At 48.0% G+C, this 57,671-nt stretch carries 48 protein-coding genes (2 of these 48 cut by a window edge); 18 read left to right on the top strand and 30 right to left on the bottom strand.

Annotation, left to right across the window (positions count from 1 at the left end; genetic code table 11):
* Window positions 1-318: the 5' portion of a SusC/RagA family TonB-linked outer membrane protein gene (locus BUB18_RS16200; protein ID WP_073083077.1), read on the bottom strand. 3,117 nt of this gene lie to the left of the window's left edge; the window shows 318 of its 3,435 coding nt (coding positions 1-318); its start codon is at window positions 316-318; the stop codon falls past the left edge of the window.
* A gap of 159 nt (window positions 319-477) precedes the next feature.
* Window positions 478-1,542 (bottom strand): FecR family protein, encoded by a 1,065-nt coding sequence (locus tag BUB18_RS16195; RefSeq protein WP_073083074.1) that lies wholly within the window; start codon window positions 1,540-1,542, stop codon window positions 478-480.
* A gap of 194 nt (window positions 1,543-1,736) precedes the next feature.
* Here BUB18_RS16195 and BUB18_RS16190 point away from each other — a divergent pair, with 194 nt between their 5' ends.
* Window positions 1,737-2,273 carry an RNA polymerase sigma factor gene (locus BUB18_RS16190; RefSeq protein ID WP_178372148.1) on the top strand — a complete coding sequence of 179 codons (537 nt, stop codon included), beginning with the start codon at window positions 1,737-1,739 and terminating at the stop codon, window positions 2,271-2,273.
* 58 nt (window positions 2,274-2,331) lie between these two features.
* On the opposite strand, the gene BUB18_RS16185 is transcribed toward BUB18_RS16190, so the two are convergent.
* The 4 genes from BUB18_RS16185 to BUB18_RS16170 all read right to left on the bottom strand — a co-directional run bounded on the left by BUB18_RS16185 (window position 2,332) and on the right by BUB18_RS16170 (window position 11,320).
* A complete protein-coding gene (locus BUB18_RS16185; protein ID WP_073083070.1) occupies window positions 2,332-3,909 on the bottom strand; it encodes a RagB/SusD family nutrient uptake outer membrane protein in 1,578 nt (525 codons plus the stop codon).
* 30 nt (window positions 3,910-3,939) lie between these two features.
* Entirely contained in the window at window positions 3,940-7,095 is a 3,156-nt protein-coding gene (locus BUB18_RS16180) for a SusC/RagA family TonB-linked outer membrane protein (RefSeq protein WP_073083067.1), read from the bottom strand.
* A gap of 710 nt (window positions 7,096-7,805) precedes the next feature.
* Window positions 7,806-9,098 (bottom strand): MutS-related protein, encoded by a 1,293-nt coding sequence (locus BUB18_RS16175; RefSeq protein ID WP_073083065.1) that lies wholly within the window; start codon window positions 9,096-9,098, stop codon window positions 7,806-7,808.
* Between the two features lie 95 nt (window positions 9,099-9,193).
* Entirely contained in the window at window positions 9,194-11,320 is a 2,127-nt protein-coding gene (locus BUB18_RS16170) for an alpha-ketoacid dehydrogenase subunit alpha/beta (RefSeq protein WP_245805686.1), read from the bottom strand.
* 79 nt (window positions 11,321-11,399) lie between these two features.
* On the opposite strand from BUB18_RS16170, the gene BUB18_RS16165 reads away from it, so the two are divergent.
* Window positions 11,400-11,834 (top strand): MarR family winged helix-turn-helix transcriptional regulator, encoded by a 435-nt coding sequence (locus tag BUB18_RS16165; protein WP_073083062.1) that lies wholly within the window; start codon window positions 11,400-11,402, stop codon window positions 11,832-11,834.
* Between the two features lie 136 nt (window positions 11,835-11,970).
* On the opposite strand, the gene BUB18_RS16160 is transcribed toward BUB18_RS16165, so the two are convergent.
* From BUB18_RS16160 to BUB18_RS16145, 4 genes are all read right to left on the bottom strand, one after another.
* Window positions 11,971-12,582: a fumarylacetoacetate hydrolase family protein gene (locus BUB18_RS16160; protein ID WP_073083061.1), complete on the bottom strand. Its 612-nt coding sequence runs from the start codon at window positions 12,580-12,582 to the stop codon at window positions 11,971-11,973.
* Window positions 12,583-12,636: 54 nt separating this feature from the next.
* Complete coding sequence (gene pth / locus BUB18_RS16155) at window positions 12,637-13,218, bottom strand: aminoacyl-tRNA hydrolase (protein WP_083550117.1); 582 nt, start codon at window positions 13,216-13,218, stop codon at window positions 12,637-12,639.
* A 75-nt stretch (window positions 13,219-13,293) separates the two neighbouring features.
* Window positions 13,294-13,884 carry a 50S ribosomal protein L25 gene (locus BUB18_RS16150; RefSeq protein ID WP_073083056.1) on the bottom strand — a complete coding sequence of 197 codons (591 nt, stop codon included), beginning with the start codon at window positions 13,882-13,884 and terminating at the stop codon, window positions 13,294-13,296.
* A gap of 42 nt (window positions 13,885-13,926) precedes the next feature.
* The gene (locus BUB18_RS16145) at window positions 13,927-14,886 is read right to left on the bottom strand and encodes a ribose-phosphate pyrophosphokinase (RefSeq protein ID WP_073083054.1); all 960 of its coding nucleotides are present in this window, start codon (window positions 14,884-14,886) and stop codon (window positions 13,927-13,929) included.
* A 192-nt stretch (window positions 14,887-15,078) separates the two neighbouring features.
* Between BUB18_RS16145 and radC the strand changes: the two genes are divergently transcribed.
* Both radC and BUB18_RS16135 read left to right on the top strand, forming a co-directional pair.
* A complete protein-coding gene (gene radC / locus BUB18_RS16140; RefSeq protein ID WP_073083052.1) occupies window positions 15,079-15,786 on the top strand; it encodes a RadC family protein in 708 nt (235 codons plus the stop codon).
* Between the two features lie 48 nt (window positions 15,787-15,834).
* Window positions 15,835-16,821, top strand: a complete 987-nt coding sequence (locus BUB18_RS16135) for a Gfo/Idh/MocA family protein (protein WP_073083049.1) — start codon at window positions 15,835-15,837, stop codon at window positions 16,819-16,821.
* Window positions 16,822-16,913: 92 nt separating this feature from the next.
* Here BUB18_RS16135 and BUB18_RS16130 read toward each other — a convergent pair whose 3' ends face one another.
* The 9 genes from BUB18_RS16130 to BUB18_RS16090 form a co-directional block, all read right to left on the bottom strand.
* On the bottom strand, window positions 16,914-17,591 hold the full coding sequence (locus BUB18_RS16130; protein ID WP_073083046.1) for a 2-C-methyl-D-erythritol 4-phosphate cytidylyltransferase: 678 nt from the start codon (window positions 17,589-17,591) through the stop codon (window positions 16,914-16,916).
* 94 nt (window positions 17,592-17,685) lie between these two features.
* On the bottom strand, window positions 17,686-18,735 hold the full coding sequence (gene queA / locus BUB18_RS16125; protein WP_073083044.1) for a tRNA preQ1(34) S-adenosylmethionine ribosyltransferase-isomerase QueA: 1,050 nt from the start codon (window positions 18,733-18,735) through the stop codon (window positions 17,686-17,688).
* Between the two features lie 99 nt (window positions 18,736-18,834).
* Window positions 18,835-20,553, bottom strand: a complete 1,719-nt coding sequence (locus BUB18_RS16120) for an ABC transporter ATP-binding protein (RefSeq protein ID WP_073083042.1) — start codon at window positions 20,551-20,553, stop codon at window positions 18,835-18,837.
* A 21-nt stretch (window positions 20,554-20,574) separates the two neighbouring features.
* A complete protein-coding gene (locus BUB18_RS16115; RefSeq protein ID WP_073083039.1) occupies window positions 20,575-21,345 on the bottom strand; it encodes an AMP nucleosidase in 771 nt (256 codons plus the stop codon).
* 224 nt (window positions 21,346-21,569) lie between these two features.
* Entirely contained in the window at window positions 21,570-22,013 is a 444-nt protein-coding gene (locus BUB18_RS16110; protein WP_083550221.1) for a type I restriction enzyme HsdR N-terminal domain-containing protein, read from the bottom strand.
* A gap of 171 nt (window positions 22,014-22,184) precedes the next feature.
* Window positions 22,185-23,603 (bottom strand): Glu/Leu/Phe/Val family dehydrogenase, encoded by a 1,419-nt coding sequence (locus tag BUB18_RS16105; RefSeq protein WP_073083037.1) that lies wholly within the window; start codon window positions 23,601-23,603, stop codon window positions 22,185-22,187.
* Window positions 23,604-23,635: 32 nt separating this feature from the next.
* A complete protein-coding gene (locus BUB18_RS16100) occupies window positions 23,636-23,875 on the bottom strand; it encodes a CcmD family protein (RefSeq protein WP_073083035.1) in 240 nt (79 codons plus the stop codon).
* A complete protein-coding gene (ccsA, locus tag BUB18_RS16095) occupies window positions 23,872-24,534 on the bottom strand; it encodes a cytochrome c biogenesis protein CcsA (protein WP_073083033.1) in 663 nt (220 codons plus the stop codon). The genes BUB18_RS16100 and ccsA overlap by 4 nt, the downstream gene beginning before the upstream one ends.
* A gap of 145 nt (window positions 24,535-24,679) precedes the next feature.
* Window positions 24,680-25,348, bottom strand: coding sequence for a heme exporter protein CcmB (locus tag BUB18_RS16090; RefSeq protein WP_073083031.1), 669 nt, complete (start codon window positions 25,346-25,348; stop codon window positions 24,680-24,682).
* A 90-nt stretch (window positions 25,349-25,438) separates the two neighbouring features.
* On the opposite strand from BUB18_RS16090, the gene accC reads away from it, so the two are divergent.
* Window positions 25,439-26,929 carry an acetyl-CoA carboxylase biotin carboxylase subunit gene (gene accC, locus BUB18_RS16085; RefSeq protein ID WP_073083029.1) on the top strand — a complete coding sequence of 497 codons (1,491 nt, stop codon included), beginning with the start codon at window positions 25,439-25,441 and terminating at the stop codon, window positions 26,927-26,929.
* A gap of 75 nt (window positions 26,930-27,004) precedes the next feature.
* Window positions 27,005-27,487, top strand: coding sequence for a GtrA family protein (locus tag BUB18_RS16080; protein WP_073083027.1), 483 nt, complete (start codon window positions 27,005-27,007; stop codon window positions 27,485-27,487).
* Window positions 27,488-27,610: 123 nt separating this feature from the next.
* On the opposite strand, the gene BUB18_RS16075 is transcribed toward BUB18_RS16080, so the two are convergent.
* Window positions 27,611-28,180, bottom strand: coding sequence for a thymidine kinase (locus tag BUB18_RS16075; protein WP_073083024.1), 570 nt, complete (start codon window positions 28,178-28,180; stop codon window positions 27,611-27,613).
* Window positions 28,181-28,267: 87 nt separating this feature from the next.
* Here BUB18_RS16075 and BUB18_RS16070 point away from each other — a divergent pair, with 87 nt between their 5' ends.
* Window positions 28,268-29,266, top strand: coding sequence for a hypothetical protein (locus BUB18_RS16070; protein ID WP_073083022.1), 999 nt, complete (start codon window positions 28,268-28,270; stop codon window positions 29,264-29,266).
* On the opposite strand, the gene BUB18_RS16065 is transcribed toward BUB18_RS16070, so the two are convergent.
* On the bottom strand, window positions 29,236-30,495 hold the full coding sequence (locus BUB18_RS16065) for a 3-deoxy-D-manno-octulosonic acid transferase (RefSeq protein WP_245805685.1): 1,260 nt from the start codon (window positions 30,493-30,495) through the stop codon (window positions 29,236-29,238). The two genes, BUB18_RS16070 and BUB18_RS16065, sit on opposite strands and share 31 nt — an antisense overlap.
* Before the next feature lie 113 nt (window positions 30,496-30,608).
* Here BUB18_RS16065 and BUB18_RS16060 point away from each other — a divergent pair, with 113 nt between their 5' ends.
* From BUB18_RS16060 to rfbD, 6 genes are read left to right on the top strand one after another with little or no spacing between them, the layout of a single operon-like run.
* Window positions 30,609-31,748: a DegT/DnrJ/EryC1/StrS family aminotransferase gene (locus BUB18_RS16060; RefSeq protein WP_073083019.1), complete on the top strand. Its 1,140-nt coding sequence runs from the start codon at window positions 30,609-30,611 to the stop codon at window positions 31,746-31,748.
* A complete protein-coding gene (locus tag BUB18_RS16055; protein WP_073083017.1) occupies window positions 31,745-33,058 on the top strand; it encodes a UDP-glucose dehydrogenase family protein in 1,314 nt (437 codons plus the stop codon). Before BUB18_RS16060 ends, BUB18_RS16055 begins: the two co-directional genes overlap by 4 nt.
* A 12-nt stretch (window positions 33,059-33,070) precedes the next feature.
* Window positions 33,071-34,015 carry a UDP-glucuronic acid decarboxylase family protein gene (locus BUB18_RS16050; RefSeq protein ID WP_073083014.1) on the top strand — a complete coding sequence of 315 codons (945 nt, stop codon included), beginning with the start codon at window positions 33,071-33,073 and terminating at the stop codon, window positions 34,013-34,015.
* 19 nt (window positions 34,016-34,034) lie between these two features.
* Window positions 34,035-35,090 (top strand): dTDP-glucose 4,6-dehydratase, encoded by a 1,056-nt coding sequence (rfbB, locus tag BUB18_RS16045; protein ID WP_073083013.1) that lies wholly within the window; start codon window positions 34,035-34,037, stop codon window positions 35,088-35,090.
* Window positions 35,091-35,093: 3 nt separating this feature from the next.
* Window positions 35,094-35,654, top strand: coding sequence for a dTDP-4-dehydrorhamnose 3,5-epimerase (gene rfbC / locus BUB18_RS16040; protein WP_073083010.1), 561 nt, complete (start codon window positions 35,094-35,096; stop codon window positions 35,652-35,654).
* 8 nt (window positions 35,655-35,662) lie between these two features.
* Window positions 35,663-36,529, top strand: coding sequence for a dTDP-4-dehydrorhamnose reductase (gene rfbD, locus BUB18_RS16035; protein WP_073083007.1), 867 nt, complete (start codon window positions 35,663-35,665; stop codon window positions 36,527-36,529).
* A gap of 204 nt (window positions 36,530-36,733) precedes the next feature.
* Here the strand turns inward: rfbD and BUB18_RS16030 are convergent, their stop codons facing one another.
* Entirely contained in the window at window positions 36,734-37,813 is a 1,080-nt protein-coding gene (locus BUB18_RS16030) for a hypothetical protein (protein WP_073083005.1), read from the bottom strand.
* 261 nt (window positions 37,814-38,074) lie between these two features.
* On the opposite strand from BUB18_RS16030, the gene tyrS reads away from it, so the two are divergent.
* Window positions 38,075-39,358, top strand: coding sequence for a tyrosine--tRNA ligase (tyrS, locus tag BUB18_RS16025; RefSeq protein WP_073083002.1), 1,284 nt, complete (start codon window positions 38,075-38,077; stop codon window positions 39,356-39,358).
* An 86-nt stretch (window positions 39,359-39,444) separates the two neighbouring features.
* Here the strand turns inward: tyrS and BUB18_RS16020 are convergent, their stop codons facing one another.
* Entirely contained in the window at window positions 39,445-40,722 is a 1,278-nt protein-coding gene (locus tag BUB18_RS16020) for an amidohydrolase family protein (RefSeq protein WP_073082999.1), read from the bottom strand.
* A 24-nt stretch (window positions 40,723-40,746) separates the two neighbouring features.
* Entirely contained in the window at window positions 40,747-43,794 is a 3,048-nt protein-coding gene (locus BUB18_RS16015; protein ID WP_083550114.1) for an amidohydrolase family protein, read from the bottom strand.
* 197 nt (window positions 43,795-43,991) lie between these two features.
* Here BUB18_RS16015 and BUB18_RS16010 point away from each other — a divergent pair, with 197 nt between their 5' ends.
* The 3 genes from BUB18_RS16010 to uxuA all read left to right on the top strand — a co-directional run bounded on the left by BUB18_RS16010 (window position 43,992) and on the right by uxuA (window position 47,230).
* The gene (locus tag BUB18_RS16010; RefSeq protein ID WP_073082997.1) at window positions 43,992-44,417 is read left to right on the top strand and encodes a hypothetical protein; all 426 of its coding nucleotides are present in this window, start codon (window positions 43,992-43,994) and stop codon (window positions 44,415-44,417) included.
* A 72-nt stretch (window positions 44,418-44,489) separates the two neighbouring features.
* On the top strand, window positions 44,490-45,809 hold the full coding sequence (locus tag BUB18_RS16005; RefSeq protein WP_073082994.1) for a glycerate kinase type-2 family protein: 1,320 nt from the start codon (window positions 44,490-44,492) through the stop codon (window positions 45,807-45,809).
* 245 nt (window positions 45,810-46,054) lie between these two features.
* Window positions 46,055-47,230, top strand: coding sequence for a mannonate dehydratase (uxuA, locus tag BUB18_RS16000; RefSeq protein ID WP_073083822.1), 1,176 nt, complete (start codon window positions 46,055-46,057; stop codon window positions 47,228-47,230).
* A 248-nt stretch (window positions 47,231-47,478) separates the two neighbouring features.
* Here uxuA and BUB18_RS15995 read toward each other — a convergent pair whose 3' ends face one another.
* Entirely contained in the window at window positions 47,479-49,524 is a 2,046-nt protein-coding gene (locus tag BUB18_RS15995) for a glycoside hydrolase family 2 protein (protein ID WP_073082991.1), read from the bottom strand.
* Window positions 49,525-49,562: 38 nt separating this feature from the next.
* Window positions 49,563-50,486, bottom strand: coding sequence for a FecR family protein (locus tag BUB18_RS15990; protein WP_073082989.1), 924 nt, complete (start codon window positions 50,484-50,486; stop codon window positions 49,563-49,565).
* Window positions 50,487-50,681: 195 nt separating this feature from the next.
* On the opposite strand from BUB18_RS15990, the gene BUB18_RS15985 reads away from it, so the two are divergent.
* Entirely contained in the window at window positions 50,682-51,983 is a 1,302-nt protein-coding gene (locus BUB18_RS15985) for a tetratricopeptide repeat protein (protein WP_073082986.1), read from the top strand.
* Here the strand turns inward: BUB18_RS15985 and BUB18_RS15980 are convergent.
* From BUB18_RS15980 to BUB18_RS15965, 4 genes are all read right to left on the bottom strand, one after another.
* Window positions 51,980-52,213: a hypothetical protein gene (locus tag BUB18_RS15980; RefSeq protein WP_073082984.1), complete on the bottom strand. Its 234-nt coding sequence runs from the start codon at window positions 52,211-52,213 to the stop codon at window positions 51,980-51,982. The genes BUB18_RS15985 and BUB18_RS15980 overlap by 4 nt on opposite strands.
* Window positions 52,214-52,362: 149 nt before the next feature.
* On the bottom strand, window positions 52,363-53,529 hold the full coding sequence (locus BUB18_RS15975) for an alginate lyase family protein (protein ID WP_073082981.1): 1,167 nt from the start codon (window positions 53,527-53,529) through the stop codon (window positions 52,363-52,365).
* A gap of 33 nt (window positions 53,530-53,562) precedes the next feature.
* Complete coding sequence (locus tag BUB18_RS15970; protein ID WP_073082979.1) at window positions 53,563-55,437, bottom strand: alpha-L-fucosidase; 1,875 nt, start codon at window positions 55,435-55,437, stop codon at window positions 53,563-53,565.
* 12 nt (window positions 55,438-55,449) lie between these two features.
* Window positions 55,450-57,671 carry the 3' portion of a glycoside hydrolase family 95 protein gene (locus BUB18_RS15965; protein ID WP_073082977.1) on the bottom strand. It continues 316 nt past the right edge of the window, so the window shows 2,222 of its 2,538 coding nt (coding positions 317-2,538); the start codon falls outside the window, past its right edge — the gene reads right to left on this strand; the stop codon is at window positions 55,450-55,452.

The raw sequence follows: 57,671 nt of genomic DNA, 5'->3' as shown, positions 1-57,671 counted from the left end.
GTTGAGGTTGGTGCCACTGAATGCTTTGTCCAGGATGGCGGTAACTGCCGCATTTTCCATCCGCAGGCTTACCCGCACATCAGGGAGTGCACCGGTTTTATACAGAAAGGTATAATCGCTTTTCTTACCTATGAGGCTGAGTAATTTACTGATGTGTACATTGTTGAAATCCACACTTATTTTCTCCTGGGAGAAACCGTGGGCGCTCAACTGTAAAAAACCGGCGCATAGCAATACGGAAGTCAATTTCATACGCATAATGAGTTTCCTCATACTCCCATCGGGAATATGCGAAGGCCACCAATAGTTTTTTTTCATAATTTTGTTTCATTAGGTTAAATAATAGGCCATTACCGGATCTCGCTGATCGGTTTGCTTGTTTAGCCTTTGTTAAGGGGAATGTTGCCGCATTTCCCTTTTTTCATGTCTGGAAATATGATGATTGTGTACTATTCCATAGATGATGGATTTATGTGGTTACCGGATGATAACTGTTTTTTTGTCTTTATCAATCTCGTAAGTAAAGCCTAGTGTAACCTGCAGGGCGCTCAGCACTTCTTCCAGCTGCTGCTTTTTAAACACACCTGTAAATAATTCCTGTTTGTATTTTTCGTTTTTGAAGATGATATGGACGTTATACCAGCGTTCGAGGTCGTGCGATAATTCACCCAGGGTGATGCTGTCGAATTCGAAGCGGTCGCTCATCCAGGCCGTTGGTGTAGCCTCTTCTGTCAATATTGTGTTGGTGTTGCGTACAGGCGCCACGGAATAGTTGGCGAGGGCTGCCTGGTTCATCCCTTTATGTGTTTCCGGCGCCGGCACTTTACTGATAACGAGTCGCTGGGCGGGCAGCAATATAATCTCCTCTTCACTGGTAGTTTTAAAGGAGACCGCTACTTTTCCGCTGATCAGGGTGGTTGCTATCTGTTTATCCTCCGGATATGCTTTCACGTTAAAGGAGGTACCTAATACTTTGATGTTTACTTTTCCTGAGTGAACGATGAAAGGGTGTGCAGGATCGTGGCGGATATCGAAGTAGGCTTCGCCGGTGAGTGTTACCTCTCTGTTACCTTTCAGGAATTTATCCGCATCGTATTGCAGCTGGCTGCAGGCGTTGAGTGCAACGGTGCTGCCATCGGGCAATACCATGGTTGATTTGGAGCCGTTGCGGGTCACCACCTGGTTGGCGAAGGTGGCGGGGCCTGACTTAGGCCAGTAGAAGAAGGTGCCTATCAGCAGTCCCGCGCTGGCTGCGATGGCGGCAAATACTTTCCAGGTGAGGCGCTGGCGTTTTACCGGGTCCGGCTCCTGCTGAAGCCAGCCGGCAAGTTGTTCCAGTCCTTTGGTTTTCAGTGCTGCGGCTTCTTCATCTGTGAAGTTGTTGGTTTCGTGCACGTCGCGGATATCCACTACAATATTGAAGGCATATTGTAATTCCGGGTTTTCCAGCAGCAGTTGCTCCAGTTCTTCCAGTTCGTCAGCAGAGGCCTCCCCTGCTGCTTTTCTGGCCATTAGTGCATAAATACGGCTTTGTTCACTCATTAATTCTGCTGATCGTTATACAGGTAGGTCGGCATAACCTGGAAAAACCCCCAAAGGGTGCAGAAATTTTTTTTACGTGTATGCAGCCGGAATATTTTGTTAACTTTAGCTTAATCTGCGTTATATAAATTGCAACCAATATCTAGCAGTCAACAGGGATGGAACAGTGTAACATTAATCAGCTTTTTACTGATATGACGGCGAACAATGATGAGGAGGCTTTCAAGCTTTTCTATAATCAGTGTTTTGTGCGCCTGTTACGCTATGCGTATTCCCTCACGCGATCAAGAGAAGTTGCGGAGGAAATTGCCAACGACGTTTTTATGCATTGCTGGCAAAAAAGGGGGTCTTTGGGAGATATTAAAAACCCGGAGGTATACCTGTTCGTAGTGGCACGCAACAAATCGGTCGATTACAAGCGAAAACAAGCCCAATTTAAGGCCGTTGACCTCAACCCTGAGGATCACATCCAAATTACGTTCGACAGCAATCCTGAGGAGCTAATGATCACTTCTGAGATGGTCCGGAAAATGGAGTCGACCATTCAGCAACTCCCGCCCAAGTGCAAAGCTATTTACCTGATGATCAAACAGCATGGGCTGAAGTACAAGGAAGTGGCGCAAATCCTGAATGTTTCTGTAAAAACGGTGGAAAACCAGCTGTCTATTGCCATCAAACGCCTCACTGCAGCGGTGAAGTTTACCCTGGAAAAGGAAGACCTGTACAAATAAAAAAGCAGTGCTTCCCGCGCTATGCCACGAGAAGACACTGCCTTAAACCAGTAACCTGCTAGTTACCGTAACCTTCGTTCTGTGGTTTCAGATTCAGATTGTTCTTCATTTCAGAGGTAGGCAGCGGAAAAAGCAGATGCTTCTTCTGCAGCGCCTGACCTGAATTCTTGTTCACGTGACCTTCGAACTCATCGAAACCGTTATTATCTTCATTGTACACTTTTTTCAGTCGTACCATATCAAACCAGATGATACCCTCGTAAGCGAATTCGTGCCAGCGCTCGCGCCATACTGCCTGTTCGAATGCTGCGGAGCTCAGGCCCGACAATGCATCCAAACCAGCCCTTGCGCGGATGGCATTCAGTGCCGTATAGGCATCGGCGTTAGGGGCTCCATCTGCCTTGTTTTGTGCTTCGGCGTAAATCAGCAGGGTTTCCGCATAACGAATCTGTGGCAGGTTCAGGTTACTGATACCGGTACCGGCTACGCCTTTGGTACCGTGGCAAACCACATCGAAATGCTTGAAGATGTATGGGGCTCCTAACGGGAAGTCAGCCCCGCTACCATCTACATAATAGGTGGTAAAGAAGAACTGCTGCTCATCCGTGCGTTTATCCTTAGGCTCAAATTTCTTGTATGAGTCGTAGAATGAGCGGGTAGGCATAGAGCTTCCCACCCCACTTCCATCGGCAGAAATATTCTTTGACAGGGAGTTGTTGGGCAGCATGATGGATTGCAGCGGATTTTCTTCCACCCCGCTCAGGTACTGCACTTCAAACAGGTGCTCCAGCTTGTTGTTGGAAGCTACGGCATGCAGCAGGCCATAGGAAGGGAACAGACCTATTTGCGCAGTATGCGCGTTGGCGTAGTCGATTACTTCCTTGGCTTTATCCGCGGCGAGTTTGTAATGCGTAGCGCCTTTGCCCAGCGGGTTCCCCGCCATTGTCAGGTATACTTTTGCCAGCTGGGTTTTAATGGCTGCGGTACTTACGCGACCGGTAGGGTCCACCCATGGCAGGCCTGCTGCTTCAGCCGTTTGCAGGTCTTTCACGATCTGGTTATATACATCCTCTGCCTTGGTACGGGCAGGAGCAAAATCAGGTGAGCTGGCCGTTTGTGAGTTCAGTACCAATGGCACATCGCCCCAGAGCCTTACTGCATAAAAGTAAGCCCATGCACGGAGGAAACTGGCTTCTCCCATTACCCGCTTACGCTGTGCCTCATCCATCGGATTAATTTTAGGCACATTGTCGAGGGTGAGGTTACACTGGGCAATAACGCGGTATAAACCTCTCCACCACTGTTGTACATGCAGGTTTTCACCATTGTACACGAGGCCCAGGAGGTTATTGAGGTCAGAGTTTTGGGCGGTTCCGGTAATAGCGGTACCGGTAACCGCATCCAGCATCTGGAAGTTATTGGAGAAGATGCCTGCACCTTCCGCGATGATGCGTGTACGTGCGTAGGCTGCAAACACGGCAGCATCCGCATGTTCAGGCAGGGTGAAGTAGCTGTCAGGCGACAGGTTAGACGGATCCTGCTCCTCCAGGAACTTTTTACATCCAGTACCAGTACCCAGCATGAGTGCACCTGTAAGCACCAGGAGCAAGGATTTGTTCAATATCTTACGTTTCATAATCTTATTCATTTTAATAACAGAACTGGTTTAGAATGCCACATTTACCCCTACGGTGAAAGTGGTGGGTTTCGGATAGTCGAAGAAGGTTTGCCCCTGTGCGAACACGTCGCCATAGGTGGTTACTTCCGGATCATTGCCGCTAAACTTGGTTTTGAGGAAGAAGTTCTGTACGGAACCATATACACGCAGGCGTTGCAGGTGCAGGTGCTGCACGGTTTTACCAGGGAAGGAATAACCCAGCAGGAGGTTTTTACCACGAAGGAAAGAACCATCTTCCACCCAGCGTGTATCCACGTTCGTTACATATCCCGCAGAAGGGTTACGTGGTGCGGCGATCATGGTATTCTGATGCTCGGGTGTCCAGTAGTCCAGTACAGATTTGAAACTGTTGGCAAGGCCGGTACGGTCTTCACCGGAGTGGTGGGTCATGTTCAGCACATCGTTACCAAACATAAACTGCAGTTCGATGGCCAGTTCCCAGTTTTTATACTTGAAGTTGTTGTTCCAGGCACCCCATCCATCCGGGTTACCGTTACCGATGATCATACGGTCGGCATCGTTGATGGCATGGTCGCCGTTTACATCCAGGTATTTGATATCGCCTGGCAGGATAGGCTTACCACCGCGGTAATCTTTGAACTTAGCGGCTTCGGCTGCTTCGGCCTGGCTCCAGGTACCGAGTCGCACCAGTCCCCAGAAGGAACCAACGGGCTCGCCTACACGAATAATATTTGTTTGGTTGGTGAAGTTAGGTCCACCCACACCAAAGATATCTGCCGGCGTTGCCAGTGACAGTACTTCGTTTTTATTAAAGGAGATGTTAAAGGCACTATTCCACGTGAATTGCTCATTATCTACGATAGTTGCGTTGATCCCTACTTCCACCCCTCTGTTGGACATGGTACCGATGTTCTTTTTGATGGTGGTGTAACCGCTGGTGGTAGGCACCGGCGCATCCAGTAACATGTCAGTGGTTTTGCGGTAGTAGTAATCCAGTTCCAGGTTCAACCTGTTTTTGAGGAAGCCTACTTCCACGCCGGCATCGTACTGGCCTGTTCTTTCCCAGTGGAGGTCACTGTTGGAGAGGCGGTTGGTACCCACGCCCTGTACTTTGGCACCGTTGATTACGGCAGCATAGGTGCTGCTGGCAGCCAGCGATGCGAGAGAAGTGTAAGGTGCAATTTCAGAGTTACCTGTTAAACCGTAGCTGGTGCGCAGTTTCAGGTTAGAGATGACGCGGCTGTTTTTCAGGAACGGCTCTTCAGATGCTCTCCATGCCAAAGCAGCGGAAGGGAACATGGCGAATTTTTTGTTTTCACCGAATTTGGAGGAACCGTCTGCACGACCGGTGAAGGTTACCATGTATTTATCTCTGAAGGTATAGTTTAACCTGGCGAAGTAGGAGTTGAAGCTGAATCTATTCCGGCTGGAACCTACGCCACTGGCCGGGATATTGGAACCGGAACCGAGGCTGTTGTTCTCGAAATAATCAGTGGAAAAGTTCTCCGCCCTGGCGTTGAAGCCGAAAAAGTTGCTTTGCTGCCATGACAAACCCACCATGCCGGTGAAGCTGTGTTTATCGTTGAAGCGTTTGGAGTAGGTCATATAGTTTTCGAATGACCAGTATGTTTCACGATCGTTGGCGCTGATGGCAATCCCTTTCTGGCTGGCGGAGATGTCGATCAGGGAGCGGCCATTCCATTCATTGCGGCCGCGGGTAACTACGTTGGTACCCACAACGCTGCGGAAGGTCAGGTTTTTAGCGAGTTGCAGCTCTGCATAAACGTTACCCAGCAGGTTTTGTGTATTGAGGATATATTTTCTGTCGTTGAGGATTTGTACAGGGTTGGAACCACCTTCTGCACCCGGATAAACTTTATTGTTGGCCCAGGTACCATCTGCGAATTTAACCGGCAGGAATGGCAGGGCTTCCGTGATCATACGAACAGAGTTCAAACCGCCGGTACCGATGTCGACCAGATTTTCTTCCTGGTTGTTATAGGACAGGGAACCACCCACGCGCAGCCACTCTTTCACCTTACTATCGATGGTGAAACGTGCAGAGTAGCGTTTGAGGTAGGAATTTTTCAGCAGTCCTTCATCATCGAGGTAACCGAGGAAGAGGCCGTATTGTGAATCTTCGTTACCGCCTGTGAAGCCTACCTGGTGATTTTGGGAAAGTTTGTGTTGCAGTGATTCTTCGAACCAGTCGGTATCATATAGCGGGTTACCGTTTTTATCGAAGAGGCGTGGATCTGTTCTTTTGAGTGCCGGATTTTTGGCTACGTAGTCACCTTTCGCCCATCCTTCCGGGTCGTAGATTTCAGCGTTTTTCCATGCCAGGTCTTCCACAGCCATATACTCTTTAGCGTTCAGCATTTCTACGCGGTTGGGGCCGGGAACATTTTTGCCGAGGTAGCCATCGTAGGTAACGCGGCCGCCGGTGGCGGTACCTTTTTTAGTGGTAACGAGGATAACGCCGTTGGCACCACGGGCACCGTATATGGCGGTTGCGGAAGCATCTTTGAGTACTTCCACTGATTCAATATCGCTTGGGTTAATAAAGTCAATGGCGTTACTGTTTTGGGTTTGAGTACCTACTGGCAGTGCCACACCATCTACTACATAGAGTGGGTTGTTGGATGAGTTGATGGAGCTGAAACCGCGGATACGGACTTTTGTTTGTCCACCCGGGCGACCGGAGTTGGTATTCACCTGTACCCCTGGTACGCGGCCGCTGAGCGCCTGGTTCAGGGATGGGGCGGGTCTTTCCTGGAGTTGTGCGGCGCGTACGGAGGCCACAGAACCCGTGAGATCGGAGCGTTTGGTGGTACCATACCCGATAACGATAACGTCCTGTAAGGATTTGGTATCGGTGGTAAGCGCCATGTTAAGCGTGGTGGCGTTGCCTACGGCTTTTTCCTGGCTGGTATAGCCGATGAAAGTAAAGAGCAGGGTGGCGCCTGCGGGTGCCTGCAGCGTATAGGAGCCGTCTGCGCCTGTTTGGGTGCCGGTGCTGGTTCCTTTTATCTGCACGGTTACGCCGGGCAGTGGGGAGTTATCCCTACCGTCGAACACGCGCCCGGTGATTTTTTTTGTTTGTGAAAATGCCATCAGACCGGTGAGCAGGAACAGCATGCTGAACAGGGCCGACCGCATAAGGCATGTCAAATTCTTCTTCATACATTTTGGATTTTTAGGTTTTGGTTAGCACTGTGTGCTAAATCGATTTTGCAAACAGCACCCAGTCATCCCGGCATAGCGGTAATGAAAAATGGACAATAGGAAGCTGTTATGTACCAGATGTGGTACATGGGAAGAGGGCTAGTAAATATTTTCGTATAGCCGTCAGCGTTGCATTACAGAAATGTTTTTAAGTTTTACATGCGATGTCGATTAAAAAATGGAATTGAATCACTATTGCAGAAAGCCCTGAGTGCCATACGTGGAAAAATACGCTCAGCATCTGCAATATTATTGGCACTAACTTTTACAAGCAATTCTACAGGGTCTGGAAACGTAGCATAGTTATAGTGCAGCTGCAACTACACTATAAAATCGATTTAGCACAGAAGGCAAGGCCAGAACAACTGTGAATTTTTTGTTACATACTTATCAGCTTTGTTTTATTTCTACTTCTCAGTTTGGTTTTACAGCATTTTCGTGGAAATCATTTTCGCAATAGCGTTTCAACACTGGTTCTTCGTTCCTTTATGCAGTAGGTAAATTAATTTTTCATTCCGATGATGGTCATTAAGCAATACAGAACCGGGTCCTCACACTGGCAGTTTCTCTTGATAAAAATAGTTATATTTCCCAATAACTAAAACGTTTTTGCAACTTTTTTTTCCAATGATATAATATTCACATTTTACCTGTTTAAACCTGTATTATTAAGTTAGGCTTTTCCACTGGCCCAGCATCGCAGGCAACCCTTCCTGCTCAAAAATTATGCGTCCTATTTTGAGTCGCCCCCACCCTTCCTGCAACTGGTAAGCAAAGCGTGGCAGGCCTTCCTCCAGCATACATGCCATGTGCATGGCCTTCCAGCCGGGCCCCGGTGTCAGCAAACCTTCCAGGGCATGCAGGTGGGTAGATATAATAAAAAATCCTTTGGGAGATGTTACCAGCCCTTCGATCGTTTGAAGGGAAATGTCGGTGGCATCATCGGCATTGGTGCCACGAAATAATTCATCGAAAATGGCAAAGCAGTTATCTCCCCCGCCTGCCGCATGCAGTGTTTGCTTCAGCTGTTGTACTTCCATCATAAAATGACTGTAACCACTTTGCAAATCATCGCGCAGGTTAATAGCCGCGCTGATCCCATTATAAAATGGAATCCGGCAAACACTGGCTGGCACCGGCATTCCGGCGTGTGCCAGGTACACACAACAGCCCATTGCTTTCAGCAAGGTTGATTTGCCCGACATGTTTGCACCGGTGAGCAACAGCACGCTTGCATCTGTACAAATACTATTGCGCACCGGCTGTTTTATCAGCAGGTGATAAAAATCTTTCAATTCAAAACCTCCGGATGTAAACTCCGCAAACACCATGTTCATGCGTACCGCAGCATTGGCCAGCGACAGCCATGCTTCCCAGTAATTAAATGTTTGCCAGAAAATATGCCACTCCCCTGCTGTTATTTCATGAAGGAACAATTGTATCAACCGCCGTATCTCCTTTGCAGTAAACGTTCCGCTACGCGCAGCCACAGCCCGTGCCGGCAACTGCATCTTCCTGAATATTTCCTGTATAATAATTAACCGCCTGCGAAATTCATCCGGAAAATGTGCAGGATTTATAAAGGAGAAGTAACGGTCCGCCGTATCCATGAACCCGATTAACTGACGCAGGCCCCCCTGCAACATATACTGATCATTACGCAAGGTTTTGTAATGGAATATGCGGGTTACCACATCGCCTGCTGCCGGCAGTTCTATTTGCCCCAGCCGATGCAGGAAAGCCTGTACCTCTCCGTAATCCACCGGGGAATAATCCAGCTGCGTACGGTGGTAACCGTGATGAATCAAGGTTTTCATCACTGCCTGTTTTTTATAAATGAGCTCCGGATTGCCGGGCAGCTCCAGCAGCAGTGAGGTAAGTACTTCACGGGCATCGGGGTTACGGGTGGTATCATACACGGGAATAAGCGCACGGATGTTCAGGTCATGGATATCGGGCATACAGGCATGTTTTGGCGGGATCATGGCAGGAACTATGCCGGAAATAAAAAAGCAGCACACGGGTGCTGCTCTGTTGATTGTTTTGGTAGTATGGATTAATAGTGCAGTAACTCTTTCATGGCTGCAGTTACCTTATCCGGATTTGGCAGCATGGCTGCTTCCAGGTCGGTATTCAGCGGAACGGCAGGCAGGTCGAGCGCACCGAGCGTAAACACCGGTGCATCCAGATCCCGGAAGCAGGTGCGTTGTATGCGACCGGCGAGTGCCTGTGTAAAGGAATTATTCAATTGTTCCTCTGTTAACAGCAGGCATTTACCATGCTTTTTCACAGTGGCAAAAATCAATTCCTCATCCAGCGGGAACAAGGTACGAAGGTCGATGATCTCCACATTTCCCGGGAATTGTTTCGCGGCTGCCTTAGCCCAGTATACCCCCATTCCGTAGGTGATCACGCACAGGGAATTTCCATTTGCCACATCTTTAGGATGCGCCTGCAGCACCACATTGCCTTTTCCCAGCGGAAGCACATAATCCGCTGCAGGTTCAATTGTCATTGCATCCTGGGTACCTGGCACCTTACTCCAGTATAATCCTTTGTGTTCCAGCATTACTACCGGGTTAGGATCAAGGAATGCGGCCTTCATCAGCCCTTTCATATCTGCCGCGTTAGAGGGGTATACCACCTTGATGCCTTTAATGGTAAGCAGGGTAGACTCCACGCTGCCGCTATGATAAGGGCCGCCACCTCCGTAAGCACCTATTGGCACGCGTACCAGGGTTTGGACAGGGTATTTTCCATTGGACAGATAGCATGATTTTGATATTTCGGTCACCAGCTGGTTGAAGCCGGGATAGATATAGTCCGCAAACTGTACTTCCACAATAGGCTTCACACCTGTTGCAGATAAACCTGCTGTGGAACCGATGATATACGCTTCCTGGATGGCCGTATTATAAACACGGTGATCTCCGAATTTATCCCCCAGGGTAGCCGCTTCGCGGAATACGCCGCCGAGCCGGCGGCCCACATCCTGGCCAAACAGGATGGCTTCCGGGTAAGTTTGCATGATTTCTTCCACGGCATGCAGGGCAGCATCCACCATTACCACTTTAGCGCCGTTAGCAGGCGTACGTTCGCCTTTTTCGGCAGTTACCGGTGTGGGGGCAAAAACGTGATCATGGATGGTAGCCGGGTCAGGATTAGCGGCATTTACGGCTTTATCGAAGCAGGTTTGAATGTAAGCGGTGGCATCTGTTTCAATTTCCAGCAATACGGTTTCAGCCACTCCTTTTTTGAGCAACAGCTGACGCAGTTTTGGAATGGGATCGCTTTTAGCGTGTTTTTCGAGGTCTTCGGCGCCGCGGTACCATTCCTTCCGTACGCCGGAGGTATGGTGGCCCAGGAGTGGCACGGTGGCTTGTACCAGGATAGGACGGCGTTCGTGCCGTACGTAGCTGATAGCGGCAGCCATACCTGACCAGGAGGCTTCAAAATCGCTGCCATCAATACGCATACGTTCCAGTCCTTTAAACCCGGCAGCGTATTCGTAGGCGTCCATGGCGCGGGCTTCTGCGGCGGTTACCGAGATTCCCCATTCATTATCCTGTACCAGGTAGATGATCGGGAGTTGCTTCAGTACGGCAAACTGCAGGGCTTCGCTTACTTCCCCTTCGGTTACGCTACCGTCGCCGAGGGAGCAAAGTACCACGGGCATTTCTCCATCAGGGCCGGCCTGGAGCAGGTTTAACTGCATCTGGGCCAGGTATTGTACGCCCTGTGCCATACCAGTGGCGGGAATAACCTGCATACCGGTAGCACTGCTCTGATGGGGTATTTTTGGCCTGTCGGCCCGGTTGCTGTTTGGATGTGCGTAGTACGAACGTCCGGCAGAGAACGGGTCTTCTGCTTTGGCGAGGAGTTGGAGCATCAATTCATACGGAGAGAACCCCATGGCGAGCAGCATGCTGTCGTCCCGGTAGTATGGACTTACAAAATCCCATGGGTGTAGCTGTAATCCGGTAGCGATCTGAATGGCTTCGTGCCCTCTGGAGGTGGAGTGTACGTACTTGCAAATAGGGCGGTTGGCTTCATATACAGCCGCCATGGCGGCGGCTTCACACATCAGCCGGTAGGCCTGGAGCAGGTCCTGGTTACCGTCTGGTTTCTTAATCCCTTCAGCCGGTGCTTTTAAAGTTGAAACGCTTGTACTATCTTTAAACACGTAAGACTGTTTTGGTGATGAAATCCGGAAAAGCAAAATAGTTGCTATAACAACTGTTGCTAATGCAAATTAAAGAAATATGACTGATACTTTCGTCAGTAATCCATCTTTTTTTAAGTTGGATGCTACGCTTAAGAAACTGCGCAATTATTGGCAGAAAGAGTTTGATGCCAAGCAGAAAGACATCACAGTGGATCAATGGTTACTGATAGAAAATCTGTACAAGCATAAGAAGACCACCCACAATGAGCTGGCGCGGAATACGTCGAAAGACATTACCACGATCAGCCGTATTATTGAGTTACTGGTAAAGAAGGGGCTGGTAAAGCGGGAGGCCGACAGCCTGGACCGCCGCAAGGTGTATTTACAGCTCACGCCGGAGGGTGTGGATAAATACAAGGATGTGAAGCCGATGGTGCATGAGATGCGTAAAGTGGGATGGAAAACGTTGTCGGAGAAGGATTATAATGAGCTGACGCGTATATTGGATACTATTTATGCGAATGTGCCATAAAGTTTTTGAAAGGATATTTGGGGAAGGGGCCATTAGGGCCGGCCTTCCTTAAACAGCAAAGGGACCTTCGGTCCCTTTGCTGTTTAAGGATTAAGCTCGCCGCTGGCGGGCATAATCCGGAGTATTAAATGTATAATTATTTCACAGAAAACTCCAGGAGGCTGTCGTTTTCGATAAATGCTTCGAAAGAGTCGCCGATTTCGGTAGGGCCTACACCTGCCGGGGTACCGGTGAAGATGAGGTCGCCGATATTGAGCGTAAAATACTTGGAGATATAGGCAACGAGGAAATCAAAGTTAAATAACAGGTCTTTCGTATTTCCCTGCTGTGCCAGTGTTTTATTTTTATACAGGCAGAAGTTAATGTCTTTCTTGTCCATTTCCGGCGTAATGGGCAAAAACTTCCCTACGATCGCGGAGTTATCAAAAGCCTTGGCGATTTCCCATGGCAGGCCTTTGGCTTTCTGGCGATCCTGGATATCTCTGGCGGTAAAGTCGATCCCTACAGATATCTGGTCGTAATACTTATCTGCAAACTTTTCCTGGACATGCTTACCGTTCTTGCTCACGCGGAGTACCAGTTCGCATTCATAATGCAGGTTGCTGGTAAATTCCGGGTAATAGAATGGATGGTTATTCTGTAGCAAGGCATTTTTCGGTTTCATGAAGAGTACCGGTTCAGCAGGCACTTCATTCTTCAATTCTTTGGCATGGTCGGCATAGTTTCTACCTACGCAAATAATTTTCATAATGCGCTTGTTTTTAAAGGTTAAATAAAGCAGATAGCTGCCATATTTACAAATTTACTTTACGGAAGGGTAAGTTAAGTTATTAAAGGCATTCATCGTACGTGCAAGACCGGTAGTGGCAAAACTCAGGATAATTTCCACTGATTTATCGATTTTTTCCTGTACGATGGCTGTTTCGTCGTGTTTCCATTTGCCCAGTACAAACTCTACCTGACGGCCTTTGGGGTAGTTATTCCCGATGCCGAAGCGAAGTCGCGGGTATTGAGAGGTAGCCAGGGAGTCCTGGATGCTTTTAAGGCCGTTATGACCGGCATCGCTTCCGCCGGGGCGCAGGCGCATCACGTCGAGGGGCAGGGCCAGTTCATCGACGATTACCAGGAGGTTTTCGATACTGATTTTTTCTTTATCCATCCAGTATTTGATGGCTTTACCGCTCAGGTTCATGTAGGTGGTGGGCTTGATCACGATAAAGGTCTTGCCTTTCCATTTGATTTCGGCTACATCTGCCAGGCGGTCGTTGTGAAAGCTACCGTTATGTTGCGCAACGAATGCATCTGCCACATCGAATCCGATGTTGTGGCGGGTATGCTGGTATTCGGCGCCTATATTTCCTAATCCTGCTATTAAATATTTCATGGTGTAATCAACAGGTATAAAATTAAATAGCCCACGCCAAAGCGTGGGCTATTTTTGAAAAATATTTTAAAAAGATTATTTCTTTTTAGCGTCTTTTTCAGCAGTTGCTTCTTCCTGACGCAGCTGACGGGTCATTACCACAGAAGCGATAGGAATACGTGGAGAGTTAGTGATGGTGATACCTTCCACTTTAACGTCTTCCACACGGATGTTGCCATTCAGCTCCAGGTTATCGATGCTTACTTCGATGTTTTCTACCAGGTGCTTAGGCAGTGCGATTACTTTCAGTGCTTTCAGTTTGGTAACCAGTTTACCACCGGCTTTAACACCAACGGACTGACCAACCAGTTTGATAGGCAGGGTAACTGCAACTGGTTTGTCTTCTACCAGTTCCATGAAGTCGATGTGAGACAGTTCGTCTGTCACTACATCAAACTGCAGGTCTTTCATTACTGCGCGGTAAGTTTTAGCTCCCAGTTTAATTTCTGCTACCTGAAAAGCGGAAGTGTAAACCAGGTTTTTGAAAGATTTTGCAGGCGCTGAAAAACTAACAACTTCTGCACCCCCGTAAATAACGCAAGGCACTTTTTCCTCAGAACGGAGTTGGCGGGTGGCTTTTTTACCAAATTCGCTCCTGAGTTCTCCTTCGATGGTTATTGTGTTCATTGTTTAAACAATTTATATAAAGAATAAATAAATACTTAGTTATCAATCGCCTCTGCGCTGACTGTGAATGAACAGGCTGGTGATGGATTTATTCTCGTGCATATTGCGGATGGCAACGGCGAAGAGTTCTGCAACGGTGATTACTTTGATCTTCGGAGAATGTTGTTTCAGCGGGATGGTATCGCAAACCACGATTTCTTCCAGCACTGAATTTTCGATGTTTTCGTACGCTTTACCGCTGAATACAGGGTGGGTACAAAATGCACGTACACTTCTGGCGCCTTTCTCCTTGAGGAGGTTAGCAGCTTTAGAGAGGGTACCTGCGGTATCGCAAATATCATCAATGAGCACTATATCTCTGTCTTTCACATCCCCGATTACCACCATGGAAGCGATTTCATTCGCTCTTTTACGATGCTTGTCGCAGATCACCATTTCGGCATTGAAGTAGGAGGCTACCTCACGTACACGGTTGGTACTACCCACGTCCGGGGACGCAAAGGTAAGGTTTTCCAGCTTTAATTGCTCAATATAAGGGATAAAAATCGCCGAGCTGTCCAGGTGATCCACCGGGATGTCGAAGAACCCTTGTATCTGAGGAGCATGTAAATCCATGGTAATCACCCTGTTAGCACCCGCTGCCACGAGCAGATTAGCTACCAGTTTAGAGCCGATAGCCACGCGGGGCTTGTCTTTTCTGTCCTGGCGGGCATACCCGAAATAAGGTATCACCGCGGTGATATACCCTGCAGAGGCGCGCTTGGCTGCGTCAATCATCAACAGCAGTTCCATCAGATTGTCAGACGGGGCACTGGTTCCCTGTACCAGGAAAACATAGTCACCACGAATACTTTCCAGGAATACCGGCTGAATTTCGCCGTCGCTGAATTTCTGAATTTTAACTTTACCAAGGCCGTTAAGTCCATTGCCATAACGTCTGGCAATTTTCTCAGCCAATTCTGGATTACTGTTGCCTGTGAAGATTTTTACTGAAGGTTGCATACTTGTGGAAAAGAGGTTGCAAAACTATGATTTTTTAGGGGTATGCAGCGTTTTTTTTCCGGACAAGTTTACATATACTAAATTAATAACTTTTAAATAAATGAAAATCAAACAATATAGGGATATAAGAAATGTATGAGGGCGCTTGGGAAACCAGAGGGAAAGAAGTAAATTTGGATAAAGGATGCTATTATGTTTGTGAATGTTAACCCCGGCAGTCATGTGGCCATCAAAGATTGGCCAGATGCCGACAAGCCCCGCGAAAAACTGATTGACAAAGGCGTTAATGCCCTCAGCGATGCTGAATTGCTAGCGATACTCCTACAAACAGGATATCGCCAGAAATCCGCCGTAGATCTGGCCCGTGAAATTCTCCGGCTGGCCAAAGATAACCTCTCGGAATTAGGCCGCCTCAATGTCAGGGATCTCCGTAAACTCAGAGGAATGGGTACTGCCAAAGCAGTAACGGTAGTTGCCGCCCTGGAATTATCCCGGCGCCGGCAGTCCACCTCCATCCATAAAAAGAACGTGATCCACACCAGCTCGGATGCAGCACTGTTCTTTAAACCACTGCTAGCCGATCAATACCACGAAACCTTTTATGTCATGTTTCTCAACCATGCCCAAAAAGTACTGCTCACCCGCTGTATCAGCAGCGGAGGGATGTCCAGCACCGTGGTAGATCCCAAACTCATCTTCCGGGAAGCCCTGGAAGTGCATGCCACTAAAATCATCCTCTGTCACAACCATCCCTCTGGCAGCCTGCGGCCCAGTGAGTCGGACATAAACGTGACCAAAAAAATCCGGGATGCAGGCAAACTATTCGATATCGAAGTGCTGGATCACATCATCGTGGCCGAAACCGGCTATTTGAGCCTGGTGGAAGAAGGGGTGCTATAAAATGCGCTAAAGTATTTACTTTCGCATTTATTATTTATTCTGATCCATATGCTCAAAATAGGAATCTTCGGGGTAGGACATCTAGGGAAAATTCACCTTTCTCAGTTAGTAACCATGAAAGACGTAGAAGTGGTAGGCTTCTTCGATCCAAGCGACGCTAATGCCAAAAGCATAGCTGATCTCTACAACATTCCCCGTTACAACTCAGCCGAAGATCTTATCCTGGCTGTTGACGCGATCGATATCGTGGCCCCTACCACCCTTCATTTTAATCTTTGTGAACTGGCTATCCGCAATGGTAAACACATCTTTGTGGAAAAACCAATGACTAACACCATCGAGGAAGCCAAAACACTGGTTAAACTCGTGGAAGAAGCCAATATCAAATTCCAGGTAGGCCACGTAGAACGCTTCAACCCCGCCTTCATCGCATTGAAAGGCTACCAGCTCAACCCCATGTTTATTGAGGTACACCGCCTGGCAGAATTTAATCCACGCGGAACAGATGTAAGCGTTATCCTCGATCTCATGATCCATGATATCGATATCATCCTGAGCATCGTTAAATCGACCATCAGCCGCATATCCGCCAGCGGAGTTGCCGTCATGAGCGACACCCCGGATATTGCCAACGTACGCATCGAATTCCATAATGGTTGCGTTGCCAACCTGACCTCCAGCCGCATCTCCCTGAAGAAAATGCGCAAAATGCGCTTCTTCCAGAAAGATGCCTATATCGGAATCGACTTCCTCGATAAAAAATCAGAAATCATCAAACTGAAAACACCTGAAGATGAAGGCCTCTTCACGCTGGATATCGAAACCAACAGCGGTAAAAAAACCATCGCCATCGATAACCCGGAAGTGAAACAAACCAACGCCATCCGCATGGAACTCGAAATGTTCCGCGATGCCATCCTCCACAATACACCGGTAGCTGTTACCGCTGTAGACGGACTGCAGGCTGTTGATGTGGCACACCAGATTCTCCATAAAATCAATAAAACACTGGCAGAGAGCCAGACCGCGAGATAATTTATTTTTTTTGTTTTTCATCCCTGCCTTCGGCAGGGATGAAAAACAAAAACGAAAGGCACCTCAGGCGCCTTTCGTTTTTGGAAAAAAGTTTATCGTTCATTGAGCAGGGCAGCTGCTATCACCAAATCCAGCGGCTTCGTAATCTTAATATTCGCCTCCTCACCAGGTACCAAATGTACCCGATGCCCCAGCCGCTCCGCCACCGTGGCCTCGTCCGTAAACAGGGGGTCGTAGGGCAATTCAAAAGCAGGCAGCAGCACCTCTGATAAAAATGTTTGCGGCGTTTGAATGATCTTGTACTTTTCCCTGTCCACCGCGCGATTTACATCTCCCTCTACCACCCTTATACTATCTTTCATGTCAATCACAGGAATAGCCCCGCCATACTGCAAAGCAGCCTCATAACAGCTACGGATCAACGCCGTGGAAATCAGCGGCCGTACGCCATCATGCACAAACACCACCGCATCCGAACCAGCCTGTTGCAAGCCGTTTTTCACAGAATGAAAGCGGGTGTCCCCACCTTTTACCAGGGTAATATCCGGCCGTTGCGCAAAGTAAGACAGCACCTTTTCGGCCGATTCAAAATGCGCTTCCGGTAATACCAGTACAATTCGCATATCGGGATAGGCACCGGCAAACGCCGCGATGGTATGATACAATACCGGCTTGCCATTCAGGTCGAGGAACTGCTTGGGAACCGCGCTCTGCATACGTGAACCGGAACCTCCGGCCACTATTATGGCTACTTTGTTTCGCTCTTTCATGTATTAGCTGATAGTATGTGTGCAAGATATAAACAAAAAAAGTTCCCACCGGCAGCTTGCTGGTGGGAACTTTTAGTACATAAGATGCTTATCATTAGAGGATCAGCATGGCATCGCCATAGCTGAAGAAACGATATTTCTCTTTGATAGCCTGCTGGTAAGCTTCCATCACCAGGTCGTAACCGGCAAATGCGCAGGTCATGATCAGCAGACTTGTTTTTGGCAGGTGGAAGTTAGTCACCAAAGCATTCGGAATAGCGAAATCGTAAGGAGGGTGAATGAAGGTGTTAGTCCAGCCTTCAGCCGCCTTCAGGTGATTTTGCGCTGTTACGGAAGATTCAACCGCACGTACAGAAGTAGTACCAATCGCACAGATCTTACGGTTTTCCTCTTTTGCCTTGTTTACAATTTTCACTGCATGCTCATCGATATGGAAATACTCAGCATCCATTTTGTGTTTGCTCAGATCTTCCACCTCGATAGGACGGAAAGTACCCAGACCAGTATGGAGGGTAACTTCAGCGAATTTAACGCCCTTGATTTCCAGACGTTTGATCAGTTCACGGCTGAAGTGCAGGCCTGCAGTTGGCGCAGCCACCGCACCTTCATACTTCGCATAAACAGTCTGGTAACGCTCCTTATCCTCTTCTTCCGGTTTACGCTTGATGTATTTAGGCAGCGGCGTTTCACCCAGGGTGTCCAGCACTGCTTTAAACTCCTCATCGTTACCTTCAAACAGGAAACGGATAGTACGACCTCTGGAGGTAGTATTATCGATTACTTCAGCTACCAATGACTCATCGTCGCCGAAATACAGCTTGTTACCAACACGGATCTTACGTGCAGGGTCAACAATAACATCCCACAGGCGATTTTGCTTGTTCAGCTCACGCAGCAGGAATACTTCAATTTTAGCGCCTGTCTTCTCTTTGCGACCATACAGCCTTGCAGGGAATACTTTCGTATTGTTCACAACCATTACATCCTTGTCGTTGAAATAACCCAGGATGTCTTTGAATACTTTGTGCTCAATTTTTCCAGTAGCGCGGTGCACCACCATTAAACGAGATTCGTCTCTGGTTTTGGAAGGATGCTGTGCAATGAGATTTAAAGGAAGGTCGAATTTGAACTGTGATAGTTTCATATTACGGTATGAATAAATTTTTTAAGTGCGCAAAAGTACCAATTTTTATCCACATCGTCAAAAATTGGCTATAATCATTATAAATCAAGCTATTTTATATTAAATTCCTTTGGGTATAGCTGCAATCAGTTGTTGGGTATAAGCCTCCCGGGGGTATTGATATACCTGGTCCGCCTCGCCACTTTCCACAATCTTCCCTTTTTGCATTACCAGCATCTGATCGCTGATAAACCGGACTACCGACAGGTCATGGGAGATGAAGATGCAGCTGAATCCGAATTCTTCCCGTAAACTGATCAGCAGATTCAGCACCTGCGCCTGGATGCTTACATCCAAAGCCGCCACTGACTCATCACAGATGATAAAGGATGGATTTACTGCCAATGCTCTCGCTATCACAATACGCTGACGCTGACCGCCTGAAAACTCATGGGGATAACGATTAACGTGCTCCGGCAACATATTCACCTTTCCCAGCAGTTCCAGTACTTTCTCCTGCCGGCCTGCCGCATTGCCATACAGGCCATGCACTTCCATGGGCTCCAGGATTGCTTTGCCGATAGTCATGCGGGGATTGAGCGATGAATAAGGGTCCTGGAAGATCAGCTGCATTTCTTTACGCATGGCGCGCATGCCTTGTGCTGATAAACTTCTCAAATCCTGTCCTTTATAAACAATAGTTCCGCTGGTTGGTTCTGTCAATCTTAATAAACTGCGGCCGAGCGTGGTTTTTCCACAGCCCGACTCCCCTACCAGCCCTAGTGTGGCGCCGGTTTTCATTTCAAAGCTCACATCGTCCACTGCTTTGCGCCATTCCAGCACTTTCCCTGTCAGAGAACGCTTTACCGGAAACCAGGTACTAAGGTTTTGTACCTGCAGGATGGGTTCCCTTGCTGCCAGCGTGTTACGACGGGCAGTTATCATCTCCCCACTCATTTGCAGGGAATTCACGAAAGATTTCACCGAGGCTGTTTGCTCCATAAAATCGCGGATTACGGGGAGTCGCACCAAACGCTTATCCAACGGTGGCCTGCAGGCCAGCAGTCCTTTCGTATAGGCGTGCACGGGGTGTGTAAACACTTGTGCTACCGGCCCTTCCTCTACAATATTGCCTTTATACATTACCATCACCCTGGAAGCAATTTCAGCGACCACGCCGAGGTCGTGCGTAATAAACAGCACACTCATTTCCATCTGCTGCTGTAATTCCTTCAGCAGTTGGAGAATAGCTTTCTGAACGGTAACATCCAGTGCGGTAGTGGGCTCGTCGGCAATGAGAAGTTTAGGTTCGCAGGAGATGGCCATGGCAATCATCACCCGTTGTTTCTGCCCGCCGGAAAGTTCATGTGGATAACGATCCATCATGCCTTCGGGATCTGGCAGTTTTACCTTTGTGAACAGTGCGATGGCGCGGGTTTTCGCTTCCATCTGGGGAATTTGCTTATGCAGGCGGATGGCTTCTGTTACCTGTGCACCGCAGGTAAGCAGGGGATTGAGGGAGGTCATGGGCTCCTGGAAGATCATGGCAATTTCATTGCCACGATAGCGGCGCATGGTGTCAGGAGAGAGCCGCAGGAGATCAACGGGATCTTCGCCTTCATAATATAACAGCTCGCCGTTATCGATCCTGCCTGGCTCCTGCACCAACTGCATGAGGGAAAGTGCGGTTACGGATTTGCCGGAACCGGATTCACCAACAACACCAATCAATTCACCTTTTCCGATGGTGAAGCTGATGTTATTGACAGCGGTAACGCTGTTGTTGCCTGAGCGAAAACTCACCTTCAGGTCTTTAATGGCAGCCCGCGGATATTGCATAGCGGGAAGATACAACAAATCTTAGAAGCGCAGATGCTTCACGGTCTGGTGGCTGTCGATCAGTTTCTGAAGCGATTCAATACCTACTTTCAGGTGGCGGTCAACGAACTTGCTGGTTACCTTTTTGTCGCTTTCTTCTGTTTTCACACCTTCCGGTACCATTGGCTGATCGGATACGAGTAGCAGTGCTCCGGTAGGAATTTTATTGTAGAAGCCTACGGAAAAGATAGTGGCAGTTTCCATATCCACGGCCATGGCACGGATTTTTTCGAGGTACTGTTTAAACTCAGCATCGTGTTCCCAGATGCGGCGGTTGGTACTGTAGCAGGTACCTGTCCAGTAGTCGTGACCGGAATCCCTGATGGTGGTGGAAATAGCTTTCTGCAAGGCGAATGCCGGGAGTGCGGGCACTTCTGGCGGGAAGTAGTCGTTAGAGGTACCTTCGCCGCGTATAGCCGCAATCGGTAGAATGAGGTCGCCGATCTGGTTTTTCTTTTTCAGTCCACCGCATTTTCCGAGAAACAATACTGCTTTGGGTTCGATGGCGCTGAGCAGGTCCATAATGGTAGCGGCACCGGGACTACCCATACCGAAATTGATAATGGTGATTTCGCCGGCAGTAGCGCATTGCATAGGTTTACCAATGCCAACGATTTCTACGTTGTTCCATTCGGCAAACATGGTAAGGTAATTACTGAAATTGGTGAGGAGGATGTGGGTTCCGAAGTTTTCTAACTTTTCACCAGTGTAACGGGGCAGCCAATTAGCTACAATTTCTTCTTTTGTCTTCATAGCCTTTTGACAAGCAAATGTAAGGTTTTTTTGGGGGATTTTGAAATTTGTCCCGGTTTCCCCCTGTGCCTTCGGCACAGGGGGAAACCGGTTAATGGGCCGACCCGGGTCGGCCCATTAACCGGTTCGGAATATTTTGCGAGGCGATTTGCGACCGTTGGTTGTTAACGGGTGCGACCGGAGGTCGCACCCAACGGCAATTTCAGATCAGGCAACCAGGGAAATTATTCGTAATCCGGCAACTCCTCCAGGAAGTTCCATTGGTGAGTGGCATGATTATAAGTACAGCAGAAGGTATTAGTTCCATTGGTAATGACCAGGTATTTCGCCGGTATAACCATGTTATAGCGTACCACTTGTTCGAGGGTTTGCTGACTAAGCGGCACATTCATCTCCTTACATTCAATCAGCATCCAGGGGGTCATTTCCCGGTTATAGAGTACGATATCGAAACGCTTTTTCAGTTCTCCCAGGTAAATTTCCCGTTCTACGGCCGTGAGTGCGGGTGGGTAGTTTTTTATTTTAAAGAGATATTGGAGGAAGTTCTGCCTCACCCACTCTTCCGGGGTCAGGATAACGTAACGCTTTCTCAGGCGGTCGAATATAAGCGTTTTGTCTCCTTCCTTTATCACTTTAAAATCCGGTTCGGGAAATACAATTTTGATCAAATGCAGGGTGTTTTTTCTGGCACGAAGATACATTAAAGACACACATTTGCCCCTTCCACCTTCGGTGGCAGCAGCGGAGATCTGCGCTTTCGCCGTGTGCTAATGTAAAGGGGAGATGTAGTAGCCGTCGGCTAATACATCTCCCCAAAAAAATATAATGCAGGCGCAACATCAAGGGAAGATACCCAGTTGCTCGTATGCAGCTCCTACTTTGTTGATCGCACACACGTAAGCAGCGGTACGCATATCATGGATCTGCGGGTTGCTGATCATTACATCGCGTACCTCGTGGAGGGCAGCGTGCATGGTTTCTTCCAGGCCGGAATACACCAGATCCACCTCGTCAGCACCGTGGGCGATGAATTTTCTTTCTTTGTCAGATACTTTTTTGCCGGTCAGGTCTTCGATGGTTTGGAGGATATGCATGTTCATATTCTCGTCGAAGCGTTTACCGAGGCGACCATATCGTACGTGGCTGAGGTTTTTCAGCCATTCGAAGTAGGAAACGGTTACCCCACCTGCGTTCAGGAACATATCCGGTACTACGATCACTCCTTTTTTGTTGAGGATCTCGTCTGCCTCAGGGGTGAGAGGTCCGTTGGCCGCTTCACCTATGATACGTGCTTTAACGTTGGGTGCGTTGTGTTTATCGATTACATTTTCCAGGGCGGCAGGTATGAGGATTTCGCAATCCAGTTCCAGGCCGTCTGTATTTTTGTTCAGGTTAGTAGCACCCGGGAAATTATTGATAGAGCCGGTGGCTTTTTTGTGCTGGAGTACATCGTCGGGGTTCAGGCCATTTTCGTTGAAGATGGCGCCGTCCCACTCGATGAGGCAAATTACTTTGGCACCTGCCTCGTGGAAGTATTTGGCAGCGTGGTAACCTACGTTACCCATACCCTGCACGACTACACGTTTTCCTTCGATGCCGGTAGGGAGGCCCAGTTTGTCCATGTCTTCCTTGATGTTGCAGAGTTCACGGAGGCCGTAAAACACACCGAGGCCGGTAGCTTCTGTACGACCGCGTACGCCGCCCTGTGACACTGGTTTACCGGTAACGCAACCGTATCCGTCGATTTCTCCGGGACGAAGGCTCATGTAGGTATCCAGTATCCAGCTCATTTCCCTTTCGCCAGTACCGTAGTCAGGAGCGGGAACATCTGTACCGGGGCCAATAAAGTTTTTCTTTACCAGCTCGGCAGTGTAGCGGCGGGTGATCGCTTCCAGCTGGAATGGGGTGTAGTTGCGGGGGTTAATTTTGATACCTCCTTTAGCGCCGCCAAATGGTACGTTTACAATAGCACATTTGTAGGTCATGAGGGAGGCCAGTGCCATCACTTCATCCTGGTTTACTTCTTCACTGAAGCGGATACCACCTTTACAAGGCAGTTTGTGATGGGAGTGCTGAACGCGGTAAGCTTCGATTACCTGCACAGATTCGCCGATACGTACCGGGAATTTGATCTGGTAAACGGCGTTACAAGCCTTGATTTGCTCCAGGATACCTTTATCCCATTTGGTAAAGGCTGCTGCTTTATCAAAGCTTCTTTCCACACTCTGGAAAAAACTGTAATGCTGATCTTGCGGCATAATATATCGTTTTGGTATAATGATTAGATTTCTTACAGATTTCTATCCCTATCTTCCAACTTACTGATCTTTCTATCCAGACTGATCAGGAATAACACAATACCGATGAAGATAATCACCAAAATTCCCACTATCACATAGATCTTACCGTTGCTCCGGAACAATTCGTTTACCGGACCCGATTCTGTATTCTGCTGCTGGGCATTTGCCACGAAAGAAATAAGCAGTAACAGCATGGTAAGTACACGGGAGAATAATCTTCTATGGATCATTTAAAAATATTTTTGAGCTCTAATTTCTTGTAACGTACTGCCAGGGTGTACATCCATACACTCAGGAGAATCCAGCCGATGATGGCCGGATAAAATACCATTCTCATATGGTTATCTGTATCTTCCTTAGAAAAGCCGGGAGTGGTAGCACTGCCAGGGTGGAGGGAATCCACCATTTTAGGGATGATATAGGTAAGCGGGATGAGTAAGGCAAAGGCGAAGATGTTGAATACCGCGGAGATACGGGCACGCTTGTCCATGTCGTGGATAGACAGGCGCAGCACCAGATAAGCCATATAAATTAATAAGGCAATGGCGGTGCACATCTGTTTCGGATCGCTGGTGAGCGTGCCGCCCCAGGTGTAGGTGGCCCATAATGAACCTGTTGCAAAGCCGAGTATCCCGAAAAGAATACCCACGCTGGCAGCAGTGGAGGCATAAACATCCTTTTTCAGATCATATCCCGAAAGAAAACGGAGAGAGTTAATAACGGAGATGGTGAACATGGTATACATGCACATCCACATCGGCACATGAAAAAATAGTCCACGGGATGATTGTCCGTTTGTTCCTATGATTGGTATTTCGATAGTGAACCCGGCGATAATTACGTAAATCAGAAGCAGTATCGCCAATGCTTTCCACCAATGTCTGGCCATTTTTATGCAGCTATATTCCGGGGCAAACCTACACGTTTTAGCGTTAATCACAAAGATTTTAAGGGATTTTAAGTTTATCCAACATCCCTGAAAACTCATTAAACATCCTTATTATAAGTAAGGCATTTCTTTGCGATTTCACTAACTAGTCTTTCCACAAAAACGGGAATAGTATGAGGGAGAGGGCGATTACGAGGAAGTCGAGCCCGCCCAGCAGCCAGAACATCCGCGGCAGCTCCGGCTGGAAAACTGTCAGAAAGGCTGACACGGAGATATTTGACAGCAGCATCAGGATCGGCAGGATCAGCGGGAAGCCCATGATAGCCATGAGGGCAGCGCTATGGTTGGCCTGCGCCGCGATGGCTGCCAGCATGGTAAAGAGCAGGGATAAGCTCACGCCACCCAGCAGTACCACCCCTACAAAATATCCCGGATTGGTAATGGGGTTGCCCAGCAGCATGATGCTGGCGCCCAGGGCAATCAGGCTCATCACCACCATAAGTATTATATTATATATCAGTTTAGCGGCAATAAAGTAACGGGGATGCACCAGCGAATAAAAATAAAGGAGCCGGCCCTTGCTTTCCTGCATGAAGCTTTTGGCCACCGCATTGACGGCAACAAACAGCTGTACCACCCAAAAAAGTGCGTTCCAGAGCTTATCTTCCGGCTTGCCCATCATCAGGTTAATCACAAAAACTGTGGAAACTATGTAAAGCAATACCCCATAGAATGCGTATTGCTGGCGCATTTCCAGCAATAAGTCCTTTTTCACCAGGGTGAGCGTTTGTTGGATCGGATTATTTTTCTTCATGATTAGGCGCAAAGATAGTCATTGAAGGCTAAAACCTGTGGTTAGCTGGCAGCGATTCCTTATATTGCCAGATATATAAATTCCGAGCTGATGAAAAAAATTCTGGTAGCCAACAGAGGGGAGATAGCGTTACGAATCATGCGTTCTGCACATGAAATGGGGATCAAAACCCTGGCAGTATTTTCCGAGGCCGACCGCACCATGCCTTTTGTACAATATGCAGACGAAGCTATTTGTATTGGCCCTGCGCCATCCAATCAGTCATACCTGCTGGGGGATAAGATCATTGCGGTTGCCAAAGAGAGGGGCGCAGATGCCATCCATCCCGGATACGGCTTCCTGAGTGAAAATGCTGTTTTCGCGCAGAAGGTAAAAGATGCCGGCATTACTTTCATCGGTCCCTCTCCTGCTTCTATTGAAGTGATGGGCAGCAAGCTGGCTGCCAAACAAGCCGCCCAGCAATTTGGGGTACCCATGGTCCCTGGAACGGAAACGCCGCTCAGAAGCCTGGAAGAAGCGAAGGAGGTGGTGAAGAAAACCGGATTTCCAATCCTCATCAAAGCCAGCGCCGGTGGTGGTGGTAAAGGGATGCGGGTGGTTAATGCGCCGGAAGAACTGGAAGAACAGATCCGCCTGGCCAAAAGTGAAGCCATGAGTGCTTTTGGCGATGATGCGGTGTTTATAGAAAAATACGTTGGATCGCCACGCCATATTGAGATTCAGGTGCTGGGCGACCAGCACGGCAATTGTGTATATCTTTTTGAGCGGGAATGTTCCATTCAGCGCAGGCACCAAAAGCTGATTGAAGAAGCGCCATCTTCCGTGCTCACACCAGCCATCAGGGCTGCTATGGGCAAATGTGCAGTAGATGTGGCCAGGGCCTGTAACTACTATGGCGCTGGTACGGTGGAATTTCTGGTGGATGAGCAGCTGAACTTCTATTTCCTTGAAATGAATACCCGCCTGCAGGTGGAGCACCCGGTAACAGAACTAATCACAGGTCTGGACCTGGTGAAGGAACAGATAAAAGTGGCCAGGGGGGAGACTTTATCAATTACACAGGAAAGTTTGCAGATTAACGGGCATGCCATTGAATTACGTGTATGTGCCGAAGACCCGGCCAATAATTTTCTCCCTGATACCGGAAAACTGGAAACCTATATACGCCCGCAGGGCTATGGCGTGAGGGTAGATGACGGTTATGAGCAGGGAATGGATATTCCTATCTACTATGATCCTATGATAGCCAAACTGATTGCCTGGGGCAGCACTCGTGAAGAAGCCAGATTCCGCCTGCTGCGTGCCATTGAAGAGTACCAGGTAAAAGGAATCCGCACCACACTGCCATTTGGCCACTGGGCATTACAGCACCCTGCCTTTGTGGAAGGAAACTTCGACACCAATTTTATTGGAAAATATTTTACCCCGCAATGCCTGCTGAATGAGGATCCACAACTGAATAAACTGGCAGCTATCCTGGCTGCACAGGTATGGCAGCAGGATCAATTAGCTTTACAACAGGAAGCATTAACGGTGAACCAGGGTACAAGCGGGTGGAAAAAACGTAATACGTTAAGATAATTCAATATTTATGTTAAATAAGTTAAAGTGCTTCCATAAAAATTGGAAACGTTTAACTTTGCGGGACTTTTTAATATGATACGCAGACTCATACTCAACATTATTGACTTCTTCCATAAGCCATTCAGTGGAATTATTCCCAAGCAGACGTTCCGCTACCTGGCCTGTGGGGGTGGGAATACCTTGCTGGATATTTTCCTGTATTTCATATGCTATAACTTCATCCTGGAAAAACAGGTGGTTCATTTGCCGTTTATCAACATTGGTGCGCACATTGCGGCTATGTTCATGTCGATGGCAGTAACCTTCCCTACCGGCTTCCTGCTGAGTAAATACGTGGTTTTTTCAGAGTCTAACCTCCAGGGGCGTACGCAGTTATTCCGCTACTTTATGCTGGTAGGCGTATGTGTATTACTGAATTACGCTTTGATGAAGCTGTTTGTGGAACACCTGCATCTCTTCCCGACCGTTGCGAGAATATGTACTACCGCTGTGGTAGTTATTTTCAGCTATCTTACACAGAAGAAATTTACCTTTAAGGTTAAACAAAGTATATAGTTTTTTATCAGCAGCCTCCGGCTGCTGATAAAAAAGGGTTCCGGGCCTTCGACCCGGAACCCTTTTTATTTGGACTATAGCAGTAGGGCCGTGGCTTGCAGCCGTGGCCCTACTGCTATATGATTATTGTTCTTCGTAATAACAATGACGACAACGGGGTTCATACAAATCTTTTTCACCGAGTAGCAGCGTGTCTTTGGTTTGGGATTTACGGTAAGAGAAATTAGCAATATGTCCGCATTTCACGCAGATGGCGTGCAACTTGGTGATATATTCGCCTTTTGCCAGCAGTGCCGGCATAGGTCCAAATGGATTTCCTGCAAAATCCATGTCCAGTCCGGCTATAATCACCCGGATACCACGAAGGGCCAGCTGATCACATACATTAGGTAATTCTGCATCAAAAAACTGCGCTTCATCAATGGCTACCACATCTACTTCCTGGGCGAGCAATAATATCTGCTGGGAGTTTTCAATGGGGGTGGATCTGATGGAATTTTCGTCGTGAGATACGATGTTCATTTCGTCATAACGTGTATCCACAGCGGGTTTAAAGATCTCCACTTTCAGGTTGGCAATCCGTGCGCGTTTTAGTCGGCGGATCAGTTCTTCCGTTTTCCCGGAAAACATTGAGCCGCAAATAACTTCTATCCAGCCTCTGCGTCCTCCTGCAAGAGAAGGTTCAATAAACATAATGTACTATTTTGATTATTAATTAATTAAAATACCATAATTTTAGTGAAATAATTATCTATTATTCACCGTTTTAACAATTAAGGCATGGAAAAAATATATGCATTAATTGACAAGCTTCAGGAATTGAGGTATACCGGCGCCGACCTGCAAACCATCTCGTATTATACGCAGTTGTTGCAGGCAGAGGTATTGCATGCACGTAACCGTCAGCATCAGCAAAACCAGCAAATACAGGCGCAGTCTAACCAGGGGCAGATTGCTGTTATAATGCCTGCGCGCCAGGAAACATTTGTGACTGTTCCTGATCCAGCGGTGCAAACTACAACATTACCAGCAAATAAACCGGAAGTAACGCAAACGGATATTCCGGCAAAAGAACTACCTGTAGTGTCGTGGGAGCCTCCTGTTACGAAGGAAAAAGTGAGCCTGCCGGAAGCGGTGCCTCCTGCACCGGAGCCGGTACAGTATCACCAGGAAGTACCAGAATTTGTACAGTATAATCCGCCAGTGGTACCGGACCCCATACAGTATCACCAGGAAGTACCTGCGCCGGTACCGTATGATCCGCCAGCAGCACCGGAGCCAGTACAATTCCATTCTGAACCCGCTCCCATACAGCATTCGCCGATACCACCTGCCGCCATGCCACAACCGGCACCTGCACCGGAACCCTTGTTTCATCAGCCGGCAGCAGAAAAGCCAAAACCTGCACCTGAAAAGCCGGCAGTAGCCACCCTTTTCGATAACATAGAACCTAAAACAAATAATAGTCCTACTGCACCTTCCTCATTAAACGAAAGACTGGCACAGCAAAAGGTGGAACTGGGTCAGAAGTTGAGCCAGCAGCGCATCCAGGATTTGAAGAGTGCTATTGGCATCAATGATAAATACCAGTTTATTTCGGAACTTTTTAACAACGATACCGACCTGTATGAGCGATCTATCAAAACCATCAATGAGTTTCCGTCATTGCAGGATGCTGACCGCTGGATACAGCGTGAAATAAAGATTTTACAGGGATGGCAGGATGATCATCCGTTAGTACAGCAGTTTTATACGTTGCTCAGGAAGCGCTTCTCCTGAATATAATCCATAATTTTGGGGGTAGCTCCCTGGTTGGCCATCACGTAAGATTTACTGATGGCCGCTGTTTTTTTACAGGCAGCTTCATCTGTCAGCAGGTGCTGAAGCGTATGGCCCAGTTGTTCCTGATCTTTCACCACCAGGGCGCCGCCTGCGGCCACCAGTTCCACTGCCTCAAAATATTTTTCATAGACAGGGCCAATTATCACCGGCATGCCGTAAACAGCCGGTTCCAGGATGTTATGGATACCTCCTTTCCCAAGTCCGCCGCCTACATAAGCGATGGTAGCGTATTTATAAAGGGTGGTGAGCATACCTATATTATCTATGATCAGCACACTGGCTTCCTGCCAGTTTTCTTTCAGCGTGGAATAGCGCACGGCATTGGGGAAGTGCTGAAGGATAGCCTGGATATGTGTTTCATGAATTTCGTGCGGGGCAATTACCAGTTTCAGTCCGGGATGCTGTTGCCTATGCCACCAGCCTGCGAGCAGCTGTTCATCCTCGGGCCAGGTGCTGCCGGCCACCAGCAGCCGGCTTGTAGCGCCAAACTTTTCGATAAGGGGTAGTGTATTCCCGTCTCTGAGTAATGCTGCTACCCGGTCGAATCTGGTATCTCCACTAACAGAAATATTTTTTAGCCCTAATTGCTGCAGCAGCTCCAGGGAGGCCTGGTTTTGGAGAAACAGGTGGGTAAAGCCTGCCAGCAGGCGACGAAACATGCCACCATAGCGTTTAAAGAAAACCTGGTCTTTGCGGAAGATACCCGAAATCAGCAGCACCGGGATTTTTCGTGTATGCAATTCAGTTAGAAAATGTAACCAGAATTCGTACTTGATAAAAATAACCAGCTTTGGACGTACAATTTCCACGAATTGGCGGGCGTTTGCCCGGGTATCCAGTGGCAGGTAGCAGATATAATCGGCCCCGGGATAGTTGCGGCGTACTTCATAGCCCGACGGCGAGAAAAAAGTTAACAAAATTTTATGGCCGGGATATTCAGCCCTGATAGCCTCCAGTACGGGCCTCCCCTGTTCAAATTCACCGAGGGATGCGGCGTGCACCCACACAACTGCGCCTCGTTCCAGGTGTTGCTCCCGGAGCTGGCTGGCCCAGTGGTGGCGGCCTTCAACCCATTTTTTAGCTTTCTGGTTACCCGTAGTGGCAGCGATACCCACGCTCAAACGGTATAACCTGATAAATAAGTTATATATAATAGATGCTATCATGTTTTGCTTGCGTACTTTTACCCAAAATTAAGGGAGGTACAAAGATAGGCCCCTCCCAACGTCAATTTTTGTAAATTTGCACACTTTAAACAAAATAAAAATATACAGAGCATATGGTTCCTATTCAGATGGTAGATTTGAAACGCCAGTACAACAAGATTAAACCACAGGTTGACGCAGCCATCCAGGAAGTATTGGAGAGTTCTGCCTTTATCAACGGCGGAGCGGTGCAGCAGTTTTCTCAGGAATTACAGCAGTATTTAGATGTAAAGCACGTTATACCTTGTGCCAACGGTACTGACGCGTTGCAAATTGCCATGATGGCCTTAGGACTGGAACCAGGAGACGAGGTGATCACCCCTTCCTTCACGTTTATTGCTACCGCCGAGGTGATTGCCTTGCTGCGACTGAAGCCGGTGTTTGTGGATATTGATCCGAAAACCTATTGCCTGGATGTGGCGCAGATTGAAAAAGCGATTACCCCTAAAACAAAAGCGATTGTGCCGGTACACCTCTATGGCCATGTGGCTGACATGGAGCCTATGATGGAAGTCGCTAAAAAACATAACCTCTATGTAATTGAAGATAATGCGCAGGCTATTGGTGCAGATTATACTTTTAAGGATGGCAGTAAGAAAAAAGCGGGTACTATCGGGCATATCGGTTGTACTTCTTTCTTCCCGTCAAAAAATCTGGGTTGTTATGGAGATGGTGGTGCCATTTTTACCAACGACGATGCCATTGCAGCACAAATCCGTATGGTAGCTAACCATGGTCAGTCTGCCCGTTACTACCATGATGTGGTAGGCGTAAACTCCCGTCTGGACACTGTGCAGGCAGCCGTATTACGTATCAAACTGCCATTACTGGATGAATATATAAAAGCACGCCGCGCCGTGGCCGATGCCTATGATGCAGCATTTGCGGACGTTCCGCAGATTGTAACGCCTTATCGTGCTGCTAACAGCTACCACGTGTTCCATCAATACACTTTACAGCTGGAAGGAGCTGACAGACTTGCATTGCAGCAATACCTGGCTGAGAAGCAGGTGCCTGCGATGATTTACTATCCTGTTCCCGCACACCGTCAGAAGATGTTCGCAGCATTTGGTGGTGCAGCATTTGATTTACCAGTAACCGACGCACTCACCCACAAGGTGATTTCCTTGCCAATACACACTGAAATGGACGCTGATCAACTTGATCACATTATTCAATCCGTCAAATCATTTCTAAATCAGAAACCTGCATGAAGATTACAGTAGTGGGTACCGGTTACGTAGGACTCGTAACCGGTACCTGTTTTGCAGAAACAGGAAACGATGTTACCTGTGTAGACATCGATGCCAACAAAGTACAGAAATTATCTTCCGGCCAGATTACCATCTATGAACCCGGTCTGGAAAAACTATTCGAAAGAAACCTCAAAGAAGACCGCCTGCACTTTACTACCAGCCTTGAGGAAGGTATAAAGGAAGCAGCCGTTATCTTTCTCGCTTTGCCAACCCCTCCCGGTGCTGACGGGGCTGCGGACCTCTCCTATGTGTTAGGTGTAGCTGACCAGCTGGGAAAACTGATTACAGATTATACCGTTATTGTAGACAAAAGCACCGTACCTGTAGGCACTGCCGAAAAGGTGGCGGCGGCAATTGCCCGTAATACGACTGTTCCTTTCGATGTGGTTTCCAATCCGGAGTTTTTAAGAGAAGGTGTGGCGGTAGATGATTTCATGAAACCTGACCGTGTGATAATCGGTACGGAATCAGAGAAGGCCCGTAAGGTGATGGGCGAACTTTTCGCACCATTTGTACGCCAGGGCAACCCGGTGATTTATATGGATGAGAAGTCGGCCGAACTCACCAAGTACGCTGCTAATTCCTTCCTGGCCACCAAAATCTCGTTTATGAACGAGATTGCTATTTTGTGTGAAAAGCTGGGAGCTGATGTGGATATGGTACGCCGTGGTATTGGTAGCGATGATCGCATCGGCAAGCGTTTTCTGTTTCCCGGCATCGGATATGGCGGCAGCTGTTTTCCAAAAGACGTTCAGGCATTGGTAAAATCATCAGAAGAAGCCAATTACGACTTTAAGATCCTGAACGCCGTGATGGATGTAAACGAAGCCCAGAAGCTGTTTTTGATACCTAAGATCAAAGCCTACTTCGGCAATGACCTGAAAGGTAAGCACTTTGCGATGTGGGGACTGGCGTTTAAACCAAATACAGATGATATCAGGGAAGCGCCGGCATTATATATGATAGATTACCTTTTAGCAGAAGGCGCTACTATAGCTGTGTTTGATCCGGAAGCCATGGGTAATGTGAAACAGGTGATGGGCGATAAAATCAGTTATGGCGAACACCAGTACAACTGCCTGGAAAATGCCGATGCACTGATTATTTGTACCGAATGGAGTGTTTTCAGAACACCGGACTTCAACAAAATTTCAACAGCATTAAAAAATAAAGCCATTTTTGATGGCAGAAACCTATTTGAAGTAAGCCGTATGAGTGAACTGGGTTATCATTACGAGAGCGTAGGCCGTACTCCTGTTGTTTCTTAACGCTTTTCTAATATGGAAAAAAAGAGAATCCTGATAGCCGGCGCAGCCGGCTTCCTGGGCTCACACCTTTGTGATCGCTTTATCAAGGAAGGATACCATGTCATTGCCATGGACAACCTTCTTACAGGAAACATCAGCAACATCGAACATTTGTTCCCCTTACCTGACTTTGAGTATTACCATCACGATGTGACGAAGTTTGTGCACGTTCCCGGTAAACTTGACTACATTCTGAACTTTGCATCCCCCGCGAGCCCCATTGATTACCTGAAAATGCCTATACAGACATTAAAAGTAGGTTCACTGGGTACCCACAATTTGCTGGGACTGGCAAAGGAAAAGAAGGCCAGGATCCTGGTTGCTTCCACTTCAGAGGTATATGGCGATCCTACCGTACATCCGCAGCCGGAAGAATACTGGGGCAATGTAAACCCGGTAGGGCCAAGAGGGGTATATGATGAAGCCAAGCGCTTCCTGGAATCCATTACCATGGCTTACCACAATTTCCATGGCGTAGAAACCCGGATTGTCCGCATTTTTAATACCTATGGACCGCGGATGCGACTCAACGATGGCCGCGCTCTACCGGCGTTTATGAGTCAGGCATTAAACGGCGAAGACCTCACGGTATTTGGTGATGGCAGCCAAACCCGCTCTTTCTGTTATGTGGAAGACCTCATAGAAGGCATATACCGGCTGCTATTATCAGATTACCATTTACCTGTAAACATTGGGAACCCCGAAGAGATCACACTTAACCAGTTTGCAGAAGAAGTAATCCGCTTAACCGGCTCAAAACAAAAAATAGTTTATCTTCCGCTGCCTAAAGATGATCCTAAGCAACGCCAGCCTGATATTACCAAGGCCCGTACACTTTTGTCGTGGGCACCTAAAGTAGGCAGGGAAGAGGGCTTGAGGATTACCTACGAATATTTCAAAAAAGCATTATCAAAATAAAACCGATATTTTAATTCCCATGAAGCGGAAACTTTTAATTACCGGTGGCGCCGGCTTTATTGGCTCACATGTAGTCAGATTATTTGTAAACAAGTATCCTGATTACCAGATCGTAAATCTCGATGCGCTGACTTATGCCGGTAATCTGGAAAACCTGAAGGATGTAAAAGAAAAGCCTAATTATATTTTCGAGAAAGGTGATATTATGGATGAGGCTTTTGTAGATGCACTCTTCCAGCGTTATGCCTTCGACGGGGTGATACACCTGGCAGCGGAAAGCCATGTAGACAGGTCTATCATGGAACCGCTGGCATTCATCAAAACGAATGTGCTGGGTACTGCCGTGTTGCTGAATACTGCCAGAAAGTACTGGAAAGGAAACGAGGAAGGCAAGCTGTTCTATCACGTATCTACCGATGAGGTTTATGGATCACTGGGTGAAGAAGGCTTCTTTACAGAAGAAACTTCCTATGATCCACGTTCTCCGTATTCTGCATCGAAAGCGAGTTCCGATCACTTTGTGATGGCCTACTATCACACTTACCATCTGCCTGCTATTATTTCTAACTGTTCCAATAACTACGGCTCACACCATTTTCCGGAGAAGTTGATTCCACTGGCAATTCATAATATCAAGAATAACAAGCCTGTTCCGGTATACGGTAAAGGCGAAAATGTACGCGACTGGTTGTTTGTTGAGGATCATGCCCGTGCTATCGACACTATTTTCCACAACGGCCGCCTGGGAGAAACATACAACATCGGCGGATTTAACGAGTGGAAGAATATTGACCTGATTCAACTCCTCTGCAAGGTGATGGATAAAAAATTGGGACGCCCTGAAGGCACCAGTGCACAACTGATTACTTTTGTAAAAGACCGTGCCGGCCACGATTTGCGCTATGCTATCGATGCCACCAAGTTGAATAAGGAACTGGGCTGGGAACCTTCCCTTCAGTTTGAAGAAGGGTTGGAGAAAACGGTAGACTGGTATCTCCAAAATCAGGAATGGCTGGATCACGTAACCAGCGGGGCTTATCAACAATATTACAGCGAGCAATACCAGAAAAGATAAACTATGCCATTTATAGAAACACATATACCGGATCTGCTGGTATTTGAACCTGTGGTACACGGTGATCATCGTGGCTACTTCTTCGAAAGTTACAATGCCAATACTTTCAGTGCTGCCGGTATCGACTATAAGTTTGTACAGGATAACCAAGCCCGTAGCACCTATGGTGTATTACGTGGACTGCACTATCAGCTGGCGCCATACGCTCAAACCAAACTGGTAAGGGTGCTCGAAGGACGTATTATTGATGTGGCAGTCGACATCCGTACCGGCTCCCCTACCTATGGTGAATCATTTGCCATTGAACTGAGTGCTGAAAACAAAAAGCAACTGCTGGTTCCACAAGGGTTTGCACATGGCTACGCCGTTATCAGTGAAACTGCTGAAGTGATGTACAAGTGTGATAATTTCTATCATAAAGCGAGTGAAGGCGGTATTATTTTCAATGACCCTGCATTGAAAATTGACTGGGGAATTGATCTGAAAGATGCCGTGGTATCTGAAAAGGATCTGGTTCTTCCAAAACTGGCTGACATCGCACATAACTTTACTTACAACCGATAATACGCGTCATGAAAAATATTCTGATTACCGGAGGTAATGGTCAACTGGGTCACGCTATTAAAAAGATAGCCGGCGAGTTTCCTGATTTCAACCTGATTTATACAGATTACGATACGTTGAGCATTACGGATGCTGAAGCAGTAAATAACTATTTCAGTGAAAATACACCAGATGCCTGCATTAACTGTGCCGCCTATACGGCCGTTGATAAAGCTGAAAGTGATGAAGACACTGCATTTGTACTGAATTTCCAGGGGCCGCTTAATCTGGCAGAGGCCTGTGCTGCACATAACACCTCCCTGATACAGATCTCTACTGATTACGTGTTCAACGGTAATGCCTGTGTACCATACAAGGAATCGGACGATACCGATCCGCAGAGTGTATACGGCAGTTCAAAAATGCGCGGTGAAGCGGCTGTAATGGGTATAAATGAAAATAACATTGTGGTGCGTACTTCCTGGCTGTATTCTGAGTTTGGTATCAACTTCGCCAAACGTATGAAAGAGCTGATGCAGGAAAGACCCGAACTGAATGTAGTGTTTGATCAGGCAGGAACGCCTACCTATGCGGTAGACCTGGCAAAGGTGTTACTTCAGATATTGCAACATCGCTTTGCGCAGCCTGATGCTGCTATTGGCGGGGTATATCATTACAGCAATGAAGGTGTTACCAGCTGGTATGACTTTGCTGTAGCAATTAAAGAGCTTACCGGCGCTACTACCCGTGTATTGCCTATCACCTCTGATAAGTATCCTACTCCGGCTAAAAGACCTGCTTACAGTGTGATGAACAAGGAGAAAATCAAGGCCACTTTTGGTATTGAAATTCCTTACTGGCGGGAAAGTTTGGCAGAATGCCTGAAATTTATTTGATAAAATAAATATTAAAAAGTTCGCACTTCATCTGAAGTGCGAACTTTTTAGTTGTATAACTATCACTTTTTGACCTATTCCGAAGTCCTGTTACCATCAACAAGATTTAACTTACAATATTCATTTTTAACAGAAACCGTATTTGGGGAAATAAAAATCCGTGGCTTTCTGTATTAAGGAAAACCACGCTTAATACATTGTCTTTTAATGAGTAGGCTCTAAACGTACATATTCTGTTTGCCATCCTTTCTCATCAGTAAATATCAGGTTGCCGTTCTCTAATGTAGCATTTACAACAAATACTGTAATATCAGTCGGGTATGCACCGTTAATCACTTCGTCGACCCTGTAAAATCGCTTGGTAACTGTATGATAGTACCAACCAAAGTAGCTCTTTTTAACACGCTTTTGAACATTGTAAAATGGCTTATCACAGGTACTATTGTTGATAGAGAGTATATATGTGGAATCACTCATTTCGCTGACGCCACTCCCATCCGTATCAAACTGCATATACTCGTTATTCAGAACGTAGCGATTATTCAAAATCTCATACGGCTCAACACCAGCAACCCAACCTCTGATTAGTTTATTATCCACACACCTCACCTCAGTATTACTTACTACTGGTGCATAACTACTTGACCATTGCAATAAATCACTTGCTCTGTAACGGCTATTGTACCACCTTCCAGACAGTGCCCTTATTGTAGTATCATATTTTGTGTTAAACAGGGTAACTTTGAGATTTACGGTATTACTTACATTACCTGCGGCATCTTTCACAGCTACCAGTAGTTTAAATTCGCTGTTACTTATATTTTCAGGAATCCGGATCATCAGCAGCGAGTCAGCCTGGCGTTCATCTCTGCTAAAGGCATTTACTGGTTCAGTTACTCGGGCCTGTAGGGGTTTGGAGAAGTCTACACTAAAATAGGCATCTGCTCCTTCAAACTTTGCATTTACGCCCGCAGCAGTACCCTTCGTCAATAATAAAGGTATAATGATATAACGGTTTGCGATGGCCACATATGTTGCCGTAGCCATATCGGCAGCCAACACCGGCGCATCAGCATCCGTAGAAGCACCTGGCAAATCACCTTTAATTATGGAGCCGTGGTAAGCCACAGATGCGGCAGTTAACTCAGTAGCAGTATATATTTTAGTACTTTTTGCCGGTGTATCTACCGGTGGTTGCGTTTCAGGAGTGGTACCCGACTCTTTCTTCGAGCAGGAAATCAGGCACACTACAACCGCCAGTCCAGTTATCAACAATTGTTTCATGGGTATATCCGATGGTTTATAAGATTACTTTATAAAGTCTGCAAAAGTAAAAGATGTACACGAACCCTTTATATGAAATTTTAGGGTTTGTAAAATTGATATAGATTGAAAGCACTATAATACTGTTAATTAATTGATTATAAAAAAACTACACATCTAGAATAATCCTTAAAATTCCATGTGGGTGTGCATGTAACTATTTAATAAAAAACCATTCCTATTATTTCAGTAGGTTTGCAAAATTGACAAATTTTTAGACTCATGAATCTGATAGAAGAACTGCGCTGGCGTGGCATGCTACAGGATATGATGCCCGGCACTGAAGAGCAACTGCAAAAGGAAATGACCACTGCTTATATCGGCTTTGACCCCACTGCAGCATCATTGCACATCGGCAGCCTGGTCCCTATCCTGCTGCTGGTACACCTGCAAAAGGCAGGTCACAAACCCCTGGCATTAGTAGGTGGTGCTACCGGAATGGTGGGCGATCCTTCCTTCAAAGCAGAAGAAAGAAAAATGCTGGACCTGGAAACACTGGCTAAAAACGTAGCCGGTATCAAGGCCCAACTGGAACAATTCCTCGATTTCGACCCTGCCAAGCCTAACGCGGCGGAAATGGTGAATAACTTCGACTGGTTCCAAAATATCACCTTCCTCGACTTTATCCGCGATACCGGTAAACATATTACCGTGAACTACATGATGTCCAAAGACTCTGTAAAAAAGAGACTGGAAGGCGAAAATGGGATGTCGTTCACTGAATTTACTTATCAGCTCATCCAGGGGTACGACTTCTTCCACCTCTACACCGCCAAAAACTGTAAACTGCAGATGGGTGGCTCCGACCAGTGGGGCAACATCGTAACAGGTACGGAGCTGGTGCGTCGTAAAGCAGGCGGAGAAGCCTTTGCTTTTACCTGCCCACTCATCAAAAAAGCAGATGGTACCAAATTCGGCAAAACGGAGTCAGGTACGGTATGGCTGGATAGCAGCCGCACTTCTCCTTACTCCTTCTATCAGTTCTGGCTCAACACCACTGACGTAGACGCTGAAAGCTACATCAAAATCTTCACCTTCCTCACCCAACCGGAAGTGGAAGAACTGATTGCACAACACCGTGAAGCACCTGAAAAACGCATTTTGCAAAAACGCCTCGCAAAAGAAGTAACTGTATTCATCCACGGTGAAGCGGCTTATGACTTTGCAGTACAGGCCTCTGAAATGCTGTTCAGAAACGATACTGCTGAATTGCTGCTCTCACTCACAGAAGAGCAATTGCTGGACGTAATGGCTGGTGTTCCACAAATGGAAGTAGCCATAGCCGAGCTGCAAGCAGGCAAGGACATTGTTTCTCTCCTGGCCGACACCGGCATCTTCCCAAGCAAAGGAGAAGCCCGTAAAATGGTACAAGGTGGCGGAGTAAGCATCAATAAAGTAAAAGTTGAAGGGATTGACAAAGTGGTGAACACAGAAGCGCTGCTGAGAGATAAATATATCCTCATACAAAAAGGAAAGAAAAATTATTATCTGCTGAAAGCGATATAGCATAAAAAAACGAGCCCCTTCAGGACTCGTTTTTTTTATGGCATCCCCCGTGGCCCAAGGCGACGGGGGATGCTTGTTAACAGCACTTACTTCAACCCATATTTCTTCTTATACTTTTCGTACAACTGCTTCTGCTTATTATCCAGATTCACCTCACGGCCCTGGATAAACGCTTGTGTAATCACACTGGACTTCATATCCAGCATATCCCCGGTACTTACTGCAATATTCGCATCCTTGCCGGTTTCCAGCGTACCTGTTTGCTGATCGATACCCAAAATTTTAGCCGCGTTCAACGTTACTGCAGATAAGGCCTCCTCTTTGGTAAGTCCGTAAGTAGCCGCCGTACCCGCCTCAAAACCCAGGTTACGTTGCTGCCAGAAACCTTCATTGCTCAGGCAAAACAGTACACCCGCCTTTTGCAGCTGCGCCGCTGTTTTATATGGCTGGTCCACATCATCATCCTGCATAAGTGGTAAACTATGTGGTTGCGTCAGGATTACTGCAATATTGTTACCCTTCAGCAGGTCTGTAATCCGCCAGGAATCGGCACCGCCCACTATCACTACATCCACATTAAACTCCTTCGCAAAGTCAATAGCCAGCAGCATTTCCTTTTCCAGTTCTGCATGGATAAACAGTTTCTGCTCTTTGCTGAACAGGCGGCGCATGGCCTCGTATTTCAGGTTAGTGGCAGTATGTTTCGGCTCCGCCAGGTAAGCTTTGGCTTCTCTGAAAAAACTGCGCACACTCTCCACCTGCGCCAGTGAATTCTTCAGCGGATCATTGCTGGCACTGCCTACCGACACGAGTCGTGGCAGAAACAAATGCAGTGCATTATCCGTTTTATACGCCGCATCTTCCCAGTTCCAGGCGTCCAACTGTACTACAGAGGAAGTACCGCTGATAATCCCGCCTGTAGGGGTAACGCTGGCCAGCAGGATACCGTTGGACCGCAGGGTGTTGATAACCTTAGAATCCGTGTTATACGCAATCAACGACCTCACCGATGGATTGATTTCTCCCACCTCCCTTTCATCTTTTGTGGCACGCACACTTTCAAATTCCACCAGGCCAAGGTTCGACTCCGGCGCAATCACACCGGGATACACGTGCTGCCCTTTCAGATCATACACGGTTGCGTTGCTGGCAGCACTAACAGTACTGCCTACTGCAATGATCTTTCCTTTATCGAACCCGATGGTTCCATTACTGATCACCTGCCCGTTACCCACATGTATAGTGGCATTGGTCAGGTACACCGGTTTTTGCTGTGCCGGCGCCGGCAACACGGTTTCCTGCGCCTGCGCTTTATGCAGCAACATGGCCAGGGCGGCGGTATATATGATATATTGTCTTTTCATTTTTTGCTTGATTAAAATAAACGGCTACTGGATTACTTCATGCTGATGGCCACCTTGCAGGTCCTCGCAATGGTAGATTTCTTCCGGGCGGTAAGCGGCTTTTTCCACCGGGGTACCTTTTTTCTTCTCATTCAGCAGTTTGGAAGTGAGGCGGCTACGTTCTGCTGCAATACGCTGACGCAGCTGCAGGTCATACTCCCGGTCAAATTCCACGATACCATCCACAATAGTTTTTTCAGCTTTTGCATAAATGCTCAGCGGCTCGTTGCTCCACAGTACCAGGTCGGCATCCTTGCCCACTTTAATACTGCCCATACGGTTGTCCACGTGCAGTAGTCGCGCAGGGTTCAGCGTCACCATTTTCAGTGCATCCTCTTCGGATACGCCGGCGTATTTAATACTCTTGGCGGCCTCCTGGTTCAGACGACGCGCCATTTCCGCATCATCAGAGTTAATGGCAGTCACTACACCCACTTCATGCATAATGCCGGCGTTCTGTGGAATCGCATCCTGAACCTCCATCTTATACGCCCACCAGTCCGCAAACGTACCGGCACCAGCGCCATGGGCTTTCATCTTATCCGCCACTTTATATCCTTCGAGGATATGCGTGAATGTATTTACATGGAAATGGAAAGTATCTGCCACATGCATCAGCATATTGATTTCGCTCTGTACATAGGAGTGGCAGGTGATAAAACGTTTGCTGTTCAGGATTTCCACGAGCGCGTCCAGCTCCAGGTCGCGACGTTTGCCGGCACCCTGCTTTTCATAATCACGGGCACGGGTAAACGCATCCATGTATACCTGTTCCACGCCCATACGGGTTTGAGGGAAACGAACGGTGTTTCTGTCGCCCCAGTTGGACTGCTTCACGTTTTCACCCAGTGCGAATTTGATGAAACCGTCGGTGCCGGCTACTTTCAGCTCTTCGGCCGACTGTCCCCAGCGCAGTTTAATCAACTGGCTCTGGCCACCGATTGCGTTGGCGCTGCCATGCAGCAGGTGCGAGGCGGTAACGCCACCACTCAGCTGGCGGTAGATATTCACATCCTCCGGGTTCACTACATCGGCTATACGCACTTCAGCAGTTACGGATTGTGAGGATTCGTTTACGCCTTTTGAAATGGCGATATGGGAGTGTTCATCGATAATACCGGCGGACAGGTGCTTGCCTGTACCATCGATCACACGGGCGTTCCCGGCGGTGAGGTTCTTTCCTATCTGTGCAATTTTTCCACCTTTAACGAGTACGTCCGTATTCTCCAGCTTGCCGTCTTTTTCGTTCGTCCATACTGTGGCGTTTTTGATCAGGAGGTCCTGTTGTTGCGGCAGTTTATCCCATCCGTAGCCGTTAAATGGAAACAGTAGCTGGCCGATTTCGGCAGCTGGTTTCTTTTTAGCGGAGTCTGATTTCTCCTGGAATGGTTTGGTGAGCATGGCCGTCCAGCGGAGGTTGTTGCCGGCAGAATCAGCCGCAGTGCCCATCCACTTATCCTGCCCTATGATACCGCTGAGGCGAAGGCCGTTGTTATTGCCTTTGCTGAGTGGCAGTACCAGGTTGACCAGTTTATCGGAGATATCGATTTTTCCGCTGAGGGTATCTTTCTGCAGGAGGGATACCTGTGGTTTGTCAGCGGCGCCTTTCACTTCGATCGTATAGGCCTGACCGTTACTGAAGTTAATGGCATAGGTACCTCTCACATCGCTCCAGCCTTCAGTTTTCAGCTGGTACTTATTCCCTTGTACCCAGTTTTGTAATAAGATGGTATTTTCTTTAAACACCGGCCCTGAGGCTATGAGAAAGTTCGCCAGTTTACCAGGTTCCAGGCTACCAACTTTATCGTATGCTTTGATCAGTGTGGCGGGCGTTTTGGTAAGTGCTTCCAGTGCTTTTTGCTCTGACAGGCCATATTCGATGGCTTTGCGTACGTTGGCCAGGAATTGCTTTACATCTTTGAGGTCGGCGGCGGTGAGGGCAAAAGGAATGTTTGCTTTTTCAAACGCGGCGGGTTCTGTAGGTGCCATTTCCCAGTGCTTCATATCAGCCAGGGCTACAAAACGTGCGTCTGACGGGTCTTCCAGGTCGATGGCAACAGGGAAGTTCAGCGGCAGGATATAAGCAGCCCTGGTAGCGGCGATGTCGCTGATGCGCTGGTATTCATTACCACCACCTTTGATGATGAATTGTACCCCAAATTCGTCTCCGATTTTATCGGCACGTACGGCGTCCCATTTATCGTTTACAGCGAAAATCTGTGGCAGCTGGAGATTATCGTTCCAGGCTTGCAGACTGAGGTTCACCCCTTCTTTTGCTGGGCGTGATTTATACCACTGCCCGTCCAGGAATGTCTGGCGCAGCAAGGCGATGGTGCCCATCAGTGAGTTGGGATAGTTTTGGGTGGAGGTACCCTTATCGAAAGAAAAAGCGGATGCAGCTTTTTCGCGTATAATCACATTGTTTTCCCGGTCGTCAGCGAGGGTAACGAGGGAGGCGGTACCTCTGGCGATGCCGTCCTGCTGATGCGTGAGCACCGTACCGAAGCCTGCGCTGCGCAGAGATGCTGCTTTGGCAGCATCCGTGTTGAAGAGGCTCACGGCATTTATTTCGCTTTTTATTGCCTGGTTCCAGCCGTAGGCACCTTTGGTGTTGGAGAGAAACTGTGGCGCTGCATTCCAGGAGCCGCCACCTCTCTTCGGTTCTCCGAGGCCGTAGCTGCTGTAGATATCCACAAAGGAAGGGTAAATGTACTTTCCTTTGCAGTCCACCACTACTGCATCTTTAGGGATGGCAGCACCAGGCCCCAGGTCCACGATCTTTCCGTCCCTGATCACAAGGGTGGCGTCAGTAACGGTGGTTTGCGGATCTTTTACAATGGTGGCGTGGGTAAAGGCGTAGCAGCCTTCTTTAGGTTCGGAGATGCCGTTTGTTGGGAAGGTGACCTGTGCACCGGCATGGGTGCCGGCCAGCAGCAGTGCCGCCAGCAACAGCTGACTGCGATGCCGCTTCAGGGCATAGGTTAATCCGCGGGAGGGTAATACCAGCCCGGGTTTCTCAAAAGCTTTTTTCATGAAAACTATATTTATACGATTTAGACTTTGGGGCTAAATTTAACAAATCATCCCAGCGGATGCCAGTAATAAATCGATTTTTTTATAAATGGTATGAAGGGGATACTTAAGATCCTGATAAACATTTTGGATTCACACGAAAAAGGGATAATTTAAATTACGAATAGCCGTTATGTTTGTTTCAATGCTATCTGACTATGAAGAAATTAACCGCATATGCCATATTATTGCTGAGTAGCTGGGCTTTCAGCCTTACTGCCGCTCATTCCCAGGAGAAAGACAGCAGCGCCGCACGCGGCCGCTGGACGCCGGAAGCAGTAGCCGATAAAATGACTGATAAGATCAGCAGGGAACTTAAATTGTCGAAAGCGCAAACTAAAGAGATTTACGCCATCAACCTCGACATAGAGAAGAAGAGTGAAAATATTAAACTGAGTAAAAAGAATAATGCAAAGTCCATGTCGGAACTCAATGCATTGAACAACGAACGGAACCAGCGTTTTAAAACAGTGCTGACAGCTCCCCAATACAAGAAATGGACGGACTGGACGCTGAACAAGCAGGATCACCTGGAGGCAAAAATTGAGAAGAAAAAACAGAAAAAGGAAGGGCAGCCTCAGTAAGCAGCATTTACATCTCACTAAAAAAATATTGTAACAGCCACTACTACCTTTGAGTGGCTGTTTTTATTTACCATGCACCCATTCGAGGATATACAAAAGATTTTTAACGCTGCGGTGGCTGCGGTGCATCCGCAGCAGCTGATCCGGGAAACGGTATCAGCGGACCAGCAGGGTATCAGCTTTGACGGCGATACCTTTCCCCTTACACCTCACAACCGGGTAGTGGTGATTGGTGCCGGCAAAGCTGCGGCAGCAATGGGACAGGCATTGGAAAATATTTTGCTGCCTCATTGGCCCTTCAGCGGGGTGGTGGTTACAAAATACGAGCATGCGTTGCCGTTACAACAGCTCGAATTGCTGGAGGCAGCCCACCCGGTGCCGGACGAAAACAGTGTACTGGCCACCCAAAAAATATTGGCGGCTGTACGTGACCTGCAGGCCGGCGACCTGGTCATCCTGTTGCTATCGGGTGGCGCTTCTGCCCTGCTGGCGGATGTTCCGGAGGGTTGCACCTTACAGGATGTGCAACAACTTTTTCAGTTACTACTACATTCCGGTGCCAACATCGAAGAGATGAACACCGTGCGTAAACACCTCTCCGCCGTTAAAGGCGGGCAGCTGGCCAAGCGCATATATCCGGCCACGTTATGTACGCTGGTAATAAGCGACGTGCCGGGAGATAAGCTGGAAGTGATTGGCTCAGGCCCCGGAGTGCCCGACCCTTCTACGTTTGCGCAAACGATGCATATCCTGGAACATTATCAGCTAACCGCAAAGGTCCCTGTGCCGGTGCTTACTCATTTCCGTAAAGGCCTTGCAGGCGAAGTACCGGAAACACCTAAACCTGGTGATCCCGTTTTCAAACAGGTGCACAATTACCTGAACGGCACCAACCGGGTGGCCCTGGATGCTGCCGCCAAACAGGCTACTGCATTGGGTTATGAGGTAATATTATCGGGAGATGTTATTGCCGGCGAAGCAAAAGTTGCGGGAGAAAAATTGGCGAATACTGCATTGGAATACGATAAGAAAGTGCCAGTATGCCTGTTGCAGGGTGGAGAAACTACGGTTACCATTAAGGGCAACGGAACAGGTGGGCGTAACCAGGAGCTGGTATTAGCGATCGTGAAAACCTTACAGGACAAAGGATACAAAGGGGACCACCTCACTTTCCTCAGCGCCGGTACAGATGGTACGGACGGGCCTACCAACGCCGCCGGGGCCATCGCAGATGCCTACACGTTGCAGCAGGCTGCCCTGCTGAAATTGGATACCGCTGCTTTTCTGGATAATAACGATGCCTGGAATTTTTTTAACCAGGTGGATCGGTTGTTTATTACAGGTGCTACGCAAACGAACGTGATGGATATTCAGATTGTGTTGCTTACCTAGTATTTTTGAACAACACCTTCAGTATTGTTCCGCGGAGTTCCACGCTGCGCGCGGGCTGCATCCATCAGAAATGCACACAGCGCCACCCGGGAATTCCGGCAGGATCATCACTGCTGATGCAGGAAGTGGGGCACAAAAAATAGTGCACTGATTATTTCTTCAATTTAAACTTTGTATATGTGCAGATTGATTTTATTTTTGGGGTTTGGATCACTTACTTTTGGAATTATAAATCTAATAGCAATATGCTGAGAATGGAACAGACATGGCGTTGGTTCGGGCCTAATGATCCGGTTAGTCTGTCTGATATCAAACAGGCAGGTGCCACCGGCATCGTTACAGCGCTTCACCATGTGCCTAACGGAGTGGTTTGGTCGAAAGAAGAAATTATGCAGCGCAAGGCGCTGATCGAAGCTGCGGGCCTTAAATGGTCAGTAGTGGAAAGCATTCCCGTACATGAAGACATCAAAACACAAAAAGGTCGTTTCAGGGAATATATCACCAATTACCAGCAATCCATCCGTAACCTGGCGGCATGCGGTATTAAAATTGTTACCTACAATTTTATGCCGGTACTGGATTGGACCCGTACGGACCTGGCTTACACCGTAGAAGACGGTTCCAAAGCACTGCGCTTTGAAAAGGCCGCCTACATGGCGTTTGACCTGTTCATTCTCGCACGCCCGAATGCCGAAAAAGACTATTCTGAAGAAGAGATCGCCCGTGCTAAAGAACATTTCGACAGCATGACACCGGAGGCAAAAGTACTGCTGCAAAAAAATATCATTGCAGGATTGCCGGGCTCTGAGGAGTCTTTCACGCTCGCACAATTCCAGGCTGCACTGGATACTTACAAAGGTATTGATGCAACTCAACTGAAATTGCATCTCTTCTACTTCCTGCAACAAATTGCACCGGTAGCAGAAGAGGTAGGTGTGAAACTCGCTATTCATCCGGACGATCCTCCATTCCCGATCTTTGGGTTACCACGTGTGGTAAGTACCGAACAAGATGCAAAAGAACTGCTGGTAGCAGCACCCTATAAATCCAATGGCCTCTGCTTCTGCACCGGTTCTTACGGCGTACGCGCTGATAACGACCTGCCGGGCATCGTAGAGCGCCTGGGTGATCATATCCACTTCATTCACCTCCGCAGCACGCAACGTGATGCACTGGGCAACTTCCACGAAGCCAACCACCTCGAAGGCGATGTAGATATGTTCCATGTAATCAAAAACATCCTGCTCACCATGAAACGCCGCAATGTAGTGATTCCAATGCGCCCGGATCATGGCCACCAGATGCTGGATGATCTGCATAAGAAAACTAATCCGGGCTATAGCGCTATTGGCCGCCTCCGTGGGCTGGCTGAGCTGCGTGGACTGGAAATGGGTATCGCCGGTGCGTTGAGCGCTGATTGACTTAAATCCACCAATATCAGAACCGTGCAAGGATTCAAGGTAGGGATCAGCAATACTACCGCCGGTTTGAGATATTACGCCAAAGCAGAAACAGTGACTGAATAATACGGCGACCGCTAATCGCAGGTACAGCAGCTGCTGCTTTAATATATTATTCCAAAGAGAAAGCCTCCTGTGTTGCACAGGAGGCTTTTATTTTTTTCATGATACCTGCGGGGTGAATGAGGTTATCAATCGATGATTTCAAATTACTTTAATACCCACTCCACCTGATCCGTGTAGGTTTTACCATCTTTCACACCCGTGCACACCAACAGGTTCTTCCCCTTCTTTAGTTTCACATTTTCATATACATAATGTACACTGGTGGTACCCGCTTTAGGGGCAGGTAGTTTCTTACCGTTTAAGGTTAATACGGGTGTGCCGATGTTATCGTATACAGTGACGGTGGTTACGGGTTGCTTTCTTTCCACCAGGCGGCGGTCGGAGATGTATACCACCGGCTCCTGGCTCCAGTTGGCCTTGTACCAGTAAAACACGTCCTTTTTGGTTTGACGGTCAAAGGTGACCATTCCCTTCATGTTCCTGGCGGGTATACCGCCCCTGCTCCACATGGGCGCACAGAAATCAAACATATTCCACAGGTAGGAAGATACCAGGTAGGGATGTTTGGCAATAATGCCCCATTGAATTTCATGTATGCGTGTTTCTCTTTCTTCCGGCATAAAGGCACCGTTGTATTCCACCTCCGGTAGGGTTTCAGCGTGTTGGAAGATGTTACCATCCCCTCCGTATTCGGCGAGTACCACGTTATGTTCCGGATAATCTTTTTCCAGGCCTGCCACCCATTGCTCCAGGTCGGGTGTATTGCCTTCGTACCAGCCATAATAGCGGTTCATCCCTTGTATGTCGCCCTGGCGGTTTTCCGGGCGGCTCATAGTGCCGTAACCGTTGGTACTCACCGTATAGCGGTCAGGATCGATGGATTTGGCGATATCCACCATTTCCGCGGTGAGTGCACGCACATAATCGGAAGGCCTTTTTTCGTACACCTCGTTGTGCATACCCCAGGTATAAATAGAGGGATGATTATACTGCTGTTTTACCAGCTCGGCAATCTGTTGTTTTGCATTATCACCTTCCTGGCCGGATACGGCGTTTACAAAAGGAACTTCTGCCCAGATGACGAAGCCGATGCTATCACACTTGGCATAGATGTAATCGGCCTGTTGATAGTGTGCAAACCTGATGGAATTGGCGCCTATTTCCCGGATGGTTTCCAGGTCCTGCGCGTGTTGCCAGTTTTCGAGGGCGCTGCCGTAGCCCCACCAGTCCTGGTGGCGACAAACGCCATATAGGCGGTAAGGCTGGTCGTTGAGGTAAAAGCCTTTGCCTGGCTTTATTTCAAATTTACGGATGCCCAGTGGCTGGGTTACCTCGTCTATCACCTGGCCGTTGGCTCCAATGAGGGTCACTACTACTTTGTAGAGGTGCGGGTCTTTAAGGCCGTTCCAAAGGTGCGGCTGGCCAATGTGTACTGGTTGCTCAAATTGCTGCGGCCCTTGTGGCAGTATACGGATCGTCTTTTTTAAATCCTTTACCAGTTCATTTTTTTGTGTGTAGATGCGGGTGCTGAGTTGGGCCGTTTGCGCCTGTTCATAACGATTAGTTAGTTTAGTCGTAACCGTTATATCAGCGCCGGCCGCGCTTACGTTTTGCTGGCGTATATACACCCCCGGGGAGGCGTTATCTGTGGTGGAGATATGTAATTTATCCAGAATCAGCAGTTGCACGGGCCTGTAAATGCCGCCATAGATGCCGAACAGGTTGTTATTAATCGGGATTACGTCTTTTCGGGGCTCATTATTCACTTTAACGAGGATGGTATTTTCCGCGCCAAACTTCAGCGCTGCCGAAATATCCATGATAAAGGCGCTGTAGCCGCCCCTGTGCTGCCCGATGAATTTATTATTCACATACACATCAGCTACCTGGCCAGCGCCCTCGAAGCGGAGGTATACCTGTTTGTTTTGCAGTGCGGGGTCGAGCTCCAGTGTTTTCTTATAGAGGCCGTTGCCTGCATAAAAATCTTTTCCGGCTTGCATATCTCTGTTATTCCAGGTATGCGGGAGGTTGACTGTTTCCCAGGTGTGTGGTACGGCGCTGTCCTTGGGCGTGTAATCCGCTTTGGTGAACTGCCAGTTCTGGTTGAAAGGCACGGCAGTACGGCTTTGCGCAATCGATTGTTGGATACATGCGGACAAGATGAGTCCTGCAATGAATTGTTTTTTCATGTTCACGTTGTTGGTAGAATGTGCCTGTATGTGGCTAGTTACTTCAGTGTAAGATAATATCTTCCTTCTTTATCTTTTGTAAGATAGACACCAATTTTTTTACTCACGACTTCCAGTACTTTCTCCGCGCCTTCGGATTCAAAATTGGCGGTTACCTTCTTTTTGAGGATGGTATGTGCAGATGGGGGCACCTCTACCTGGATATCGTAATAGTTACGGATCACTTGTAATACTTCTTTAAGAGGCACGTTTGTAAACCGCAGGCGGCCGGTTTTCCAGGCCAATGCACCATCGCTGACCATGATTTCCTGCTCCAGTCCTTTTGGGCTGTAAATGCCCTGTAACCCGGGTGTTAGCAGCAGCTCCTCTTCCCCCTCTCCTTTCATTTTCACTTTTCCATCCGTTACATATACGGCAATTTTATTTTTATCCATGCGCACGTTAAATGCGGCGGCATCCAATTTCAGGTGCACGGATTCGCCCACGATCAGCTCGAAGGGTTGGTCGTTCTTCACAGGGACAGCGAAAAAGGCCTCACCTTTTTGCATATACAACTGCCGGAGCTCCTTATCAAAACTTTTAGGGTAGGCAATACTGGCACTGCTGTTCAGGATGGCTTTACTGCCATCTGCCAGCAGAAATGAATCGATATAACCTGTTTGATTGGCACTCACGATCAGGCTCGAACGGCTCCGGAAGTGGAGGTAACAACCTACCGCGAGCAGCAGTATTACTACCACTGCGCACCATTTACATATCGGGATTATTTTCTTTGTTGGCCTGGTGGTCACAGTTCTTTGCATATCATCCTGTAACCAATCCTGCAACAACTTTTCAACATAAGCGGCCTGCTCTGGTCCCTGATTCTTTAAAGCTGCTATCTGATCCTGCAATTGGGGATCGTGAGGTGCATTAATAAATCGAACAATCAGATCAGTAGCATCAGTAGTCGGCTGGTACATAATTAGGTTCCCTCCTGTACAAGACCTGAGGTGTATTCTCTGAAGTCTCTGTCCTATTACGCATTGCATACATAGATTGCAATGCGGCAGCTAATATAGGAAAAATCTACATGTGAGGGGCAGAATAAAATAATTAGGTCAGCTCTGTAAGGTTTAATAAATTAGTAATCAGAGAACAGGTAAAATCCCCAACGTATGACACCTGAATCATTAACAAGCAACGAACAGGATTATATTAACGGATTACTTCATCACGAGGCAGATGTTATTGATTCTATCTATCAACGCTTTGCGATAAAAGCGCAACGTTTTATCCAGCAAAAAGGAGGAACAGTACGCGATGCAGCACATATCTTCGAGGAGGTGCTGCTGGATATTTATTTTTTTGTACGCCGCCATCCGTTGAAGGTTGCTTCGTTTGAAGCCTTTCTTATCCTGTTGTGCAAGCGGGTTTGGGAAAAGGAAGTAGAGCGCAGGGGTGCACGCATTCCGGGGCTGGAGCCGGACGAAACGGCTGCCCTCAGCCGGGAAGATATGCAGGACCTGGAAGATGTGCTGAAAGAAGGTGAAAAAAGAAGAGTGGCCTACCACCAATACCTGCAATTAGGTGACGACTGCAAGGAGCTGATCCGCTGGGCACTTACGGATTGCCTCCAGGAAGATATTGCTGCCGAAACTAAAATACCTGTAAAAGATTTGCCTGCCCGCCGGGCCTCCTGCTTCAAAAACCTTTTTCTGCGCATCGACGGGGAATTGAAGCCGGTGGATAGTATGCTGGAATCTGAAATCCAATCCGCAGACGCGTTCCTATGCGGCATCATGTCAGAGGCTGCCCGCAGCGCATACGCTGAAAAGCTGAAAGCAACGCCTCCCCTGGCTAACCAGGTAAAACGGTTCGACATGATCCGCCAGCTCCTTGCCCAACGCATATGTACGGATACAGAAAGAGATGAACTGCAACACCAGCTGTACGCTCACCGCAACACCTGGTTTGCAGCAAAAGATAACTCCATCACGCCTATACGTAATTACGTGATAGGCATAGCCATCATTGCCATTACCCTGGCCACCCTGCTGTACATCAGCCCTTGGCGCAAGAATATTTACAGTCAGTTTTCCTCCACCGAAATGCATGCGATGGAAAATGATACCCTGGGCCTGTCTGATGAAGTAAAAAAGGAATTTAACCGGGGCCACTTCAGTGATGCCCTCCGGTTACTGAACAAGGAACTGGCAGCCAATCCGGATAACATATACGCCCGCTATTACCGCGGCGTGTGCCTGGTAGACCTGAATCAGCTCGCTGCCGCACGTCAGGATCTGCTTACCGTATATAACGGTAATAATAAAATCCGCTACGAAGCAGCATTCTACCTTGCCCTGAGCTACCTCAGAGAAGGCCATAAACAGGAATGCCTTGAATGGCTCCTAAAAATTCCGGAAGGTGCTCCTAATTACCTGAAGGTGCAGAAGCTGATTGAAGAATTAAAAGCTTAGTATGCGTAGGCGCTCTGTGCGTGAATAATACTTTCCACCTCACCTTTAATCAGTTCATATACCGGCGCTTTGTCGCCCTTTAGTTTTACTAATTGTTGTAATACAAGATAGTAAATCGTGCCATCGCTACAGCCGTTTAACTGGGCTTTGATAATTTCTTTTTTTACCTCCTGACAGCTGTTGGCATCCAGCTTCTGATAAATGACGTAGAGGTCGTCCATCCAACTCATAATCTAAAGTTTTTGCATAGACGTTGAAATTACGAATTTATATTGTTAAAAATAACAATATCTATAGATTTAACGTTTTGGAAATGATGGGCCTGCCAGCGGCCCATTTTTTCGATTTTCTTGAAAAAAAGTCCTGTTTTTTGACTTTTTTAAAGCCATATCAAAGGATTCCTAACCGGCATATTCCTTAACACCTCCTCTACCTGTGGGTCGTGATCCAGTCGCAGCCAGGTTTTGTAATAGTCGTTATTGTTATAGGCCGCAGCGCCAAAAATCAGGAATGGTTGTGCCACCGGCCAGTTATCCCAATACATTACATCATGCGCAAAAGGCCAGGTGCTCTTATCTTTTACATAAGGGTACATCCAGGATATACCCTTGCTGATGGTTTTCACTTTATCAGCGGTAAACTTCCAGAGGTTATCTTTTGGTGTACTCAAAATCTGACAAAGGGTGGTCATCGCATCCAGGTTAAAGAGCGAGTAGCCGTATGGTTTAGTACGTTTCAACTCTAGCGGAAAGCTGCCGTCGTTCGCCATCTGTGCAGGCAGCAATACATTTTTATAACGGTCGATGCAGAAACGGGTGAGCGTATCATTACCGGTAAACACCGCGAATTCTGCTACCTGCATTGCCCAGCAGGTACCGTGGTTGTTGGCTGCATTCATTTCATCTTTCCCGTACGGGTGGGTGGTGAGCCATGTCAGGTATTCACTGAACCAGGATTTAATGGCGGCGAGGTCTGCTGCTGGCACCATTCCGGCCTTCTCCATGATGCGCAGTGCCTGCACTACTTCCAGTAGCTGAATGGTATCGATGATACCAATGCCGCGACCGGTAGCCCGGCCTTTAATCGCCTGTGCAAAGCGAAGATTAGGATTCATACGCGTATCAGCGTTCACAAACCAGGCTTTGGCATGCACGAGCGCCTGCTCCAGATAGGTTTTATCCTGACTTGCCATATAACCCGCTGCCAGAGCACCCATGACACGGCTAAACCGGATCATGGCCTGGCGGTGCGCCACAAAATTTTCCGGATTACTTTGCCCGTCACGTTGAATATAAGGACTGTCCAGACTTACAGGATTTGGCCACCAGTAGTCGCCCTCGGAGTAAAAGTCATGCACACCGCCGGCACTACGGGCACAGCTATACGCTGTAATCGTTTCCGGCTGCTGCTGTTTGGCCCAGGCGGCTCTTTCGAGGATAGCAGGCTGCATGTCTTTTATCACCTGATCCCGCCAGCGCTTTTGAGCGCCGGCGGTCAGGGTCATCATTATAATCAGGAAAGAAAAAAGTAATAAGCGTTTTGTCATGTTGTAGTTATTTGGCGCAGGTTGCAGCCAGCGCTATTTATTTGCGGCATCGAGCTGCAGCTCAAATACCTTCATAATTTCCTCATTGTTAGCGGAAGCTGGTGCCAACACGATTACATTTTCTCCGGCAGCGAGTTCCAACACACCGAGCTTTTCTGTTACAATGCCTTTCTTCTGATTGGTGCGGCCTTGCAGGGAGTGAGCACCAGCTTTTACATCAAACTTAGCATCCGGTTTGCTGCTGAAATACTTGACGGACACGTTATAAGTACCTGCTTTTGCAACACGCACTTTCCAGGTCAGCTGATCAGCGGGGTTGGCGATGTCCGCCACGTAATAACCGGCAATTTTTCCATCGCCTTTGGTTAAACCTTTTCGATACTGCGCATCGTAGGCCAGTAAACGGTTAGTAACACCGGTACCATCCAGCAGCCGGGATACCGTGGCTTCCGTAGGTTTGATCTGTTCCATTTCCACTACCACCACACTGTTAATGCTGTCCGGTGCCGTTGCCGGCAGGGAAATATTTACATCCGTACCATTATTGACAACTGTGGTTTTCAGGGCTGTTTTGGTATTCATCAGCCAGGCTTTTTTCACCTTACCCTGTAAACCGCCAACTGTCAGTGTTTTATTGGCAGGCCACGAAAATACGTGCAGGAACAACCGGTTATCTTTTGTTGTAACCTCGCCCCAGGGCTGAATAGGCAATGGTGATGCTTTTGTGCCGTATATGCTGTTTCCATATCGTTGCATCCATTCGCCAATGCCGTGTAATATGATTGTATCTCTGGGATCTATTACACCATTGCCTTCCGGCCCTATATTCATCAGCAGGTTACCTCCACGGTCCGCGGCTTTCGCAAGCAGCCGTATAAAGAAGGAAACCGGTTTATGACTTTCATCGTAACGGGAATAGCCGTACGATTCATTAGTGGTTGGTATTGCTTCCCAGTCGTCGTGTACCGGGTAAAACTCCGCCGGGCGGTCGCTCGTATTGATATAGTCACCGAATGAATAATCGCTGCTGCGCGCCAGTCGGCCGTTTACCACCACGTTATTATCCACCGAACGGATGGCCTGGAGGATGCGGATGTTTTCGCTAAGGGGTAACTTATGCGGTGTATCAAACCAGAGGATATCCGGATGGTATTTCGCAATCAGCTCTTTGATCTGTGGGATGGATTTTTCGTTGACATACTTCACTGCTTTAGGCAGCAGTTCCGGATGCACGTCGTACCAGTTACGGCCACCGTGAAGATCTTTATCTCCTCCCGGGTTATCGTAATCCCAGTCGTTGCCGGGGGCATCCGGATGTTCCCAGTCAAAGGCATGGGAATAATAGAATCCGAATTTAAGCCCGTTTTTGTGGCAGGCTGCTACCAGCTCGGCCATGGGGTCCCTTTTAAACGCTGAGTTTTTTATGCTGTAATCTCCAATGTTGGTTGGATACATGGCTACACCGTCGTGATGCTTGGCGGTGATGATCACGTAACGCATCCCTGCGGCTTTTATCTGCTTTACCCATGCTTCCGCATCAAAATCTACCGGATTGAATGTGCGTATGAGCAGAGAGTCGTACTCTCCTCTTGAAATTTTTTCTTTGCGCATGAGGTGTTCGGCATAGCCACCGACTTTCTTTCCTTTCCAGAGGCCGCCTGGTACGGAGTATACGCCCCAGTGGATAAAGCAGCCGAAGCGGGCTTCTCTCCACCAGGCAATGCGCTGGTCATGATTTTTCATGCTGGCCGTCCACCAACCATTCACAGCGGCGTTGATAGCAGCCTTATCGCGCTCCGCAGCCTTTTGGCTCAATACGCCGTCATCATCTCCCTTAAACTGGGAAATAGCCGGGATGGCAATAACGCTGAGGCCTATACTAAGTGCTAAGTTTTTCAGAACGTGCATAGTAGATATTGCTTAGCGGTTGATGGAATAAGATTTACCGGCCGTGGTGGGCAGGTCGTACTCAAATACTGATTTCAGGTTCAGGTCCGGCAGTTTGGAAGCGTCTTTCACTTCGGTATTGCCTTTCATGGCCAGTACATAGTATTTGTTGGTATTTGTTCCGGTAGCGGTTTTAGCGCCAGGGATCTGAACGGGCTGTTTCACGCGGATACGGCAGTTACCGCCCAGTGCCGATTTCACTACTGCTTTGGTCAGCTGACCATCTTTCCACTCCATATCCACCTCAAATCCTCCTCTTGCTTTCAGCCCTTTTACGGAACCGGTTGGCCAGGCAGCTGGTAAGGCCGGCAGGAGATACAGTGTACCGTCGTGACTTTGCAGCAGCATTTCGGTGATGCCGGAAGTCACGCCAAAGTTCCCGTCGATCTGGAATGGCGGATGTGCGTCAAAGAGATTTGGATAGGAGCCACTGCTGTTGCCATTCACTGTTACAGCCTGTGACGTAGCCAAAAACAACTGTTGGTTCAACATTGTATATGCATGATCTCCGTCTTCGAGGCGTGCCCAGAAATTAATTTTCCATGATTTAGACCATCCTGTGCCATCATTTCCACGCAACAGCAAGCTTCGTTTAACCGCTTCCGATAGTACCGTATCCCTGCGCGGAGAAATAAAGTTCCCCGGGAAAAGGCCGTAGGCGTGTGATACGTGACGGTGATGATCTTTCGGATCATCCCAGTCCTTATACCATTCCTGTAACTGGCCGTACTGGCCTACGTGGAACGGATACATTTCACTGAGTACTTTTTGCAGCCGTTGTTCAAACTCAGGATATTTACCCAATGCCCTGGAAGCATTGATGGTATTGTTAAACAGGTCGCGGATAATAGAAAGGTCCATGGTGGTGGCGATGCTGACAGACCCTGTTTGCTTACCATCTACCCAAAAATTATTTTCAGGTGTGGTGGAAGGGCTGGTTACCCAATACCCGTTTGCATCGCGGGTGAGGAACGACAGCATAAATTCGCAGGAGCCCTGCAGTAGCGGATAAACTTCTGCCAGGAATTTTTTATCGCCTGTATACTGGTAATGTTCCCACAAATGGCGGGTAAGCCATGCGCCGCCCATTGGCCAGTGTGCCCATTTAGGGTTTCCATTTGGATCTTTAAAGTCGATACCGCCCGCAGGGTAAGTCATGCCCCACAAATCAGAATTGTGATGCGCTACCCAACCGTTGGCGTCATAGTTGACACGGGCAGTGGTTCGACCGTTCTTAGCCAGCAAAGAGATGAAGTTGAACAGTGGCTCCGTACATTCGGACAGGTTAGCTGTTTCAGACGGCCAGTAGTTCATTTGTGTGTTAATATTGATCGTGTAGTTAGAGCCCCATGGTGGCTGCATTTCCTTGTTCCAAAGGCCTTGCAGGTTCATGGCGGTACCGCCTTTGCGGGAACCGGAGATCATCAGGTAGCGGCCGTACTGATATAACAGTGCAGTGAGCTGTGGATCGCGGTTACCACCGGCGGCGGTGTAGTCCATCAAACGCTTGTCGGTGGGCAGTTGTGCGTTCCCATCGTCGCCCAGGTCCAGTTTCACACGTTTGAAGAGCGTGGTATAATCTTTTTCGTGTATGGCTAACAGTTGATCAAAGTTTTGAGCCGCTGCTTTTGTGAGTGCTTCTTTGGCGCGCAGGAAAGGGTTGCCGTGGTTACCTTCGCGGGTATAGCTGGTACCGATGGAGAGCAGCAGCGTTACGTCAGTCGCGTTTTTCACCTGGATACCGCTGGTATCTTCCTTAATCACTCCATCTTTGGAACGTGCCTGTAAATGCACGGCATAGCGTACCGGCTCGCTCCCATCTTCTCCTTTGCCGTAAACGATCTGTTCTTTTTCGTAAGCGCGGGCTGCCACGTAGGAAGGACAGGTGCCTTCCATGGCGATGTAGTGCGTTGCCCTGTCCACCACGCTGTTTTTATGCGGCATGGGGTTGGCAAAGCGGGTATTGAAAGTGATGGCGCCAGGTTTGCTGGCAGTGTAACGAACCACCATCAGTTGTGAAGGATAGCTGATGAATGCTTTTCTCGTGTAGGCGATACCGTTATACGTAAATTTCACAGTGCTGATACCTGTATTCAAATCCAGCTCACGGTGGTAATCCTGCACATCCGCCGGAATATCGCTTTCGAGGAAGAGGCTACCCAGCGTGAGATAGCGGGCGCTGTATTTGCCCATCA

This window comes from Chitinophaga jiangningensis, from assembly GCF_900142605.1.
Classification (GTDB): domain Bacteria; phylum Bacteroidota; class Bacteroidia; order Chitinophagales; family Chitinophagaceae; genus Chitinophaga; species Chitinophaga jiangningensis.
This window is presented reverse-complemented; position numbering and strand designations above follow the sequence as displayed.

Coding starts and splice junctions, on each gene's coding strand:
- BUB18_RS16195 (WP_073083074.1), bottom strand. CDS start 1,542: ATGAGTGAACAAAGCCGTATTTATGCACTAATGGCCAGAAAAGCAGCA.
- BUB18_RS16190 (WP_178372148.1), top strand. CDS start 1,737: ATGACGGCGAACAATGATGAGGAGGCTTTCAAGCTTTTCTATAATCAG.
- BUB18_RS16185 (WP_073083070.1), bottom strand. CDS start 3,909: ATGAAACGTAAGATATTGAACAAATCCTTGCTCCTGGTGCTTACAGGT.
- BUB18_RS16180 (WP_073083067.1), bottom strand. CDS start 7,095: ATGAAGAAGAATTTGACATGCCTTATGCGGTCGGCCCTGTTCAGCATG.
- BUB18_RS16175 (WP_073083065.1), bottom strand. CDS start 9,098: ATGCCCGATATCCATGACCTGAACATCCGTGCGCTTATTCCCGTGTAT.
- BUB18_RS16165 (WP_073083062.1), top strand. CDS start 11,400: ATGACTGATACTTTCGTCAGTAATCCATCTTTTTTTAAGTTGGATGCT.
- BUB18_RS16160 (WP_073083061.1), bottom strand. CDS start 12,582: ATGAAAATTATTTGCGTAGGTAGAAACTATGCCGACCATGCCAAAGAA.
- pth (WP_083550117.1), bottom strand. CDS start 13,218: ATGAAATATTTAATAGCAGGATTAGGAAATATAGGCGCCGAATACCAG.
- BUB18_RS16150 (WP_073083056.1), bottom strand. CDS start 13,884: ATGAACACAATAACCATCGAAGGAGAACTCAGGAGCGAATTTGGTAAA.
- BUB18_RS16145 (WP_073083054.1), bottom strand. CDS start 14,886: ATGCAACCTTCAGTAAAAATCTTCACAGGCAACAGTAATCCAGAATTG.
- radC (WP_073083052.1), top strand. CDS start 15,079: ATGTTTGTGAATGTTAACCCCGGCAGTCATGTGGCCATCAAAGATTGG.
- BUB18_RS16135 (WP_073083049.1), top strand. CDS start 15,835: ATGCTCAAAATAGGAATCTTCGGGGTAGGACATCTAGGGAAAATTCAC.
- BUB18_RS16130 (WP_073083046.1), bottom strand. CDS start 17,591: ATGAAAGAGCGAAACAAAGTAGCCATAATAGTGGCCGGAGGTTCCGGT.
- queA (WP_073083044.1), bottom strand. CDS start 18,735: ATGAAACTATCACAGTTCAAATTCGACCTTCCTTTAAATCTCATTGCA.
- BUB18_RS16120 (WP_073083042.1), bottom strand. CDS start 20,553: ATGCAATATCCGCGGGCTGCCATTAAAGACCTGAAGGTGAGTTTTCGC.
- BUB18_RS16115 (WP_073083039.1), bottom strand. CDS start 21,345: ATGAAGACAAAAGAAGAAATTGTAGCTAATTGGCTGCCCCGTTACACT.
- BUB18_RS16105 (WP_073083037.1), bottom strand. CDS start 23,603: ATGCCGCAAGATCAGCATTACAGTTTTTTCCAGAGTGTGGAAAGAAGC.
- BUB18_RS16100 (WP_073083035.1), bottom strand. CDS start 23,875: ATGATCCATAGAAGATTATTCTCCCGTGTACTTACCATGCTGTTACTG.
- ccsA (WP_073083033.1), bottom strand. CDS start 24,534: ATGGCCAGACATTGGTGGAAAGCATTGGCGATACTGCTTCTGATTTAC.
- BUB18_RS16090 (WP_073083031.1), bottom strand. CDS start 25,348: ATGAAGAAAAATAATCCGATCCAACAAACGCTCACCCTGGTGAAAAAG.
- accC (WP_073083029.1), top strand. CDS start 25,439: ATGAAAAAAATTCTGGTAGCCAACAGAGGGGAGATAGCGTTACGAATC.
- BUB18_RS16080 (WP_073083027.1), top strand. CDS start 27,005: ATGATACGCAGACTCATACTCAACATTATTGACTTCTTCCATAAGCCA.
- BUB18_RS16075 (WP_073083024.1), bottom strand. CDS start 28,180: ATGTTTATTGAACCTTCTCTTGCAGGAGGACGCAGAGGCTGGATAGAA.
- BUB18_RS16070 (WP_073083022.1), top strand. CDS start 28,268: ATGGAAAAAATATATGCATTAATTGACAAGCTTCAGGAATTGAGGTAT.
- BUB18_RS16065 (WP_245805685.1), bottom strand. CDS start 30,495: ATGATAGCATCTATTATATATAACTTATTTATCAGGTTATACCGTTTG.
- BUB18_RS16060 (WP_073083019.1), top strand. CDS start 30,609: ATGGTTCCTATTCAGATGGTAGATTTGAAACGCCAGTACAACAAGATT.
- BUB18_RS16055 (WP_073083017.1), top strand. CDS start 31,745: ATGAAGATTACAGTAGTGGGTACCGGTTACGTAGGACTCGTAACCGGT.
- BUB18_RS16050 (WP_073083014.1), top strand. CDS start 33,071: ATGGAAAAAAAGAGAATCCTGATAGCCGGCGCAGCCGGCTTCCTGGGC.
- rfbB (WP_073083013.1), top strand. CDS start 34,035: ATGAAGCGGAAACTTTTAATTACCGGTGGCGCCGGCTTTATTGGCTCA.
- rfbC (WP_073083010.1), top strand. CDS start 35,094: ATGCCATTTATAGAAACACATATACCGGATCTGCTGGTATTTGAACCT.
- rfbD (WP_073083007.1), top strand. CDS start 35,663: ATGAAAAATATTCTGATTACCGGAGGTAATGGTCAACTGGGTCACGCT.
- BUB18_RS16030 (WP_073083005.1), bottom strand. CDS start 37,813: ATGAAACAATTGTTGATAACTGGACTGGCGGTTGTAGTGTGCCTGATT.
- tyrS (WP_073083002.1), top strand. CDS start 38,075: ATGAATCTGATAGAAGAACTGCGCTGGCGTGGCATGCTACAGGATATG.
- BUB18_RS16020 (WP_073082999.1), bottom strand. CDS start 40,722: ATGAAAAGACAATATATCATATATACCGCCGCCCTGGCCATGTTGCTG.
- BUB18_RS16015 (WP_083550114.1), bottom strand. CDS start 43,794: ATGAAAAAAGCTTTTGAGAAACCCGGGCTGGTATTACCCTCCCGCGGA.
- BUB18_RS16010 (WP_073082997.1), top strand. CDS start 43,992: ATGAAGAAATTAACCGCATATGCCATATTATTGCTGAGTAGCTGGGCT.
- BUB18_RS16005 (WP_073082994.1), top strand. CDS start 44,490: ATGCACCCATTCGAGGATATACAAAAGATTTTTAACGCTGCGGTGGCT.
- uxuA (WP_073083822.1), top strand. CDS start 46,055: ATGCTGAGAATGGAACAGACATGGCGTTGGTTCGGGCCTAATGATCCG.
- BUB18_RS15995 (WP_073082991.1), bottom strand. CDS start 49,524: ATGAAAAAACAATTCATTGCAGGACTCATCTTGTCCGCATGTATCCAA.
- BUB18_RS15990 (WP_073082989.1), bottom strand. CDS start 50,486: ATGTACCAGCCGACTACTGATGCTACTGATCTGATTGTTCGATTTATT.
- BUB18_RS15985 (WP_073082986.1), top strand. CDS start 50,682: ATGACACCTGAATCATTAACAAGCAACGAACAGGATTATATTAACGGA.
- BUB18_RS15980 (WP_073082984.1), bottom strand. CDS start 52,213: ATGAGTTGGATGGACGACCTCTACGTCATTTATCAGAAGCTGGATGCC.
- BUB18_RS15975 (WP_073082981.1), bottom strand. CDS start 53,529: ATGACAAAACGCTTATTACTTTTTTCTTTCCTGATTATAATGATGACC.
- BUB18_RS15970 (WP_073082979.1), bottom strand. CDS start 55,437: ATGCACGTTCTGAAAAACTTAGCACTTAGTATAGGCCTCAGCGTTATT.